Genomic DNA, 56,115 nt, shown 5'->3' on the forward strand with positions numbered 1-56,115 from the left:
ATTATATGCAAAAAAGGTGCGGGAGGAATTCCTCCCGCACCTTTTTATTTCTCTGACCATTCTTTTAATTGTGAGGCGGTCATCGGACCGACGATCTTTTTTTCGATTTCTCCTTTTTCATTCAGCAGAAATGACGTGGGAATCGTCATGACATCGTATTCCTTCATAAGCTCGCCTTTCGTGTCAAGAACAATCGGGAATGTGAGATGGTGCTGACTGACAAAGTTTTGAACGGTATTTTTATTTCGCTCGGCATTCATCAAATTTACCGTTACAAGGCTTACATCATCGGACTGATGCTGTTCAAAATACGTTTGGAACTGCGGCAGTTCTTTTTTGCACGGCGGACACCACGATGTCCAAAAATGCAATATCGTTTTCCGCCCTTTATTCGGAATCGATATCTCGTCTCCTTCAATCGTCTTCATCAGAAACACGGCGGGAACTGCCTGTTTTTCTGATGAGGCTTTTGCTTCAGGCATCCAGACGGCGGCAGCTATCAAAAGGACTGCACATACAATTAGGCGGTTTTTATGCATATGATCTTCCTTTCACGCGTTTCGGATAGCTTGCCCTTCCTTATTGAAATGTATCAGCCTTTTCAGCTTTCGATCCGGGGCGCTGTTCTTCCGCCGCCCGTCAAAAACACGGAGACACCGAGGTCTTTGCAGATCGTCGCGTAATGTAAACTTGTCAGAAGAATCATGCCGGTATTCATGCCGAGTATAATGCCGAGCATTTGCAATTCCGGCATAGAACCGAGCACATACATCATCGAAAGCCCCACAATGCTGCTCCATACGTTATGATAAAACGCCGTTTTCACGTGGCCGATACCGATCAGACAGGCCTGAAGCGGCATCACAAACAGATGAAAAAGAAAAAACGGCCACAAAAGCTGCAAATAATACTGCGCTTCCGGAGACTGAAAAAACAAATGGGTCAGCGGGCCCGCGAACTGAAACATGACCCAGACTGCCGGAATGCCGTAGCCGAATGTAATAAAAATCGCTTGTCTCAGCCGTTTCAGCACAATATCATATTGGGACAGCGCATACGCTTCTGAAATGCTGGGAATCATGACGACCATCAGCGAATGGGCGATAAATGCGGGAAACGAACCGATTGTCATTGCTACACCGGCAAGCATGCCGTATTGATCAATCGCGGCTGTCCCGGCTGCCCCGGACGCCAGCAGCGCTCCTTTAACCAAGAAGGGTTCAATTGCGTTTGTCACCGCATGAAATATACGAAGTCCCGTTGTCGGGATGGATACGGCCAGGAGGCGTTTCCGCACGTCTTTCCCGCGAAGATGAATGTGCTGATGGCCGGAAAGCGCCCTCCGCGCCAAAATAAACTGCGTATACAAGTAAACGAACACCACGACATCGCTTGCGACCAGCACAAATAACGAAATGAGCACGGCCATATCAATTTCAAAAGAGTACCATTGAAAAAAGATAAACAGACAAAGCACTTGAATGATTTTTTTCAAGACATGCGCAACCGCGATTTTTCCCATTTGCTGCACACCCATAAAATAACCTCTGGCGATGGATGTAAAAGCGACGACTGGAATCAGCCCGATGACAATCCCTTTAATAAACGGGTGATACGTATCGAATACAGGAATGAACGGCAGCGCGATGCTTGCGGCCGCGGTTGAAAACGCGGTAAAAACGGCGGTCATTCTGAAGGCATGCCGGAGCATGCTTTCATGCAGCTTCTGATTGGATTCCGCGATGAATTTTGAAATGGAGATCGGAAGCTCCAGACTGGCGATGACGATAATTAAAAAAATGGTGGGCAGAATGCTCATGTAAAGTCCCATCCCATGCTCGCCAAGCTCCCGCGCCAGTATCATATTCACGACAAATTCCAGACATTCCGCGAAAAAGGCGGCGATGGATAAAAGAATGATCCCTTTCACAAATCGATTCATGGTGTCTCTCCTTGTCTCTCGTTCTTCCATCATCATATGAGACAAGTTCTGAAAATATTTTCGATTTCTCAAAATTGAAAAAAGCATAGCCGGGATATTTTTGATCCCGCTATGCTTACATCGCAAATACGTGTCTGCCGATCCGTTCGATAATTTTTCGGGAACGGATCCAGTGGTCAGATGCCGTTTTCGGATTGTAGAAAAACAACGCGTTCGTTTCTCTGCCCGGATGGTCAAGCGCCTCATTTGCGGCGGCGATGGAATCCTTATCCGGCTTTTGATTAATGCTTCCGTTTGCTACCGGTTCAAATGCATTCCTTTGATAGATCACACCCCGAATGGTATCCGGGAAGCCGTTTTTTTCAGTCCGGTTCAGCACTACGCTGGCTACCGCAACCTTCCCTTTATAAGACTCACCCTTCGCTTCTGCGTGAACGAGACGCGACAGAAGTTGTCTGTCAGCGCGGGAATACGTTTTTTTCGGCGGCTGATAAGCCGTCTCCTCCGGTTTGGCTTCCTTCTCTTGGTGAGATGACAGCTTTATCGGTTGGATAGAATGCTTATGATCCGTTTTTGAAAGCTTCGGAACCGAGCTTTTTTTATTTAAATCAGCAACCAGTGTGCTGGGTTCTTGCTTTGGCTTCTTCGCAAAAGTAAACAGAGCTTCTGTATGTTCAATTTTTGATGCAGGCATAAAACATAGAAAAAAGACAGCCAAGGCAGCAAATTTTGTCGTCATACGATTTCCTCCTTAAATACTTCACTACCTTAACAAGAGCTGTGCGCAAATTCACGGTTAAAGATTTTCCAGTGCTCCCAATCAGCTTTTATGATGGAAAAAGTTCGTTAACAGCCTTGTTATTGGCAGGAAAACAGCCATCATTTTCACAACATTAACCAAATAGCAGTAAAAGTATCCATCGGAGGGATTTTACATTTTGTTTACATCTGTTACAGCAAGATGAAATGAGAAACCAAAAAACAAAAAAAGACTCCTCAAGTGCGAGGAGCCGTCAGCTTCTTGGCTGTTCTAAATACTGGAAGATAACATCTCCGCCCTGCTGTGCAATACCACGGAAATGCTTAAAATCTTCCTGCTTCGATAAAACTGCTCGAAATGCAAGAAAATGTTCTTTCTGCACCCTGAATTCTTTGATTTCACCGGTGCGCATTTGGTTGATAGATTCTGAAATTTCCTCAGGCAGCAACGAACACAGCCTCCTTTTCTCGGCTTTTTCCCGAAAATCAATATACCATCTTTCCCCCGCCGGGACAATGATTGAGCGGGCTGATACCCATATCGCTTTACTTCTTAAAGAAAATACTGCAAAATATTTTCAAACAGGATTTATGATAAAGGAGAGGAAGCTCGTGAAAATTGCTAAGGTTGGAAACGTCATTGAATTTAAAAACGGATTAACCGGTATTGTTGAAAAAGTAAATGAAAACTCCGTCATCGTTGATGTAACCATCATGGATAATTATCGTGACCTTGAACTAGATTCCCTCACTGTCGTCAACCATAAGAATTATAAAATCATCAGAGACTCCTATTAAACCCCCCGAACATCCGAACCATTTACATATCCCGCACAAAAGCTGCCGCCCGGCAGCTTTTTCAAATGAATTCAGATCTCGGTCATTTCTACAAAAAAATCACCGGTCTCGCCTTTATTGTAAAGATTTGTGACGGATGTATGGTAGTTGGTTATTTTACCGCGGAATTCAAGCCCGCGCTCGGGCGCCTTGATGTCAAATGTTTTTTCATACAAAAGGACGGCAATATCATGATACGTTTCAGAGGTCACCTTCAATACAAATGAAATCATGCGGCCGTTTTTACCCGCACTTTCTTTACAATCATACATTTTCAGCCTTACACCGTTTAACTCTAACGGCTCCATAACGAACACTCCTTCTTTTTACAGGACATGCTATCATGCTGACCATTCCTTTACAATTGATCCGCTCCGAATGAGAAAAAACAGCGCAGGCCTTTACAAACATACGTTCCCTATTTTATAATGAAACAGACGAGCTGCCATCCAGCACCCGTCACGTAATGAAGCGGCGAGTACACTCCCCCCGGGTTTACTCGTCTTTTTCTTTTCTCCAAATAATCTCTCTTTTCCTTATAGAAGTTCTGTGCAAATATCATGCACCTTTTTGGCTGCGCGGCACAGACGAAAAATACCCCCGCTTAAAAGGCGGGGGTACTTAGGTTATATTCCGAGACTGTACTCCGTCTGAAAATTAACGGTTGTCAATCGTCTCCCGATACATATCATGATTCATCATCCGATGTTCGGCCATTTTTTCATATTTTGTTCCCGGTCTGCCGTAGTTTGTATACGGGGTCAATGGAGATTCCGCCTCTTGGCGTGAATTTGCCCCATACTTCAATGTAGCGGGGTCCATTAATTCGATCAAGTCATTCATAATGATGTTCATGCAGTCCTCGTGGAAGAAAAGGCAGGTCAGAGTCTTGTCCCATAAGTACTTGCTCTAGACATTAATCATGAAGTCACACCAATTTCACACCTTACCAAACGATTGATTTTAACCTTTTTTGGGGACTATTTGTAATCTCTGCGCAGTGAAATTATACCTGTGCTAGCCCGCCATCTACGAACAATTCAACACCCGTCAAGTAACTGCTTTCGTCTGAAGCAAGGAAAGATACAGCGTTTGCTACTTCTTCAGGTGTCCCAACTTTTCCAGCTGGAACAGTATTTCTGGTATTTTCCATTGCTCCTTCAAGTGCATCACCAAAAAGCTCATCGTATGCAGGTGTAAGAATAGCTCCTGGACTAACCACATTTACACGGATTTCAGTACCTTTTAGGTCAAGAATCCAGTTGCGAACTAGTGCTCTTAATGCTGCTTTAGATGCTCCATATACACTAAACGCTGGGTTGCCAATTGATCCAGCAGTAGAGCCCGTTACAATAATAGAACCTGCTTTGTCCGGGAATAGTGATAACGCTTTTTGAACAGTAAAGATGGTTCCTTTAACGTTAATGTCGAACGTTCTATCAACCTGCTCTTCAGTAATTTCACCTAATGGAAGGAAGTTGCCGATGCCTGCATTAGCAAAAAGAATGTCCAACTTACCTTTTTCCTGCTTTATAATGTCATATAGTTTGTCTAAGTCTTCAAGCTTAGAAATATCACCTTGAACACCGGTTACATTCTTGCCAATTTGGTTAACAGCTTGATCAAGTTCGTTTTGTCTGCGTCCCGTGATATAAACATATGCACCTTCGTTTACAAATTTTTGTGCTGTAGCAAGACCAATCCCACTTGTTCCACCCGTTACAAGCGCTATTTTACCTTCAAATTTACCCATACTTAATACTCCTTTAGAATTCATTTTATTTTATGTCTAGTACCTTTAAGTACTTGAAGAACAACTTACAAGATATAGTATCCTTCAGTAAGCACATTATCGGAAGTACCCACTTTTTTGTGATATAGTAACTAAAAAGTAATAAATGTGGAATGGAGAGCTTTAGACATGAAAAAATTTAGCTGTGGGTTTGAAGTGACAAAGGAAGTCATTGGCGGAAAATGGAAAGGCCTTGTATTATACTTTTTAATGAATGGACCAAAGAGAACGAGTGAATTAAAGCGCATTATCCCAAATATAACTCAGAAAATGCTGATTCAAACACTTAGAGAGCTTGAAGCCAGTGGACTTGTGAGCAGAAAGATGTATAATCAAGTACCGCCGAAGGTTGAATATTCATCCACTGAACTTGGAGAATCTCTTAAACCTATCTTGCAGGAGCTCTGTCAATGGGGAAGCCATTATGCGGAGCAAGAGTATGCAGAAGGTGAATATGAAATTGTACGTTAGGATTGATGTAGCTGCTGAAGTAAATGCTAAACAACTTCAATACCATCGCCTAACAGATGAAGAACAGTCAGAAATAAATGAGATATTCAATTTTGAAAGTGAAGTTCTAATAAGAAGTGTCATGGACTATATTCAGGAGAACTTTGATGAAATTCAAAAAAGAGCTGTTTCAAATGTTAAAGAGAAGGTTCAGAAACTTAGCCAAAAAATAAATGAAGATATTGATAATAATATTTAATGCCTATGATCTCTAGATAGGCATTTTTTCTTTCGGATAAAGAAGAAAAGACGTACAAATTGTACGCCTTAATCTGCTTCTGTACTATCAATTTTTCACTGCATAAAAGTCACAGTTCAGGTTGCACCAGGTCACACTTTTATTGAGCTTAGTGCAGGTCACACTCCGGTCACTTCGTTTCACACTCCGTATCACACAACGGAATAATTACCGATTATCAATTGTTTCCGGATACATATCATGATTCATCATCCGATGTTCGGCCATTTTTTCATATTTTGTTCCCGGTCTGCCGTAGTTTGTATACGGGTCAATCGAGATTCCGCCTCTTGGCGTGAATTTGCCCCATACTTCAATGTAGCGGGGGTCCATTAATTCGATCAAATCATTCATGATGATGTTCATGCAGTCCTCGTGGAAATCTCCGTGGTTGCGGAAGCTGAAAAGATACAGCTTCAGCGATTTGCTTTCCACCATTTTTTCGTCCGGAATATAGCTGATGTAGATGGTTGCGAAGTCCGGCTGTCCCGTTTTCGGGCAAAGCGATGTAAATTCCGGACAGTTGAATTTAACGAAATAATCACGGTTCACGTGTTTATTCGGAAATGATTCCAAAACCTCCGGCGCATATTCAAATAAATAGTTTGTCCCTTGATTTCCCAGGAGCGTAACTCCTTCTAATTCTGATTCTTTTCTTGTCATATAAATCTCCCTTTCTATTAAACTCCCCGTTTATTGCCCCAAAGCAATGTATGCAGCTGAGGCAGGACTCTGACGAGATTCAGATCCGAATCGGCTGAAACCTTATCAACGAGTGTTTCGTATTTTCCGAGCAGATGTGCGATCAATGCCCGGTCGTCCGTCGTATGGACGTTATCGTTTCCGACCTGAAGATAAAACGGGATATTCGGATACCGCTTGTGCACGGTTTTCGCGAATTGCAGATCTTCATCATTAAAAATGACGACCTTTAAGCTGACCGCGTTAAGCCTTTCTGCCGCATCAAGCGAAGACACAATGTGATCGAGCTTTGCAAAATCGGTTGTCATCCCCGAACTTGGCGGCTTCGGTGAAATCGTCAGGTCGTTAATCATTGTGAACCAATCCTGATAGACCGTTCCCTGCGTTTCTAAAGCGGCGCGCACCCCGTGCTCTTTCAGCAGCAGAATCAGCGCGTCAAGCTGCTTTAACAGCGCCGGGTTTCCTCCTGAGATGGTGACATGGGAAAAGGCGTCTCCGCCGATTTCTCTCAGCTCGCGGTAAATGTCTTCCGCCGTCATCCAGCGGATATCTTTTTTGGCTGAGCCGTCCCATGTAAAAGCGGAGTCGCACCAGCTGCAGGAGTAGTCGCAGCCCGCCGTGCGGACGAACATGGTTTTCTGGCCGATAACCATGCCCTCCCCTTGTATCGTCGGTCCGAAAATTTCTAATACCGGAATTCCTTTAGCCATTCCTATCACCTTTTTTCGGGCGGTATACGCAATAGCTTGTCGGGGTTTCCCTGACAAAAATCTGCACGCAGACCGGCTGATTCTCCAGTGTTTCAAGGTAGGACTGCACCTTATCGTAAATCGTTTTGGCCACGACCTCGGTCGTCGGCAGTGAATATCTGTCATCATCAGCAGAAAACTCGTCATGGTCATTCAGCAATGTATGGTCATAAGCGCCGTGCACCAATTTCTTCAGCACGCTGAAATTAACGAGAAAGCCTGAATCGTCCAGTTCATCCCCCGCAACTGTAATATTTACTGTATACGTGTGCCCGTGGACTCTGCTGCACGCTCCGGCGCTTTCGCGGGGAATAAAGTGCGCGGCTGAGATGTGCATATCCTTATTCAACTCAAACGAATAAGGATGCTGAACCTGCGGGTAAATTTGAGAAAGCAATTAGTTCCGCTCTCCTTTCATTTTCATATATTCATCATATCCTTTATTGCGGAGCAGGCATGCCGGGCATTCGCCGCATCCGTCCGCAATGATGCCGTTATAGCAAGTCAGTGTGTTATTCTTTACAAAATCAAGCGCGCCGAGCTCATCCGCAAGTTTCCACGTTTCTGCTTTGTTCAGCCACATAAGCGGCGTATGAATGACGAACGGCTTTTCCATCGCCAGGTTGACGGTGACGTTGCAGGATTTGACAAACTCGTCACGGCAGTCCGGGTAGCCGCTGAAATCAGTCTCGCAAACACCGGTGATAATGTGGCGCGCGCCGATTTGATATGCAAGAATCGATGCAAAGGATAAAAATACAAGGTTGCGTCCCGGTACAAAGGTTGTCGGCAGTTCCCCATCCTTCGCTTCAATTTCGATATCATCTCTTGTCAGCGCATTCGGCGCGAGCTGATTTAAAAGAGACATATCAAGCAAGTGATTTTTGACACCGAGCTTTTCGGCAATCGATTTTGCCACATCGATTTCTTCTTGGTGACGCTGATTATAATGGAATGTAACGGTTTCCACTTCTTCAAAGTTTTGCAAAGCCCATAATAAACAAGTCGTGCTGTCTTGGCCTCCGCTGAACACCACAACTGCTTTTTCTTTTTTCATGTCTTTCTCTCCCTTATCTATCATTCCATAAAAAAAGCGCCTTTTTCGGAGAAGGCGCCCTAAAAAACATAAAAAAACCGTATCCAAGGATACAGCTCGTCCTTAGTTTTTTATAGAGGGTGTAGCTAGAACCTCTCCCGCATCAATACGGATTTTCTTCTTTTTTCACTTTTGCTATCATACCATAATGTTGTTTCCCGTGACAATAAAAAAACAGCCTGAACCCTGTGTCAGGCTGCAAAAGCGGGATTAAGCCCCGCGTTTTTTCCCGGGAAATACCATCAGCGCAATCCCGATCAGAACAAATAAAGCAGGCCAGAAAACAGAAACCGGAATGATCGGCTGATTCGTCATCATAAAAGAAAGTGCTGTCAAGGTCAGCACCGCAACCGGGATGAGCAGCGCCTTCTCTTTCCCGCCGAACAGCCACAGCTCAAATAAACCGAATGCCGTTGCAAGCAGATAAACAGGCCATGTCACACCGGAGTAGGACCAATTGGTTGCCGTTTCAAAGACAAACAAGATCCCCGTAATCAATAAGATGCCGCCCGGTACGAGAAGTCCCGCGTTTTTGACAGGTTTCGGGCCGAAAATCGGAATGTGAAAAGCGGCGCCCAGCAAAAGAATGAGAGCGGGCCAGCCGCGTTCGCTGATGACTTCATTTGCATTGGTGAATACGGCGAAAATGCCCGCGGCGCACAGAACCGCAGCAGCAGTCAAAAGCCCTCTTTGCCTTCTGCCGAACAGCCAGGCTTCAAACAGGCCGAACGCAACGGCAAAGAGGTAGACAGGCGATGTCACATTTGCGTATGTCCAATCCGTCAGCGTTTCAAACCATAACAACCCGCCCGTCACAAGCAAAATGCCGCCCGGAATAAGAAGGCCCGATCTTTTTTTCGGCTGCATAAAGGCAGCGGCGTGAAACAAAAGCGCAGCTGCGATGATCAAAAGCGGCCACAGCCCCGTCATCAGCATACCGGCAAAGCATAGTGCTCCCACGGCTGTCAGGATGAAAGCAGGAATCAATACACCTAACTTCCTCCCGCCGAAATACCACAGCTCAAACAGACCGAGAGCAGGCGCCCATATATAAACAGGCCACGTCACGCCTGAATACGTCCATCCCGTTGCCGTTTCAAAACAAAACAGGCAGCCCAGCACAAGAAACATACCGCCCGGAACGAGCAGTCCCGCCTGTTCAGGCGTTTTTTTCGCAAAAATAAATCCGGCGTGAAAACCTGCGGACATTATAATGAAAAGAAACGGCCACGCCGAACCTGCGGATATATGAATAACTCCCGCCTTCTGTAAAAAAAACGCAATGCCGATACAAATAAAAATAAATCCCAATAATACACGTCGAGCTTTCATCTCTTACTCCTCCCCATCATTTCCCAATTCATTATACAGAAATGCCAGGAAAAAAGAAGGGGAATTCCCAAAAAATACAGACATTTTCCTTATATCCTTATTTTTCTTTCGGGATTTTTTTGCAAATCAATGCGCCGATGAAAGCGAGGCTCACATATCCAAACACCGGATAAACGGTGGAAATCAGCTGTCCGTAGCCGATTTGGCTGATAATGAAAGCAAACGCCAAAATGCCGCCGTAAATATATGTACTTCTTATATGAAGAAAACTGTTTAATTGTTTTTCCAATCCGTATAAATTGCCGATGACCGACGTAAACACTTCCCCGAAAATAATAAACAAATAAATGATATGAAGCGAACGCGAATACGAATAGACAACTTGAGCCATCGGAATGTCAAACTCCAGCACATCCGGCAGCACCGATAATGATAAAAAACTCGCGGCAAGCACCAGTGTCAACAGAACGCCGCCTAAATAAGCCCCCCTTCTGATCACCTTCTCTGAAGACATTTCATTCGCAAGCGGCACAAGGACGGCTTGGGCGAGCGATAAATTTAACGCGCCATAAGAGACGGCGGACAAAAGCCAATTCCACTTGTCAGGCCATACCCATTCGTCCGCGTTTCTCGTGCTTGTAAATACAAATGAATCAGCTGTCACGATAAAAGAGAAAGAAATTAAAAGCGGCACAACCAATATATTGACGCCGAACACACCTTTAACGCCGCTTGTCATGACGGCAAAGCTCAGTACGATCGTCAGAAGGATCCCCGCTTGTGCGGGCCAGCCAAGCTGTTCATGAAACAGCGCTCCAGCTCCGGACAGCATGACAGAGGTCACTCCCAGCAATATAAACATCATAAACATGTTTACGGCGCGGCCGATGGACTGGCCGAATAAATATGTGTTCAATTCCTGATAAGATGCTGCGTGAATCCGTTTGGAAATGATCATGATTTTGGCGCCTAAATATGTAAACATCAGACCGCTTACCACGATACCCAACAGACCGATCCAGCCAAACTTCAGAAAAAACTCAACGATTTCCCGTCCCGTGGCAAAACCGGCTCCTACAACCGTGCCTACGTATACAAATGCAAGCTGACTCGCAGAACCTTTTGTTTGTCCCATTTCACCCTCCGGCTAAGCGCAGATTTGTCCAGGCCTTTATATATGCTTATGAGACAAGTCGCCTGAAAAGACGAACAAATCGTCCTTCCCCGGAGAAAACAGATTCAGCTCTCTTCTCCAAGCAAAAATATTGAAAGAAAAAAAGGGCCGGCGTATACTCTTCATCAAGAAAGGTCAAAGCATTTCATTTCCTTTCTGACTATATTGGTCAAAAATAATCAGACCTCACAAATATCACTTATCATGCTGTAAACATTTATTTTTCAGGGGTTAAAACAAAACACTTGAAAGTCAAAGAAGGTCAGAGTATACTATTAATCAAAGAAGGTCAAAGTTAAGACCTTATTTTCTAATTCATTTGGTCAAAGATGATCAAACATTTTCCGAGGAGGTTTTGGCAAATGCGTTGTCAACATTGTCAGAAAAACGAGGCGACGATTCGCCTGAACATGCAAGTCAATTCCATTCAAAAACAATTCGTTTTATGTGAAACATGTTATACAGAATTAACCCGAAAACCGTCTATGAGCATGGGGCCGCAATCATTCGGATTCCCGTTTGAGCAAGGTTTCGCTCCCAATCAAAATAAACAGCAGGCCGGCCCTGAAAAAGGCCTGCTCGACGAGCTCGCTCAAAACGTCACAAACGGCGCAAAAGCAGGTCTGATTGACCCTGTGATCGGCCGCGATAATGAAGTGGCGCGCGTAATTGAAATTTTGAACCGCCGGAATAAAAACAATCCGGTGCTGATCGGTGAGCCGGGCGTCGGTAAAACGGCTATTGCAGAAGGCCTCGCGCTTAAAATCGCTGAGGGCGATGTGCCGAACAAATTGAAAAACAAAGAGCTTTACCTGCTTGACGTCGCTTCTCTCGTCGCCAATACAGGGATCAGAGGCCAGTTTGAAGAAAGAATGAAACAATTAATGAACGAATTAAAAGAACGGAAAAACGTTATCTTGTTCATTGATGAGATTCACCTTCTTGTAGGCGCCGGCTCTGCCGAGGGATCAATGGATGCCGGGAACATCCTGAAACCGGCGCTTGCCCGAGGCGAGCTGCAGGTCATCGGGGCGACAACGCTGAAAGAGTACCGCCAGATTGAAAAAGATGCGGCGCTTGAAAGACGCTTCCAGCCTGTCATGGTTCACGAGCCTACAATAGAACAAGCCATCAGCATTCTGGAAGGCATTAAAGATAAATACGAGAAATACCACGGCGTCACATTCAGCAATGAAGCGATAAACGCCTGTGTTACGCTTTCATCCCGTTACATTCAGGACCGCCACCTGCCGGATAAAGCGATCGACTTATTAGATGAAGCCGGCTCTAAGGCGAACCTGGAGCTTGATACCGTAAATGAAGAAGATGCGGCTGAGAGACTCAAAGCAATTGACGCGGAGAAAACAAAAGCGCTTCATGAAGAAAATTATGAGCTTGCCGCGAAACTGCGTGATGAAGAAGCGGCGTTGGAAAAGCAGCTGGCGCAAGAAGCTCCGGCCTCTTCAACTGAAATCGGGGCGGAGCATATTCAAGCCATCATTGAACAGAAAACAGGCATTCCGGTCGGAAAACTCCAAGCTGATGAACAAGTCAAAATGAAGGAACTTGAAGAGCATCTTCATCAGCGCGTCATCGGTCAGGAAAAAGCCGTGAAAAGAGTGGCGAAAGCGGTCAGACGAAGCCGCGCCGGCTTAAAATCCAAAAACAGACCTGTCGGCTCCTTCCTCTTTGTCGGACCGACCGGAGTCGGAAAAACCGAGTTATCAAAGACACTCGCAGATGAACTGTTCGGTACAAAAGATTCCATTATCCGTCTCGATATGAGTGAATACATGGAAAAACACGCCGTATCAAAAATTATCGGTTCACCGCCGGGATATGTCGGACACGATGAAGCCGGTCAATTAACGGAAAAAGTGCGCCGCAATCCGTACAGCATCGTGCTGCTCGATGAGATTGAAAAAGCCCACCCTGATGTCCAGCATATGTTTCTGCAGATTATGGAGGACGGCCGTCTGACCGACAGCCAGGGCAGAACGGTCAGCTTCAAAGATACCGTTTTGATTATGACAAGCAACGCTGGAACCGGCGAAAAACAGGTGAAAGTCGGATTCCAATCTGAAGAGAGCGTCCTGGAAGAACAAACGCTGATTGATTCACTGAGCGCGTTCTTCAAACCGGAGTTTTTAAACCGGTTTGACAGCATTATTGAATTCCAATCCCTGAAAAAAGAACATCTCGTGAAAATCGTCAGCCTGCTTCTCACAGAGCTTGAAGACACATTAAAAGAGCGCGGCATCAGCCTGAACGTCACCGATGATGCGAAAGAAAAAATCGCTGAAATCGGCTACCACCCAGCTTTCGGAGCACGCCCGCTCAGAAGAACCATCCAAGAATTGATCGAGGACGAAATGACAGATCTCTTATTGGATGACAACGAAATAAAAGCCTTCCATGTCGTAATGGAAGAGGACGGCATCAAAGTCCGGGCACAATAAGAAAAAAGCGGTTCCCTCCTCGCGGGGAGCCGCTTTTTTGTTTCTTTCTCCATGCCGGAAGGGAGAAACTGTGAAGAATTCGGGAACAATTTCTCAATCACCCTAAAGTTCCATGCACTGCCACCGATATTAACCATAGAAAGCTAGTATAAAGGATTTGGTGAAAACTATGGATAAAACATCGATTATCGGTATCATCCTCGCCTTGATTGCTTTAAGCGTGGGCATGGTGCTGAAAGGGGTCAGCTTAAGCGCACTCGCTAACCCGGCAGCTATTCTGATTATTTTGTTCGGTACGATTTCTGCGGTGATCATCGCATTCCCCGGAAAAGAAATCAAAAAAGTGCCTGCCCTTTTTAAAGTGCTGTTTAAAGAAAACAAACAGCTGACAATTGCGCAATTAATTCCTATGTTCTCTCAATGGGCGCAAATCGCCAGACGTGAAGGTCTGCTCGCATTGGAAGCAAGCATTGAAGACGTGGATGACGCATTTTTGAAAAACGGCCTGAGCATGGCGGTTGACGGACAAAGCGCAGAATTTATCAGAGATATTATGACTGAGGAAGTTGAAGCGATGGAAGACAGACACCAGGCCGGCGCAGCCATCTTTACACAAGCCGGCACATATGCGCCGACACTCGGCGTTTTGGGTGCGGTCATCGGCCTTATCGCCGCTCTTTCCAACATGAACAATACCGAGGCGCTCGGACATGCCATCAGTGCGGCGTTTGTCGCCACCCTTCTCGGGATTTTCACAGGATATGTACTATGGCATCCCTTCGCCAACAAACTGAAACGCAAATCAAAGCAGGAAGTCAAACTGCGTGAAATCATGATCGAAGGCGTTCTGTCAGTGCTTGAAGGACAGGCCCCGAAAGTGATCGAACAAAAACTTCTCATGTATCTTCCTGCGAATGAACGCGCAAAAGTCGCTGAACAAGAAGGAGAGGCAAACAATGGCGAGAAAAAAGAAGAAGAAGCATGATGACGAGCATGTGGATGAGTCTTGGCTGATCCCGTACGCGGATTTGCTCACCCTTCTTTTGGCTCTGTTCATTGTATTGTTCGCCATGAGCTCGGTCGATGCGGCGAAATTCCAAATGCTGTCTAAATCATTTAACGCCGTGTTTACCGGAGGCACGGGTGTTCTTGAATATTCAAGCGTCACCCCTCCTGAAAACGAAAAAGACGGCGTTGATCAGTTAAAAAAAGACAAGGAAAAAGATAAAGAACAGAAAAAGAAAGAAAGAGAAGCAGCCGACCGCGAAGAACTTGAAGGCGTGCAAAAGCAAGTCAATCAATTTATAAAAAATAAAAAGCTTGAAACTCAGCTAGAAACAAAGCTGACTAAAGAAGGACTCTTAATTACGATTAAAGACAGTATCTTTTTTGATTCCGGACGGGCGGATATCCGTCAGGAAGATATTCCGCTTGCCAAGGAAATCTCGAATCTCCTTGTGCTGAATCCGCCGAGGAACATTATCATCAGCGGACATACGGACAATGTGCCGATTAAAAACTCACAATATCAATCTAACTGGCATTTAAGCGTCATGCGGGCCGTCAACTTCATGGCTATTCTCACGGAAAATCCGAAACTTGACGCAAAAGTATTCAGCGCCAAAGGTTTCGGAGAGTATAAACCGGCCGTGTCGAACAAAACCGCTGAAGGGCGCAGCAAAAACAGGCGCGTCGAGGTATTGATACAGCCTAGAAACGCCGCGACTGACCAAAATCAGTAATATAAAAAAGGAAGCCTTTCAAATGGCTTCCTTTTTTATTTCTGATGAAAATGTTTAGCGTTTAATCCCACTCTTTTCAGCATTTCCGTACACATTTCTATCTCTTCATCACTCAGCACACTGATCATTTCCTTAATTTCTTCAGCATGATCAGGGAAAATATCGTCCAAAAGACGGATTCCCTTTTCGGAAATCTGTGCGAAAGTCACTCTTCTGTCAGTCGGCGAGGCTTTTCTGATGAGAAGTTCTTTTTTCTCTAATTTGTCAACAACGTATGTAATACTTCCGCTCGCTAATAAAATTTTGTCGCCGATCTGCTGAAGCGGCTGGTTGCCTTTGTGGTACAGCAGCTCAAGCACCGCAAATTCCGTCGGGTTCAGACCGTGCTTATGAATATGTTTATTCATATGGTCGTTAATAGATCGGTACGCACGTGACAGTACAATAAATAATTTCAATGAGTTTTCTGTTTTATCCGTCATACATTCAATCATCCTTTTACAAAAGAAACCGTTACAGAGAAACATTAATAAACAAAATGAAAAATGTCAACAAAAATGTTTCCAAAATTTCTCTTCTTTTTGTCTGACCTTAATAAAATAATTTGTTTTTCTATCATTTTGGTTATTTTTTCTTATTAAAGAAGTATAAAGATGATATAATACCTCTATTCAAGTGTAATGTTGGAGCGATGCAGAGTGAATACATTTAAAGGTGCCCGGGGAAAGATCAAGCTTTATCTCATATTGGTGATCATCCCGGCACTTATTATCAGCTTTTTCATTTATGAAAAAGAAAAGCAGAAAATAGCCGATAAACACATACAGGAAGCCAGTATGATGCTCAACCTTCACCGCAATAAGCTCAATTATTTAATCGGTGAAACAAAAGCCCGGATGACAACACTTGCGATCGCTGTCGATAAGCCTGTCAATGAAGAAAAGATCATTGACATTCTCGATCAGGCTTTTGAGGATGAACCCAGATTCAGCGGACTGTATATGCTGAATTCCAAAGGTGATGTCATCGCAAGCACGACTGATCTGAAATCAAAGGTGAATTTGGCCGACAGACCGTATTTTACGAAGGCGAAAAAGACGAAAAAAACGGTCATCACAAATGACTACTCCAGCAGAATTACAGGCCAGCGCATCTTCACGATCTGCGTGCCGGTGTTAGACGCAAAACGGGAAGTCACGGATTATTTAGTAGCCGCCATACAAGTCGATTATTTGAGAAATATGATCAATATGCTGAGCCCTGACGTTTATGTCAAGGCAACCAATCAGAATAAAGTGATATTTGCCAGCGGACGGGCTGATCAATCAGAAGGTGTGAAACCGGTCAGCGGCTATCTGGATGATATTAATTGGAATATCAATGTTTATCCGAAACCGGTTGAGCTGAATGAGCTAACCAAAAGCGTGCTGCTGCCGATGTCCAGTATTGCCGTGCTGCTGAATATTCTGTTCATTCTCGTTCAATATTATCTGCTTAAGCGCAAGACCCAGCTGGAGCGCGCTCAAAATGAAGCGCAGAAATTGGAGCTGATCGGAACGCTTGCCGCCAGCACCGCCCATGAAATCCGCAACCCGCTTACAGGGATCAGCGGCTTCATTCAGCTTTTGCAGAAAAAATACAAATCGGAGGAAGATCAGCTGTATTTCTCAATTATTGAGCAGGAGATTAAACGGATCAATCAGATTGTCAGTGAGTTTTTAGTGCTTGGAAAACCCACTGCTGAACGGTTGGAAGTGAACTCGCTGCAGGATATTCTTGATGAGATTATGCCGATTATTTATTCTGAAGGGAATCTGTATAATGTGGAAGTGAATGTGGAGATTCTCGTCAATCGGCCGCTCAAGGTCAACTGCACGAAAGACCATATTAAACAGGTGATTTTAAATGTCGCGAAAAACGCTTTGGAATCCATGCAGGAAGGCGGCCGGCTGTCCATCTATTTAGAAGCCCGCGATCATAAAGCAGTCATTAAGGTGGCCGACAACGGAATGGGCATTTCTGAAGATATGCTTGAACACATTTTTCTTCCGTTTGTAACGTCAAAGGAAAAAGGCACCGGCCTCGGCCTTGTCGTATGTAAACGAATCATGCTGATGTACGGCGGTTCAATTGACATTCAAAGCGAAGTCGATAAGGGCACAGAGGTCACCATTACCCTCCCTGCCGCTTCTCGATGAAAAAAACACCCTGGATCGGGGTGTTTTTCATTTAAAGAAGGATATGTGTAAGAGGATATACCAGAGGAACGGCATCATGGCCGGCAGATAGTACGAGGCGCTTCGTGAGCCGTGCCAGCGGAAAAATGTGCTGACTGTACGCGGTCATCTTTCGGATGCGGCGCTTGATCAGGAAGCGCATTCAGTCTTCGTTATCTGTTTTATCATCAATCATTTGTTTGCTTCATATGCAGGCATGACGTCACCGCGGGAGAACAAGCCTATTTTCTTCACAAGGCCCTGTATTCCTTGGTGATGTGTGCGATCACGGTTTACCAGCTGCTGATACGCGTTCATCAGACAGTCCAGTTCCTGGCTGTGCCTGATCGTGTCATATCCTGTAAACCCTTGCCTGTTAGCCGCATCTATCATCATTTTTCTTTTTTTATCAATAGATACAAGCAATTTTTCTTGTTCAGAATAACTGCCCATTCACTTCACCCCTCACCGCTAAAAGAATAGGAAACAAGTTTGATTGGGTTATTGAGCATTATTACAGATTATACTTTATTTGTAAACATTTTTTTACTAAATAACTTATTTTTTCATTTCGTATTGGAATCTTTGCATGAATACGAGAATAATACCCATTCGGGTAATGATATAAACAGAATGCGGCATATTCAAGATTTAAAAAACAGCCACAGCTGACTTTACATTACAATAAAAAACCTCTCATGCCGGCGGGGGCATGAGAGGTTCGGGCGTCTATCAGTTTTGCACACTTTCATTCTCGTAAATCGGCACCCAGCCCTCAGTCGTCACGAAGATTCGGATTGCGACGACCCGGCGGTCTTCCTGAAGCGTAAAGTAGTGGCGGATGTTCTCCGGAACTGAAATCAAATCTCCCGGATTTAAACGGACGTCGAAAAATGTGCCGTCTTTGCCTTGAATGACGAAGATGCCGTGTCCGCTGACGATAAAGCGGACTTCATCATCCGTGTGGTGATGTTCTCTTTGGAAATTTTTTAATAATTCATCAAGATTCGGCGTGGTATCTGATAAAGAAATGACATCCTGAGACTGATATCCGCGCCGGGCTGAAATGTCCTGAATCTCCGTGTCAAACGCCGCGAGAATCCGTTCTTTTTCATCTTCGGTTAGATCGTATTTTTCCGAAAGCTCGGACGGAAGTTTTTCAATGTTCCACTGCTCATAGATCACCTCTTGTTCGTCTAAGAAGCGCGCTACTTCTTCCTGATGTTCAATGATCGTATTCTTTTCGTCATGAATTCTGATGGTCGCCATTTTCTATTCCTCCTTTTATTTTACCAGCTGCGGACGAAGTGACAGAAGCTTGAGGTGACAGCTGAATAAAAATTCATAGGCTTCCAGCACTCTTTTCGCTTCAAATGCGGTCCGTCCCCATGCCGTAATGCCGTGATTGCGGATTAACACCGCGCCTGAGCCGGCGTCCGCATGGTGCGCGAAATTTTCGGCCAATGCCGGGATGTGCGCCGGATTGTCAATGATCGGAACGGTCACGGACGCGTTTTCCTCCCATAATCCGAGCGCCTTAATCATCTCCTGCCCCTGAAAAGTGATTTGTTTTTCATCCCCGTAAAGCTCTGAGATGACATTATTATTGACGGTATGGACATGCAGACAGCAGCCGGCGTCTGTCTTTTGGTATAAGTAAGTATGGAGAAGCGTTTCCGCTGAGGGTTTTAAAGAATGGCCGGTCTCAGCGGGCTTCCCGTATTCATCGATTAAGAGAAAATCTTCGTCTGTTTCTTTTCGTTTGTCTTTTCCGCTCGCCGTAACGAGAAAAGTCAGCGGCCCGTCGGATACTTTGATGGAAAGATTCCCGCTCGTTCCCGGGAACCAGTCTCTTTCGGCCAGCTCGCGTTTTACCTCGGCAAGTTCGCGCCAGCGTTCTTCTTTTGCAGCCATGCCTGCACCTCCCCGATGTTTTCAATGCCTGTTTTCACCTCATGAAAATCTTGAAAAGGCAGATGCCGGAGGCCGAGTTCTTTGCATTCAGTCAAAAGATAATCTCTCGCAAAACACATATCGGATAACTTTGCAGCCTCGACATCCGTGACCGAATCACCGATCATAACGAGAAATTTCTGCTGATCGGATAGCTTCCGGATGACTGACGGTTTGCAGCAGCCGCATTGATTGGTGCAGTCTCCGTCACAGGCGTGCGGCCAGTCTATATGAATATATTCATTGACAAAGGATGCATGATTGCAGAAAATCCGCTCCTTTTCTACGATCCCTTCCAAAAGCGGATGCACAAAAAAGTCCATTCCCCCGCTTACGATATAAAACGGGAGGCCGTTTGACCGGACAAACGAGACAAAATCCAAAAAGCCGTCCCGTATTTTCGCATCCTTCAGGATAAAGCCGGTCAGTTCTTCTTTTAAGCTGCTCGGCAGCAGTCCGAACATCCGGCCGACTCCTTCTTGGATTGATATGCTTTTAGACAGAACACCGTCTTTTATTTCAAGCCACTCAGGAGGCGCGAATTCTTTCATCATGCTGACAATGTTGTCGTTCATGGTGACCGTTCCGTCGAAATCACAAATAATCAGCGGCGTGCGGGTCATACGGCTTCCACCCTTCCCCATTTGTCTAATGCGAGCTGAAGATCTTTGCACGACGCGGCTTTTTCTTCAATCGGCTGCGCTTCAAGCACCGCATCAATGATGGCGCGGAACGCTCTTCCGCCGCCCTCGGCTCCTTTCGGATGGCCATGAATGCCTCCGCCGGCATTGATGATGTGATCGATGCCGAAATCGCGCATCAATAATGGCACCATACCGGGGTGAATGCCTGCTGACGGGACGGCAAACGACGGATGAAAGACATCGTCTTTTACACATTCATCATGGATTGCAAGTGCGGACTCCTTCGGAAGAGCAACGGATCCGTAAGGTGACGGAAATAAACTGAAATCAGCGCCGCAATAGCGGTTCAGCTTGCCGAGCAAAAGCGCATGCGACAAGCCGTAAACGGGAGATGATGTGAACGCGCCGCTGACTGCCGGATGCGCCATGATCGGAAGCGGGATTTCCCTGTCTTCAGCAAGGCTCTGCATCACATCTAAACCGTAAGCGAACACATTCAATAAAAGCGCGTCCGCCCCGAGTTCTGCCGCGCGCCTCGCTTTATCCCGCAATTCAGCGGTCCTTCCCGTAAGGTTTACGGCATACAGCGTTTTATGCCCCGTCTCCTCCCGGGTTTCCTTCAGGACTTGTTTTCCTTCGATAATGCGGGTTTCAAACGGAGCCAGTTCATTTTCAAAGAAAATTTCGTCATCTTTAATCAGATCCACGCCGCCGAGCGCCTGCTGTCTGAGCTGTTCTTTAATGTCGGCGAGATCCCGTCCGATCACGCCTTTAAATATGCTCATCAGAAGCGGTCTTTCAAATTCGCCCAGCAGTTTGCGGATGCCGTATATACCGAATTTCGGCCCGGGAAGGGAGCGTTTAAACCCTTCGGAAAATTCAAGATCAGTCAATTTTATTTTTCCGTCCAGTGACAGCTTTCCGAATACCGTCGTCAGGACGGCCGGAATATCTCTTGAAAAGTTCGCCTCGGGATAGGCGATGGTGATGACGGATTGTGTTTCGTTTTCTGAGGTTCCTTCTATCTCCTCAACTTTTACGACCCGCCCTTTATGTTTTCTGAGCTGTTCCTGCTTCACCAGAGGCAGGTCAGTCCAGGAGCCTACCGTCAGCCCCGCCGCAACCTGTTCCGCCCGCTTTTCACTGTCCGTTGTGTCTGTCAGAAGATATGTTGCCAATACTTCGCTCATGCGTGAACGCCTCTCTTTCTTTCGCAAAACATAAAAAAACCTCTTCCGTATGAGCAGAAAGAGGCTTCGTGTTATGTCCGAATCTTATCTCTCAGCTCCTGCTGCAAGAATTAGCACCGTGCTTTATCAGTCGGTTGCCGGGCTTCATCGGGCTCGTCCCTCTGCCTGCTCTTGATAAGAATAATGATTTTATAAAGTATTTTGAATTATCGCATTGTTATCCTGATATGTCAATGCTTTTTCGGGTGAAAAGATTCAGTTTCCCGATCCGTTCCGCAGCTTCTTTAAGTCTTTCTTCACTTGTCAGAAGACCGACTCTTATATAGCCTTCCCCCCATTTTCCGAACCCGTTTCCGGCAGCGACCGCGACATCCGCTTTCTCGAGCAGCAGATCTGAAAACGACTGTGACGTATAACCGTCAGGCACAGGGAGCCATGCAAAAAAGGAGCCCGCCGGAGCCGTCACATCCCAGCCAATATCGCGGCAGGCTTCAATCCATGCATTGCGTCTCGATTCATATCTGTCATTTTGCGCTGCGACGCATGTCTGATCCGCTAAAAGAGCGGCTGCCGCCGCCTGCTGCGCCGCGGGAAACAGGCTGACAAACATATGATCCTGATAAAGGTTGATCGCTTCGATGACAGAAGCGTTTCCGACGGCAAATCCGACCCGCCAGCCCGCCATATTATACGTTTTGGACAAGGTATAGATTTCGATTCCCGTCTCTTTTGCGCCTTCGATCTGCAAAAAGCTCAGCGGTTTATGCCCGTCAAAGCCGACGGCTCCGTACGCGAAATCATGAACGACACAAATGCCGTTTTGCTCCGCAAAACCGACCGTCTCCTCGAAAAACGCCTCTGTCGCCACAGCGCCGGTCGGATTATTCGGATAATTGAGATACAGCAGCTTCGCCTCACTCCGCACCTTTTCAGGAATTACGCTGTAATCAGGGAGAAACCCTCTTTCTTCTGTCAGCGGCATCATTTCCATTTTCGCCTTCGCAAGGGCGACGCCTGACCAGTAATCAGGATATCCGGGATCAGGCACCAGAATGGTATCTCCCGGGTTTAAAAGACATTGCGGAAGCTCAACAAGTCCCGCCTTGCCTCCGAACAGCACAGCGACTTCCGTTTCCGGATCAAGCGTGACCCCGTACTCCCTTTCATAAAATGCAGCGGCTGCTTTTTTGAAGCTGTAAGCGCCCCGGAATGATGAGTATTTATGATTTTCCGGCCTTTCGACGGCGCGCTTCATTTCTTCAACGATATGCTGAGGCGTCGGCTGATCAGGGTTTCCCTGCCCTAAGTTGATGACGTCTCTGCCTTCTTTCAGCTTTTGATTCACTTTTTGCACCAATGATGCGAAAAATTGTTCCGGCAGCTGTTTGAGTACATCTGAGATTTCAAAGTTCATATTTTCACCTTCTAAAAATGTCTTGAAATGATAGTCCATCATCATATATGGTTAAATAAAAAAAGTAAAGAGAAACTTGAGGTGTTAAAAAATGAAATGGACCGTTTCCTGTTTGCAATTTGATATTTCATACGGAAATCCTTCAGAAAACTTTAAAAAAGCAGAATCTTTGATTGAGCAAGAAAGCCGCCATGCGGATGTAATCGTGCTTCCTGAGTTGTGGACGACCGGCTATGATCTCACACGGCTAGACCAGCTGGCGGATGAAAACGGCAAAGTTTCGGAACAATGGCTTAAAGAAACGGCAAAAACATACAACGTACACCTCGTTGCCGGATCTTTTGCGGTCAAAGAAGGCGAAAATGTCTATAACACCATGTACATCGCCGATAACAGCGGACAGATCGTGAAGCGGTATCAGAAAGCCCATCTGTTTCAGCTGATGGATGAACACCTTTACTTAGCAGCAGGAAACAGCGACGGTTCCTTTGAGCTTGACGGTGTCAAGTGCGCCGGGCTGATCTGCTATGATATCCGTTTCCCCGAATGGATCAGAAAGCATACGTCTCAGGGCGCGAATGTCCTGTTTATCTCTGCGGAATGGCCTCTGCCCCGCCTTGATCATTGGCGAAGCCTGCTTATCGCCAGAGCAATTGAAAACCAATGTTTTGTCGCAGCCTCTAACTGCACGGGGTCCAATCCCGATAATGAATTTGCCGGCCACAGCCTGATTATTGACCCGTGGGGCCGGATTTTAGCCGAAGGAGACCTGACGGAAGGCGCAGTCCGGGCGGAAATCGATGTGTCAGAAAGCGCGGCCGTTCGCGGAACCATTCCGGTTTTCCAAGACTTGCGGCGTGATTTATATTAATTTTCAAAAAAACGTTGACAAGAATATCCGGCACCTGCTAATATTTTCATCAACTGATTAATCCGAATTGTGATACAAATCAATATATTTTCTCTTATCGAGAGTTGGGCGAGGGATTGGCCTTTTGACCCCAACAGCAACCGACCGTAATTCCATTGTGAAATGGGGCGCGTACATTTTGCGCCGAGACGATTGTCTCATAAGGCACGGTGCTAATTCCATCAGATGTTATCTGAGAGATAAGAGGCGGACTGCACTGTTTCAGCCTCCTTCTCTTTCAGAGAAGGAGGCTTTTTTTCGGGCGTATTCTCCGTCACGATCTCTTACTGCCACTACATAATTGGAGGGTAAATCCATGTCAGCAACTAAAACAAGTCTTTATGAACAATTAACAGAAAGCTCCGCCGCCGCGTTAGCCGTCAAGCTCGGCTTATTCCAAAGCAAAAGCACTCTGACATGCCGTGAAATCGGCGACGGCAATTTAAATTATGTCTTTCATGTTTACGATAAAGAAAACAAAAAAGGACTGATTATTAAACAGGCAATCCCTTACGCGAAAGTCGTCGGTGAAAGCTGGCCGCTTACCATTGACCGGGCGAGAATCGAAAGCAGCGCCCTCATCCGCCAGGGCGAACACGTGCCGCACCTCGTTCCGGCCGTTTACTATTCCGATACTGAGATGGCCGTCACGGTTATGGAAGACCTCTCCCATTTGCGGATTTCAAGAAAAGGGCTGCTGGAAGGGCAGCATTATCCGAACTTATCAGTTCATATCGGTGAATTTTTAGGGAAAACGCTTTTTTACTCATCCGATTATGCGCTTGATGCGAAAGTAAAACAGCAGCTCGCAAAGCAGTTTACAAATCCTGAGCTTTGCAATATTACAGAAAGGCTTGTGTTTACAGAACCGTTTCTCGACCATGAGACAAACGATTTTGAAGAGGAACTGCGCCCATACGCAGAAAAAGTTTGGAACAATTCCCGGCTGAAAGAAGGCGCTGACGAATTGAAAGCCATCTTTCTGAATTCCGCGGAAACATTGGTTCACGGCGATCTGCACACGGGAAGCATCTTCGCAGATGAACATGAAACAAAGGTGATTGATCCCGAGTTTGCTTTCTTCGGACCGATCGGGTTTGACATCGGCCAATTTATCGCCAATCTGCTCTTAAACGCCCTCAGCCGCGACGGTGACGACAGACAGCCGTTATATGACCATACTGCCGCCTTATGGGATACATTTGTGAAAACATTCAGTGAAGCATGGGAGAAAGACTGCCTGCCTTCCCGCAGACACCTGCTGGAAGACACACTGAAAAACGCGTTTGAGGAAGCGGTCGGTTTTGCGGGATGCGAATTGATCCGGCGCACGATCGGACTCGCCCATGTGGCTGACTTAGATGAAATCACTCCGTTTGACAAACGAATCGAACGGAAGAAGCTGGCGCTTGAGATCGGCGCCTATTATATCGAAAACAGAAAAAAACTGAAGCATATCACCGAGGTTCTGGACCAATTTAAGCTCCGTGTAAAGGAATGATGCAGCATGACCAATGAATTTGCCATCCCCCGTTCTGTAGAATGGAAAGAAACCTACATTCGCATTTTAAATCAGCAAAAGCTTCCCGACGTCACTGAATATGCGGAACTTGAAACAAAGGAAGATGTATTCGACGCGATTGTCACGCTGAAAGTAAGGGGCGCCCCGGCCATCGGTATAACCGCGGCGTTCGGGCTCGCGCTCTCCGCCAAGTCGTTTGAAGCCCGCGACCTTTCAGATTTCCGACGTCAGTTCGCGGATGTCAAAGCGTATTTAAACAGTTCAAGGCCCACTGCCGTCAACCTCGCGTGGGCGCTTGACAGACTGACGGATTCCATCAGGGATGCGATCTCAATCAATGAAGCGAAGACAACGCTCGTTCATGAAGCCATTCAAATTCAGATTGAGGATGAAGAAACATGCCGTATGATCGGCCAAAATGCGCTGCACCTTTTTAAAAAAGGCGACCAGATCATGACCATCTGCAATGCGGGCTCGATTGCCACAAGCCGGTACGGTACGGCGCTTGCTCCCTTTTACTTAGCGAAACAAAAAGACCTCGGCCTTCATATCTACGCATGTGAAACAAGACCCGTTCTCCAAGGATCACGGCTGACGGCGTGGGAGCTGATGCAGGGCGGAATTGATGTCACGCTCATTACCGACAGCATGGCCGCCCATACAATGAAGGAAAAACATATTTCTGCAGTCATTGTCGGCGCTGACAGAATTGCAAAAAACGGTGATACGGCCAACAAAATCGGAACGTACGGCCTCGCTATTTTGGCAAACGCCTTTCAAATTCCGTTTTTTGTGGCCGCACCGCTTTCGACATTTGACTTGCAGATTGAAAACGGCGATCAGATTCCGATTGAAGAAAGAGATCCGGATGAAGTCAGACAGATCTCCGGCATACGCACCGCTCCCGAGGATGTTCCGGTCTTCAATCCGGCCTTTGACATCACACCGGGCAGCCTGATTTCCGGCATTATAACCGAGAAAGGAATTGTGACCGGTTCTTACACGGAAGAAATTGAACAATTATTCGCTGACTGCCAGCTGAGCTGAAAAACCGCTGATGATGTTGCCTCAGGCAATGTCAGCGGTTTTTTTGTCTGCACAATGTAATCACTTCATCTTTTTGGACGGCTGTAATGAGATGCATTTTAAAAAACAGCTCTGCATAACCGGCTATCTTCTGCGGACGGCTCATTTTCATCAGGCTTCGTCCTCCTTTTTCATCAGACCAACTTTTTTCACTTAATAAAATGATATGTCGGACGTGAAAAAACGGAACGTGCCATACGCTCTATTTTTCTTTATAAGATATTTGTTCGATGTTCAGGAGCACCGCTTTTACATCCGTCTTCGTGCCCGCGTATCCCGTTAAGGCGCTGTTTTTGCCGATTACCCGATGGCACGGGATCAAAATGGGCAGCCGGTTTCGTTTATTGGCTTGTCCGATGGCGCGCACCGCTTTCGGTTTTCCGATCGCTTCAGCCATATCGCCGTAGCTTCGGGATTCCCCGTAAGGAATCATCGTCAACGCGTTCCATACCCTTTCCTGAAAGGGTGTGCCTTTTTGTCTCAGAGGCAGAGAGAATTGCTTTCTTTCTCCTGAAAAATAGGATGTCAGCTGCTGTTTCGCCTCCGACAGCAAAGCGGTTTCGCACGGCTTTACGCCGGGCGCGTCTTTCCGCCATTTCTCAAAATCTTCCCCGGTGAGAAACAGGCCGGTAATAAAGCTCTCTTCCTCTGTTACGATGACGGTTCCAAACGGCGCTCTCACACTTGTAAAACAGATCATTCCCCGCTCCTTCTTTCTTCCGTATTCTGCCGGACCGGAAGCGTCAAATGAAAAACGGTGCCCTTCCCTTCTTCACTTTCCACATGAATGCGTCCCTGATGCTCTTCAATGATTTTATAGCTGACCATGAGACCGAGGCCCGTTCCCCTGTCTTTTGTCGTGTAAAATGGTTCACCCAGACGTTTTAATTTGTCTTCGGAAATGCCTGTTCCTTCATCTTGAATAGAAATCAAAATGTGGTCTTGATCAGAAGACTGAATGGTCACGTAGATATTGCCGCCGCCCGGCATGACTTCAATGGCGTTTTTTAAAATATTGATAAACACCTGTTTTAATTGATTCGGTTCACAGTAAATCGGCGGGATGTTTCCGGTCAGGTTCAGATGGATCTGCACATTGACAAGATTGGCCTGGGCATTCAAAAGATCAGCCGTGTCTTTCATAATCTGCGTCACGTCTTTTTCTTCATATAATATCGCCTGGGGTTTCGCTAAAATTAAAAATTCAGTGATGATAGACTCGATGCGTTTTAATTCTGAGGTAATGACGTTAAAGTACAGAGAATATTCGCCTTCAATGCTTCCTTGAAGAAGCTGAATGAACCCTTTCAGCGCCGTCATCGGGTTTCTGATTTCGTGGGCGATGCCCGCCGCCAGCTCCCCTACAACATGAAGAGTATCGGATTTCCGCAGCCTCTCTTCAAGCTCTTTGGCCTCTGTGACATCTTTAAAGATGGCCAGATTCATATTTTGAATGATATTTCTTTTGAAGGAGAATTCCAGTTTGCGGCTGTCGCTGCTGCTTAACAGGAAGGGGATTTCATTATCCATTCCTTCTAAATCAATCTTTCTGGCGGGAACACCCGCGTTTTCAATATCAAATAAAGAAAGAATATCCGGAACGGTGTACGCTCTCAGCTCCTCATCCGGCATACCGAGTATACGGCTTGCGAGAGGATTCGCGTCAATAATGCGGAATTGGTTGTCAAATAAGACCTTGCCGTCCATTGAGCCGTTGAATACTTTTCTGAATTTCAGCTCGCTTTCCCGCAATTCTTTTTCCATCCGCTTACGATCGCTGACATTTCTTAAAATGGTTAAATGCTGACCTTCAAGTATGGTTCGTTTTGATGTGAATTCCAGCTCTTTAAATTGGCCGTTTGCCATCTGAAACAGCATCTCTTCACGGATTTCTCCGTATTTTTCATATTTTTTCTTAATCTGCTTATATTTTTTCTGCGGATCAACGATAAACGTACATAAATTCCGCTCCACCAGCTTATCCATCGGCAGTTCGAAAATGCGGCACGCCGATTCGTTTGCTTTGGCAATCTTTCCGTCATCAGACCAAATGACAATCGCGTCCATGGCGTTTTCAAAAATTTCGCGGAATCGCTCTTCGCTTTTAAAGAGTTTCAATTCCATCAATCGTTTCTCTGTTATGTCTCTCATAATAGACATGTAGAACCCGCTGATTAAGTTGGACGTAATCGTAAATTCAAACAGCTTCTCTTCGCCGGACCGAAGCTTGACAGGCAGTTCTCCTTTGGCGTTTCCTTTTCTGCGGAGGGTTTCCCAGATTTCTTTCAGATGCTTTTTGTTTTCTCCGTCGGTAAAATGGCGGAGCGACAGATGGGACAATTCATTCTGGCCGATCTCAAAGCTTTTGCAAAAAGAGAGGTTCGCATCAATAAACCCGCCGTCCTTATCAAACAGCACGATGCCGTCGACAGCCCTGTCAAACAAATCTTTAAACAGCTGCTCGTTCATGGAGAATTCGCGCTCTAATATTTTTTTAGAGGAGATATCCCTCATCACCACAAAAAAATAATCCTCCCCAATTCCGTCTCTGGCGAGGAATTCAATGTATTTCGTCGCGCCGCTGTCAAGCTTAATCGGCACCTCTTTCCACAGATGGCCTTTTTTTAAAAACTTTTTCACGGCCTTATTCAGTTCTTCCTGAGGCACGGAATATAAAAAATCCAGGACGGAGCGGTTAATGAGGCTCTCTGCCTCAATCTGCATCATCCGGGCCGCAGCCTCGTTCGCCTGGACGATTTTCATTTCCTTACGGCATATAAAAATGGCATCAAGCGTGTTATTCATAATCACGTGATACCGGTTCAAATCACTCTTCAGGCGGTCATTTTCCTCTTTCATCCGCTTCAGCTGCTCTTTCAGCGACTCTTTTGTTTGCAAATCCAGAGTTTCAGCCATTCAGTACACTCCTTCTTCAAAAACCTATCCTTCAATATTTCTACAAAATACCTCATCTTCCTTCATTCGCCCTATACATTTCAGAAAATTTCAATGATATGACAAGTTAAAGTCTTTTTCTACGATCCTTACCTCCCCATTACATCATCCTAACAATCCCTTTTGTCCTCCTTCAATTTTTTATTTTTTATTTTAAAATGAACAACAACAGGAAATAATCATGCAGTGGATGATTTTTGAAGAGAAGGTGATGCTATGACAAAATCGCGAGACAGTTACTTTGACAACGCCAAGTTTATCTTGATTTTTCTGGTGGTGTTCGGCCATATCCTCCGGTCATTTATTAACGGAAATGAGTTTATGCTCCATCTCTACAAATTCATTTATACTTTTCATATGCCGGCCTTTATCCTGGTTTCCGGCTATTTCGCAAAAAACTTTAAGCGGAAAGGTTATGTGAAGAAGCTGGCTGTGAAGCTGATTATTCCGTACCTGATTTTTCAGGGCATTTACTCAGTTTTTTACTATTTGATTCAGGATGAAAGCATGACAAGCGTCAATCCAATTGATCCGCAGTGGTCTCTCTGGTTTTTAGTCAGCTTATTCTTTTGGAATCTGCTGCTTTATCCCTTTACGAAGCTGCCGAAAATGTGGGCGCTTGGGGCGAGCTGCGGGCTTGCCGTCATGATCGGGTATCTTGATTTTATCAGCAGCACACTGAGTCTTTCACGGACGTTTGTTTTTCTTCCGATGTTCCTCGTCGGATTTTATTTAAAGAAACAGCACTTTGATTTGCTTCGGGCTAAAAGAGGCAGGCAGATTGCCGCGGGCGTACTGGGGATTGTTTTCCTCTTATGCTGGTGTATTGATTTTGATTACTCGTGGCTGTTCGGATCGGAGCCTTATTCTACATTCGGCACAGTGTCGCTGTTGAGCGGCCTGTCGCGCATCGGCTGGTATGTTTTGGCCTTTGCCGCCACTTTCAGCTTTTTGGCGCTCGTTCCGCAAAGGCGTTATTTCTTTACGAAATGGGGTACGAGAACGTTTTACGTGTATCTGCTGCATGGATTCATTATAAAAACGCTGCGGCAGATCGGGCTTGAAGATCACTTGTCTGATTATCAGAATTTAGTCATGCTCTTAATTTTAACGGCCGCTCTTACGTCCATTCTCTCCAGCAATGCGGTGAAAACGGCCGCACAGCCGTTTATTGAGCTGCGGATAACCGGCTTGCTTGAAGCGGTGAAAGGAACAAGAAACGGTGCTTATTCGAAATAATGCAAAATACCTCTTAAGCGTTGCCGCCTAAGAGGTATTTTTTATTGTTTGCCGTCTTCTTTTTTCTTCGGCTTCGTCTGCTCAAGCGTTTCAATCCATTTTCCGGCGTTATAATCACCGAGCTCGCTTGCAAACTCTTCTTCAAGCAATTTAGGGTCCATCGGCTTTTTATGGTTTTGCATGTCTTTGCTGTGGCGGTTTTTTTTCTTCATGTTACTCGCCTCCTTGTTTGCCGTGTTTTGATTTGCGGTTTGCGCCTCTCAGTCCGGGATCACCGTCATATTGTGTTTTGTATGCATCTTTGTCCATGCTCTCAGTCGGTGTGTTGTTGTTGGTCAAAGCTTCATTCTTTGCTGCTTTGCGTTTCATTTGATTTCCTCCTTCTGTCAGCAAATCTGTTTTGAATTCATCAAGCATTTTTTTCAAGTCGCGCACTGTCACGTTTTTGGCCTCATCAATGAGTTCATAGCCGATCTGTCCGTTCGGCTCAAGCAGCACATATTTAAAATCTTGAATGTCTCCGAGGCCTTCCTGCCTGATCCTCATTGACAGCTGAGCTTCGGTAAAACGCATTTTTTTTAAATTTTCCGGGATGATTTTTCCGTTTCTGACAACGGCGACGGTTTTTCCTGAAAATAAAAACTCAAAAAAGCTTGATTTGATTTCTAAATATTCCATCAGGATTAATACCGCAATAAAAATCGCCGCCGCGAAAATGGTTTCCCGTAAATTATGTTCAATAAACGGCTGAATAATAATCGAGCCGATCGAAATCATGATGACTGTCTGGGTCACCGACAGCTGGCTGATTGATTTCCGTCCGGCAATCCGCAATAAAAAGGTACCGACCGCTATCATAACTACCGACTTCCAAAATACGGCAAACAATGACGTCACCTCTTTACAAGTAGAATCTCCAGAGAAACTGTTTCCACTCATCCATTTTACGGCAATAAAAAACACCGCTTTCTGAAAAGCGGTGTCAGCCGATAATCATTCTTTCCTTCGGATAGTGATAATTTGCTTCGATTTCTTTTCGGCCGATCAAATAAAGGAACGTCAAAATGCCGATCCGGCCGATAAACATCACAATCATGATCACGCATTTTCCGATGTCGCTTAAATGCGGAGTAATCCCAAGCGACAGGCCGGTCGTTCCGAATGCGGAACACACTTCAAAAAGCAGTCCGAGGAGCGTCTGATTTGTCTCCGTCACGGAAAGAATCAGCGTCGATCCGAACACGAGCAGAATCGCCATCATCGTAACGACCAGCGACTTCATGACATCAGCCTGGTGAAGCTCGCGTTTAAAGACCTTGACCGCTTTATTCCCCCGGGCAAAATGAAACAGGGCAAGAAGGTTAAGCGCAAACGTCGTCGTACGGATTCCGCCGCCGACCGAGCTCGGTGATGCGCCGATGAACATGAGGGCGCAGATGAAAAATAATGTCGGCGCCGACAGCTGGCTGATATCAATTGTCGCAAGCCCGCCGCTTCGCGTAGCGGTTGATTGAAAGAGACATAAAAATAAAACATCATGCCAGCTTTTCCCCTTCATGACATGGCTTGCTTCAAGCGCGTAAATGCCCACGGCTCCGAACAAAACGAGCATTCCGAACGTAACGGTCGTAATTTTCGTAAACAGCGTGAATGAGTATCTGCGCTGTTTTGAAAACAAAAAGTCTTTTACTTCTACGAGCACCGGAAAACCGATCGCACCGAAAATAATCAGAAGCATCGTAATAAACTGCACGAAATAGTCATGTCTGAACGGCACGAGTGAATTTCCCGTAATATCAAAACCGCCGTTTGTCGTGGCGCTGACGCTCGCAAAGAATCCGTGCAAGTACGCCTGTTCAAACGAATCATAATACGTTAAAAAATATGTTCCTAAGATGATGCCGCCTAAAAACTCGATTAATAAAATCAAAAACAGCACTTGCTTCATCAGGTTGACGATACCGGAAAACTGCGATTGATTCTGATCCACCATGATGAGCTTCCGTTCCCGCAGACCGATCCGTTTGCCCATAATGAGCCAGACGAATGTTCCGAGCGTCATGATGCCGATTCCGCCGAATTGAAGCACGAAAGCCAAAATGACAATCCCGGCCGTGCTGAATGTATCAGCCGTGTTGACGACCGTTAAACCGGTGACACTGACTGAGCTGACAGCCGTAAACAGCGCGTCTATAAACGACCAGCTGGCCCCTTGTTTGTGGGCGGCCGGCAGACTTAGCAAAATAAATGCCACCGTCACAGCAAGAAAATAATATAATGCAATCAGCTGTGCAGGCGACAAGATCTGTATGAATTTCTTCAGTTTTAATTTCATAAGATAGTTCCTTCTGCCTCTCAAATGTAGTACGTAATTATTCTAATGATATTGGGAGAATTTTTAAAGGTCTTTTAGAAAGATTTTTCATTACCTTATGTAATTTGCCGATCTTTAAACAAAAAACCTCTGAAACGATTGTCAGAGGTTTTGTTGATTATTTTGCTTCCAGCCTGCGGATGCGCTCATCGAGATCAGGGTGTGTGGAGAACAGTGACGAATGCTTTTTGCCGTTAATTTTTAACGTCTGCACCGCCGTCTGGTCCTCTTCATTCACATGTCCTGTATAAGACTTCAGCGTACGCAGGGCGTGAATCATTTTATCCTTGCCGGCAAGGTCTGCACCGCCGCGGTCAGCATGAAACTCTCTATGGCGCGAGTAGGCGAAGACGACAAGACTGCCGAGAATGGAAAAGATAATCTGAAACACGATCATCGCGATAAAATGAACGACCGGCGCGAGGTCTTCTTTGACAAAGCGGCTTGCAACCCATGCCGCGATTCGGGAAAGGAATACGACGAACGTATTGACGATTCCCTGCAGCAGCGTCATCGTGACCATATCACCGTTTGTGATGTGTGCGACTTCATGGGCAAGAACCCCTTCCACCGCAGCATCATCCATCTGCTGCAATAAACCTGAAGAAACTGCGACAAGCGAACGGCGCTTAGAAGGTCCGGTCGCAAAAGCATTGACCTCCGGGGAATGATAAATGCCGACTTCAGGCATTTTCGTCATCCCTGCGGCACGGGCTAATCTGTGCACACGGTCAACCAATTGCTGTTCTTCATAGCTGAGCGACTGTTTCTTCGGATTTAACACCCGGACGCCCATCATCGTTTTGGCCATCCATCTGGACATTCCGAGAGAAATAAAAGAACCGACAAAACCGACGACAAGACTGAACACGAGCAATGCCATCAGATCAATGCGGCCATTTTGTATATACGAGCCGACACCGGTAACGCTTGTAATAATCGTAAGCACAATTCCGATTGTCGTAATGACCAAAAGGTTCGTTAAAATAAACAGAAATATTCTTTTCGCCATAATTACCTCCGTCTTTTTTAAGATCAAAAGAACTTATTTACTTAAATTATAAATGATCTGTTTGAAAATGCAACAATTTCGACGTATGATGTTAATGTAATTCTTATTGATATTAGAAAGTAACACGTAATCAATCAGAGGTGAACCATGAACACGTTTAAACTGACCCGAACTGATATGGTCCGGCTTCTTTACGCGTTAAAAGGCCAAGGAGACGCAACTCCTCTCCAAATCTTATTGCAATCAGCGGATATGACCTTGGATGAAGCGGAAAGCCGTCTGCATATCCCTGAATTTCTGACGAGATTCGAACGAAAAAAAGAGAAAAAGGAATACGGGCTTTCAACTAACGAGATTGTCGAGCTGGGAAATCTGTGCGAGCTGACGTCTTTAAAATCAACCGCCGTCCAAAACTGGGTGAAGCGCGATATTAAAGATTTAATCGGCCACCCCTTACTCGGCAAAAAATATACAATTGAACAAGCTGTCATCCTTCTCATTGTACGTGATTTAAAATCAATTTATGACTTCGAACATATACGCGGCATATTAAAAATCGCTTTTAACACGATCACAGACAGATCAGACGACGTCATCAGCCCGATCAGGTACTATGAAAGCTGCGCCCAAGTGATTGATTATCTTCATCATAAGGCAAACCCGCCGATGAAGGAAACGAGCCTGCAGGAGCTCGTCGAAGAGCAGACGGACAAGCTCAAAGGCTGCTTTAAAGAACTCGGAAGCGGACAATGGAACGATATCAGATCCATAATCGCCGTCACGGTGCTCTCCGTTCTGACTTTCCATATTCAAGCCTCAGCCTACAAAATGATCAGCCATTTATTATAATTCATAACGCTTCTTCGCCCCGGTGTCTGCGCCGGGGTTTTTTTGCTGTACAACAATTGCCAGCATAATCAATACCGTTCCGTTTGAAACTAAAATGCGAAAACACATCTTGCCAGAGAAAAGGAGATGAAAAAGATGGCGAGCAGAAATAAACTCTTAGTTCCAGGGGCTGAGCAGGCACTTGACCAATTTAAATACGAAGTGGCTCAAGAATTCGGCGTGAACCTTAGCTCTGATACAGCAGCACGCGCAAACGGCTCTGTAGGCGGGGAAATGACAAAACGTCTTGTACAGCAGGCTCAATCACAATTAAACGGGAAAAATCAATAATGCAGCTTATTCGCCGGGATTTCTCGGCGAATTTTGATATTTATCGGCATTCTCCTTTCCGTGCCGGTAGCCGTTCGGATTCCTTCGGTCTGACGAATCTTCATGATGCCGATAGGATTCCCAATGTTCATTGCGATCATGATTCCAGTAATGATTGTAATACTTTTGCTTAGGGTCTTTGTCATTTCCGTTTTCCTGAGGATTTTGTGTTGGGGGCTGCTCTGTTTCCCCATCTTGTTCCTTCTGTGTGTTTTCCTCTGATCCGGAAGGTGCATTTTTTTCGGTTTGCTGATTGCCGTCCTGACTGTCCGGCTTCGCTTCTTCCGTACCGGGCGTTGTTTCATTGTTTCCCGGCTTCTCTGCTGCCTTTTCTTCATCAGGAGCTGTCTTTTCATCAGCCGCCGGCTTTTCTGTGTCCGGCTGCTCGCTTTGATCAGCGTCTGTTTCGGTATCTTTTTGATCTGTTTCATTGCCGTCGGTTTGCTTTTCAGGCTGTTTTTCTTCTGTTTTCTTTTCGTTTCTTCTTATGTAGCTGCCTGTTGACATCCCTTCCTGTTTTGCTTTTTCTCTTGTTTCCATATCAGATTCAAGCGATTGGACCTGGTAGGTGCCCTTATATTTTTCAGTCATGTCAGCCAGCTGTTTTTTAACGCCTTTTTTATATGTATTGTCATCTGTATTTTCATAAACCGTGGAAATTAAAATCTCTTTTGATTCCTTTACATATCCATGCTTGCTGCAATCGGTAATAATATTACTGATGACTTCCTTAAAATCGCTGCTTTTCCAATCTCCGATGTCACTGATGACCTGTTTGGCGTCATGGTTCAGCGGTGTCAGTTCAATGACTTCATATTTGCTGTTTAAAGCCATTTCAATGCTGGGATTAATGTCAAGCGTCATATACGCGTAAGCTTTGTTATCAGAAAAAACCGGGAGCAAAATTAAAATAAACAAAATAATAGCAGTCATCGTAAACACTCCCAATTTAAAAGGGCGCAGTTTCAGAAAATCAAAAAAGCTGGCCCTTCTTCCCATACGCGTTTCGCCTTCGAACGTAATTTCCTCTCCGATTTCACAAGTGCGGTGATCATTTTTTGTTTTTAAAAATTGTCCGTCAGGGGTTAGCAACGTGACGAATTTTTTATTTTTCTCTACTATGATCCCTCTTCTCATGAGTGCAACACCCCTTTAAGATAATCTTTTAAATAAATATAATCACCGGTAATAATAATACTCATGGCGATGATATATTTTCTGTTCCGTTCGATCGTTTTTCTGCTGACCGACACGAGCTGCTCCAGCTGTTTGACAGGAAGCTGTTTTTTATGGTGCAAAATGGACGCCAGCTCTTCATTTTCAACAAGCGTGTAGGCTACCTTAATCGCATTCTGCCTCGCATCTGTATGCTTCGGCGATTGTTCCAGCAGCTCTTTAAAAGACAAGCCGTATTCTTTGAGCTGCTTCTGAAAAAAAAGAATTTCTTCCCGGCGCTGTTCCTGTTCTATCTGTTTGCGGTATTCATCAATGGAAAGCTCCGCTTCGATAAGGCTCTGCGAAGATTCCTGGTCGTCGCCTTCCTGCACATCCATATTGATATGCTGAGCGGTTCTTGCTTCTTTTCTGATATAGTCTATCACTTTTCTTTTTATAATCAGCTCTGCAAATGCAAGCAGCGAATTACCTTTTTCAGCCGAATATTTTTCAATGGCTTCGTTAAACGCGATCAGCCCGATGCTGAATTCGTCGTCTTTTTCATCTATATATCGTTTACAAACGGATGAAACCGTCTTCGCGATAAAAGGCTTATATTGCTGTATTAAATCGTTCTGCAGATCTTTGTCGCCTTTTTGTATTTTTTCAACAGATGTTTCAAGCGTTTGCTTCTTTTTTCCCAATTTAAACAAAAGGCTAAGCACTGGTTTCACCTCAGTTCCTCCCTATAACTACTCATAATCATAGCTAATTTAGTAGGGATTCGCAAAGGAAGAAAAAGAGAAATCGATTTCATTTGTCTCAATTATGACAAGCCAATAAGACGTACTATACATGATTTCGTGCCCCCATGCAGAATTAAGGGGGTTTTCTCTGTGTTTTTTGTAACAATGCTGTTATAAAATTGTTATCATATGTCTTAAATGTAAGCGTTTCAAACAAAAAAGGGAACCTGCTTTTTAAAAAGCCAGACTCCCTTTTTGATCATTTTACGCGTGTTCTCTTTTTTCCGATTCCGCGCCAGACTCTATTTGTTTTGCTCCTGACATAAACCATCCGCAAACCGCAATGGCAGCCAGAACCGCCCAGAAAATGATTTTCCAGGCCGCCGAATGGATGACATCTGCCGGAATGATACCGAGTTCCTCATGGGCCAATGTATAAAGAGCAAGCTTCACGCCTACCCATCCGACAATCACAAATGCCGCCGTTTCAAGGCCCGGCCTGGTTTTCAGTAAGGATACGAACATTGATGCCGCAAAACGCATAATGATTAAACCGATTACACCGCCGGCTAAAATAACGAGAAACTGACCGCCGTCCAAGCCGCCGATGGCAGGAAGCTGTGTTCCCGGGAGCGTTACGGCAAGCGCGACCGCCGCTAAAATGGAGTCAACGGCAAAAGCGATGTCCGCGAGCTCCACTTTCAAGACAGTCTGCCAAAACCCGCTTTCTTTCTGCGTTTTCTGACCGGTGTTATCTTTAAATACATACCGCTTCAGCAAATGGCTGACCGCAATGTAAAACAGATATAAAGCGCCGACGGCCTGGACCTGCCAAACATTCACCAGAAAAGAAATGGCGAACAGCGACCCGAAACGCAAAATAAATGCGCCCGCCAATCCGTAAAATAAAGCCTTCTTCCTTTGTTTTTCAGGAAGATGCTTCACCATCACAGCCATCACCAGCGCGTTATCCGCCGCCAAAATCCCTTCCAGCCCGATTAAAACGAGAAGAACCCATCCATACTCCAATAATAATGCAAAGTCCAATCCATTCCCTCCGTTTCTTTTTTCTATCATCCGAGCTTATACCGGCGGTTTTTTACGCAAAAAAGACCTTTGCCGATATAAGGCAAAGGTCTTGCTAGACATGAATGATTGGCATGCCAACAAAGCCGATGGATATGATCCATGAATTGACGACTTTGTTTCCGGAATATCCGGACGCTACTCCCCTTTGGGATTTCAAGAAATATTTGTTTATACGCTCATGATAAAGCCTGTTTCATCATTTGTCAACGCTTAACTTTTTTAACAAATTGAGAAATTTTTTCTGTTTTGGCCCGCTGTTTTCTTATCTTTAAAAACATCCAAAGTATGAGAAGCAACACAATGAATATACCGAGCGGCAGCATATATTGATCGAGGATGGAACCGACGCTTTTCCAATTTTCCCCGAGTTTCATTCCGAGGTATACGTAAGCAAATGTAATCGGCAGCATCGCTGCATATGTATATAGAGAGAACACCCAGACATTCATCTTCGCAATGCCGCACGGCAAAGAAATCAGTGTCCTGACCCCCGGTATAAAACGGCCGCTGAACGCGACCAAACCTCCGTGCTTCTGAAAGAAATCATCTGATTTCTGCAGGGATTCGGGTTTTATCCATATATACTTTCCATATTTCAGCAAAAACGGCCGACCGCCCAGCCTGCCGATTCCATATAAGACAAGCGGACCTGAAACACCGCCGAGCGAACCGGCAAACACGGTCCCGGCAAGTGTCATATCCCCTTTTGAGACCCAATATCCCGCAAGCGGAAGAACAATTTCCGCCGGGATGAATTCTATACTGAGCGCCAAAAAAATTCCGGCGTAAGATAAGCTTTTAAACGCTTCAATTATTGATATGATGAAATCTTCGATGATCTATCACTCCCGGCTTACGTCTATATTCCGAAACTTAAGAATGATTTTAACACAAAACCTTGAGTCTGAAATATCTTTTAGACATGCCCGTTATAAATGTGAGTCGTTTCAGATCGGTATAGCGGGAGGGAATAAGCGCAATACAACGTCCCGCCTGTCTCCTGATTGCTTGTCTGGCGGCGGTTATATCACTTAAGTTCTCCGGAAAAATTACCCTTCGCGGTAAGCGGCGGCTGACCGCAGATTCAGTTCATATGGGAGCGGGAAATTTTCTCAGTCACTACATGGGAATGCGGGGCATTTCCCGGGGAATGATTTTCAGGGACTTCAGCGCTTTAAAGAACTTACCGATTCACTGATTGTAAATAATGAATTCGTTTCCTTTTCAGCCGACCATTTCCGCCTGAGGAAATGGAACAGCCGCTCCATGCCGCATCACCCATAAGTTGCTACACATGGAACGGACCCGTTTATCCACAATAAAGACAAAAAGGAGTTTTTATTCATGCACACGATGTGGAAGGGTTCGATCAGTTTCGGCCTCGTCAATATCCCGGTTAAGCTCTTTGCGGCCACTGAAGATAAAGATATAAAATTCCGCAGTCTTCATAAAGAAGACCATGCGCCGATTAAATACGAAAAAATCTGCACCGGATGTGAAAAGAGTCTGGAACCTGATGAAATTGTGAAAGGCTATGAGTATGTGAAAGGGAAATACGTCATTATGACAGACGAAGACTTGAAAGACGTAAAACAGGAACATGAAGAAAAGGCGGTTGAGATTGTTGACTTTGTCCAGCTGCAGGAAATTGATCCGATTTATTTTAACCGGTCTTATTATGTCGGGCCGGGAGATAACGGCACAAAAGCCTATACACTTCTGCGGGAAGCGCTGAGGACGACGGGTAAAATCGGGATTGCCTCCATTACGATCCGCTCTAAACAGCAGCTTGCGATTCTTCGCGTGTATGACAACTGCATCGTGATGGAATCCATTCATTATCCGGATGAAGTCAGAAATGCCGGACATGTGCCGGGCGTTCCCGAGCAGACAGCCGTTAATGAAAAAGAGCTGCAGACGGCGATTACGTTAATTAATGAGCTGACAACCGAGTTTGACCCGGAACAATACGAAGACACATACCGGAAAGCCCTTCTCGCTAAAATTAACGATAAGCTCGAACATGAAGAAGCGGGCGTGACACCGGCTGCTGCCGGCCCGCGCGAAGATGTCATCGATCTTGTCAGCGCGCTTCAGGCAAGCATTGACCGGACAAAGCGGCCGGATCGCGAACAGGCTGCACCGGTGCGGACAAAAGACGCCGCGTCAGCAGGCGGCGGAGGCAAAAAGAAGAAGACGACCAGACAAAAAGCCGGAACGTCTTAATCATGGTGCTGACGATGCAGCCGATTTTGACCTCTGTACCGCCTGAAGGCAGTGAGTGGCGCTATGAGGTAAAGTATGACGGATTCCGCTGTCTTCTCCGCATAGACGAAAGCGGCGTTACATTAACCAGTAGAAACGGACAGACGCTGACGAATCAATTTCCCGAAATCACGGCTTTTGCGGCCCGGTGTTTTCAGCACATGAAAGACAGGTTTCCCATTACGCTTGACGGAGAGCTTGTCTATTTAATCAATCCGTACAGAGCGGACTTTGAGCATCTTCAAATCCGCGGACGTTTAAAACGGACGGAAGCAATTGAAAGCACCGCTGATAGACGGCCGTGCCGCTTTCTGGCATTTGATCTCCTCGTTCTGGAAGGCGCCGGCACCGTCTCATTACCGTATGTGAAACGGAAACGCGCCCTTTCCAAACTGCTTAAAGAAGCAAATCTTCCCGCCTGCCCTCATCACTTAGCGGAAGAAGCGATTCAATACATTCCGGAACACACTGACTTTGATGCGCTTTGGGACAAGGTCGTCCGCCATGACGGAGAAGGTATCGTAGCAAAAAGGGCTTCCAGCGGCTGGGCGGAAAATAAACGCTCTCCCGACTGGCAAAAGTATAAACATATGAAAACGGCACATGTGCTATTAACCGGGTTTAACCCGAAGAACGGGTATGTAACGGCCTCTGTTTTAAAAGACGACACCGCCGTCCCGATCGCTTCCGTTTCCCACGGCATGCAGGCGGAAGAAAAAAACGCCGTCAGAACCATTATGGAGACCCATGGAAAAAAACAAAAAAGCGGCGAGTATACACTTGAGCCTTCTATCTGCATGACCGTGCAGTATTTAACCATATTGCAGGACACGCTGCGTGAAGTATCTTTTGTGTCTTTTCAGTTTGAAATGGATTGGACGGAATGCACGTATCAGCAGCTTATCCTTCACTCTAAAACGCTGCCGCCGAAGCTGCAGTTCACAAGCCTGGATAAGATTGTTTTTAAAAAACGTGAAAAAACGAAAGCAGATTTCCTTAGTTATATGGTGAAAATGAGCGATTTTCTTATGCCCTTTCTTAAAGATCGGGCCGTCACGGTGATCCGTTATCCGCACGGCGCGCCTGGCGAATCTTTTTTTCAAAAAAACAAACCGGACTACACGCCGGACTTTGTCTCAAGCGTGTTTGACGGGAGCCACGAGCACATCGTATGCAGCAGCATACCGTCACTTTTATGGCTGGCTAATCAGCTGGCGCTTGAATTTCACGTTCCGTTTCAGAAAGTTCATTCTGAAAGGCCCGCAGAGATTGTCATTGACCTTGATCCCCCGTCAAGGAATGATTTCCCTATGGCTGTGGAGGCTGCGCATGTGCTGAAACAGCTGTTTGATTCATTCAGTATTACGTCATTCCCGAAGCTCTCCGGAAATAAAGGCATTCAGCTCTACATCCCGCTTTCACCGGAAGCATTCACCTATGAAGAAACCCGTGCGTTCACAATGCTCATCGCCGATTATTGCGTCAGGACGCGCCCGGATCTTTTTACGACAGAGCGGTTTATCAAAAACCGAAACGGCAGACTCTACCTAGATTATTTGCAGCATGCCGAAGGGAAAACCATTATCGCCCCCTATTCGACCCGGGGCAACGAATTGGGAACGGTTGCGGCTCCCCTTTATTGGAGCGAAGTCAACTCCTCTTTAACACCTGATGATTATACGATCGATACAGTAGTGAACCGCGTCAGGACAGAGGGAGATCCGTTTTATGATTTTTACCGGAATCCGCAGGACGGCCCGCTTTCAATCGTGCTTGAGCAAATCAAGAGAAAGAGCTGACGCTTTTTGTCAGCTCTTTTCAGTCTGATATGTGCACATCAATTTTTCTTTGGAAATAAATAAATAGCAGGAGTAAGGAATGTTTTTGAGGGTGAGCTGTTTTGCAGTAAAGTATAAAATGGGAATATGGGCCGCTTTCTTAAACAGCCTGTAGCAGCCGCTGGACGGTTTTATCACATCAAAACCGAGTCTCGCAGCTCCTTTATGAAGCATTGTAATGCCGACGACTCCCTTAATCTCGTCTTTCCGTTTATGCTGGTTAATATAATCCGCTAAATGAGGCATGGATTGATATACCTTCTGATATAGCATAATCCCCCTTCTGACCGCGCTTTCAATAGGCTGCAGCTCTTTCAGGAGTTTGACATTATGAAGATGAATCTTAACTAACACGTCGTTTTTTTTAATTCTGGTCCCGTCGCTCAGGATGACTTCTTTTCCTTTATATCTAGTCAAACGGACGCGGAATACATTCGATTGCCGTTTATCAATCAGCGTCAGCCGGGTAAAGAAGAAATAAAGCGGATCAAGTAAGTACCATATAGACAGCAGACAGCTTCTCACATGTTCACCTTCTTTATATTCAAAGCACCCTCATATTTTGGCATGGGGCATGTCACATTATGATTGGTAAATAATGATGCCGACCTGTATCAGCTTATGCAAAAACCGCTTCAGGCTCTACTGTCCGGAACAGAAAAAAAACACTCTTCGTGAAGAAGAGTGTCTGTATCCGCTTTCTTTTAACGGAAAAGCAAATGCTGGCTGTGAATTCCCGCTTTTTTCAGCAGGGCTATCAGCTGTTCCTGTTCCTCAGGCATAAGTCCTGAAAACGCTCTCGCAATTCTCAATGAATGAATCGGATAAATTTTATCCAAATACTCGTTTCCTTTATCAGTTAAATGGGCGTAAACAGACCGTTTGTCCTTCGGGTCTTGTTCTCTGACCAAAAACCCGTTTCTTTCAAGCTTGTCGATGACATAGGTGACATTCCCGCTGACAAGCAAAAGACGCGACCCGATTTGCTGAAGCTTTTGCGGTCCTCTCGTATAGAGCAGCTCCAAAACGGCAAATTCAGTCGGATTAAAACCGTGTTCTTTACTGTCTCGGATGCTGTGTTCAGACACACTCTTGAAAGCCCTTGCAAAAACTTTGTACAAATTCATCGAACGCATCACTTCTTCTTCGTTAAATGATAATCTCATCATATCTACCCCGTATTTAAGATTTTTATAAAAAAATAATGTAAACCCTTACAATTCATAAGAGTCGTTCTTTGTTTTATATTCTATTCGTGCCGTTTTTCAGAATTCCTTCTTTTTTATATAAAAAAATACCCTTATACATCATTTAATTTGTATAAGGGTTCCGTTCTTTATAGGGAATGTTCCGAAAAAAATACGCGTATTCCTTTCTCAGCTCCGTAATTGTCATGGAATTGAGTATTTCTTTCGTATAGACTCCGATCTGCAGAAGCTTTTTGGAATAATGGTTTCTCTCTTTGTCCAATGCATTTTGAAGCAAACGACTCATGGCGCCCTCCTTTGTTTTCCGTTATTCTATGATCAGAATAACGCTTTTATATCAAAGATGTATAAAGCCATTGTAAAACTTCTGTAGATTATGATGTTTTTCGGTAAAGTCCGTTCTGGACGGCTCTGAGCAGCGGAAAAGCGTGTTCCCCGGCAAGCTGCATGAACGCCTCCAGCATTTCATCGCGTTTCATATCTAATTCAATGATTTCTTTTGCCAGCGAAACCGCTTTTTCTTTCTCCATTCCTATCCTTCCTCCTCATTGTTGTCTGTACAGTAAGCATAAAACGGGGCAAAGGACCATGCATTAACCTTGTCAATTTTTCTGCCGCTTTTTTTCTAAAATTTTCTATTTCGCGTCAGAAAACCTGACAAGCGTCAGGTTTTTTCTCTTTTTTTCTTATATAATATGAGTAAAAGACATCCAGGGGTGGAAAAATGACGACAGACGAACAATCTTACAAAGATAAAAAAGTAATCTCGATCGGCATTGTAAGCGAATTAACCGGATTGTCAGTCAGACAGATCAGATACTATGAAGAACGGAAATTAATCTACCCGCAGCGTTCATCACGGGGAACGAGAAAGTATTCCTTCGCTGACGTTGAGCGGCTGATGGATATTGCCAACAAGCGGGAAGACGGCGTGCAGACGGCTGAGATTTTAAAAGACATGCGAAAAAAAGAACAGGCTCTCAAAAACGACCCGCAGCTCCGCAAAAAAATGCTGGAAGGACAGCTTAATGCTCATTTTAAGTATAAAAACCGCTGATCAAAAAAGTCCGCCTCCTGTGAGACGGACTTTTTTTATAAAGCATGAAGAAATGCAGTTGCAATGCCGAAATAAATTAATAAGGACAAAATATCGTTCAGCGTCGTAATCAGCGGTCCTGATGCAATCGCCGGGTCAATGTTCAGTTTATGAAGAATAATAGGGACGATCGTTCCGGCCATCGTACCGATAATCAACGTTGCAAGCAGCGATGAACCGACGACAAAACCGAGCGTTAAGTCTTTCTGCCAGACGGTTGCGACAATCGTAATCGCGATCGCACAGACGATGCCGATATAGATACCGGTTCTTAATTCACGGAAAATCAGTTTAAAGATGGTTTTTTTATTCATTTCTTCTTTAGCCAGTCCTCTGATGACGACGGCGAGTGACTGTGTGCCTGTATTACCCGTCGTTCCCGCGATCATCGGCATGAAAAACGCGAGGGCGACTACTTTTTGCAATGTATCTTCAAAATAATTCAGAATGCTTCCGGAAATCAATCCGATAAACAAAAGCAGAATGAGCCACGGCAAACGGCGGTACGCCGCAACGTACGCTTTCGTATCAAATGTAATCGCCTTACCGGAGGCTGCGAATTTTTCGTAATCTTCATCGGCTTCTTTAATCACGACGTCAATAATATCATCGACAGTGACAATACCGACAAGCACATGATTTTCTTCCACGATGGGAATGGCTAAAAAGTCATACCGCTGGATCAGCCGGGCGACTTCTTCCTGGTCTTGGAGCACCCCGGCCGAGATGACACGAGTAAACATGAGATCCTGCACTTTATCCTCAGGCTCGCCGAGAATTAAATCTCTGTATGAGAGCACTCCGACAAGCTGCTTGCTGTCATTAATCACGTACAAATAATTTATTGATTCTGCGATTTCTGCAAAGCTTTTCAGCTTCACGACCGCATCTTTTACTGTATAATGCTGCGGAATCCAGACGAAGCGGTTCGTCATCATCCGGCCCGCCGATTCTTGCGGATAGTTCATCAAAAGCTGTACGGCCTTTGATTCCTCAGCCTCCATGCTGGATAAAAGCTGTTCTTTCAGTTCTTCATCCATCTCTTCCAGCAATGCTGCGAGATCGTCGTTATCCATTTTATTCATTGCGAGAGTGGCTTTCGTTTTACCGACTTTATGCAAAACGGCAAGCTGAAATTCCCGCTCCAGCTCTCCGATCATATCGGTGATGTCATCAACCGTCATATATGACAGATAGCGGGCCCGGTGCTTTTCCGGCATTTCTTTAAACAAAAATGCCATGTCATAGGGCTGAAGCTCATCTATCATGTTTCGGAATTCTTTTATTTTTCCGTCCCGCAATAAAATGATAATGCGTAATATGAGTTCGTCATAGGTCATGTTTTGGACCATCGGGACTCGTACCTCCTTTACGGAGACGCGCCGTCCGTCAAGGGAAGTGCGGCGGTTTGTCTCCTCATCATGTCGTCACTGGTTATCTGGCTGTATATGGGTACTTCTTCTGACATACTCGAATGGGGAGAATCCATACTCCGCACCTCCTTATCATGCTCAGTCGTGTACGTTTTGAGGCATAAAAAAAACCTTCTGATATGAAGGCGAAAACAAGCACGGCAAATAAACGTGCGGGGCCTCCAATCGTAGAGCTTTAGCACTGTATGGCATAGGACAGCCATCCAGCTGCGTTAAGAATCACCTTATGTCGATGATTCCTGTTGACCCATTGGCGTCTTTGGACATTTTTGGGCAGCAGCGTATCTCCATACAGGAGCCTCACCTAACGAAGTTCTTATTTGAATTGACACACTGAGATTACAGAAAAAAAAGGAATGTGTCAACCTTAAATTTGTGATTTCAGCACATGCCTATAAAATAAATGGAATAAAGGCATAAAACCCTTATTCCGGCAAATCGCTTTCATCTTCTTCTGAAAGGAAATGATAGGATTCATGCAGCATGAGCGCGTACTCCCCTTCTTTTGTCGGATGCGGTACATACTCAGCCTCGTTGATATACTGCTCTTCCCTTTTCTTCATATGACAGACCTCCTGTTCAATTTTAGATTGTCCAAAAGAAGACCCGTTATCATAGGAAAAAAATCACTTGCGGAGCGGGACATGCAGCTATATTTTTCGGATCGTGAAAAAGTTCCTAAGCAGCCACGGGCCCGGTTTGAAACCGAGCGTTAATTGCCACGCGCCGATCGCCTGCAGTCCGAACTCCCGAACGAGAACCATTTTTTCACTCATGCTCCGCACATCCTCAAACCACACTTCATGCGTTCTTCCATTTTCATCAGTATACCGGAAGTAAGGGGAACGCTCCTGCTGGGAATAACGGATCACTGATTGATGCTTCATGGCCGTTTCCATGGCGCGCTGATTGGAGATGGCGGATCCGGTCGTTCCCGGACGGTACGGAATCACCCAATCATACCCGTACAGCGGAACACCGAGAATCACTTTTCTTCTCGGCACCCTGCTGATGACAAAATTGATCGTTTGCCTGACCTCTGTCAAAGGCGCCACGGGTCCCGGCTCACTGCCGGCGTGGTGCCAGTCGTACGCCATAATGAACATATAATCGACGACGGCTCCGATTCCGCCGTAATCATATCCCCTCAGCCACGGCACTGCATCACTTGTTTTCGCCGGAACCGATATCGTTAACGCGAGCTGATGCTCTGAAAGCCGGGTTTTTAACTGCCGGAGAAATCCTGTGAAGAGGTCCCTGTCAGCTTCTCTGACCCGTTCAAAATCGATATTTACACCGCCGTATCCCTTTCTTACGGTTAAGGAGACGATATTGTTGACGAGATTCGTTCTTGCCGTCGGATTTTGCAGCACTTGATGGGCTAATTCCGGACTGAATCCCCCTTCTGTCAGATTCGTAATGACGGCAAGCGGGCGCACTCTGTTCTGCCATGTGGTTTCTATTGCGGTTCTGTCGTTTAAATCGTTAATGATATCTCCATTCGGGCCAAAATGATATTCAAACAAAGAAATCGCCGAAGAATACGGCGCAAAATCATTAATTAACTCTCTATCCGCTTCAGGCGTCCGAATGACATAAAATTGCAGGGTACCCGCAAGATAGTTAGAGATATCAGGGATCTTCACTTTCATACCCGCCCGCAGCCGGTTCGGCGGAATATCCGGGTTTGCCTGCATCAGCTGCATCTGCGGCACATAAGCCTTACCTGCGATAACGGCATACGTATCATTCGGCTGAACCGTATATTCATTAAGAGGGATTAAAAGCGCCTGCCCCGGAACGATATTCGTTTCCTCAAGCCCGTTGACGCTTCTGATGCTGTCAACAGGGTATCCGTACTTTCTGCTGATGGAAAATAACGAGTCGCCAGACTGCACTGTATGAACAAACATAGATGTCCTCCGTTTCCTTTTGATCAAAAGGGCTCTTCTTATCTTAGGGCTCTTCTTATCTTTATGAATGATCTTCCGCTCCGATTCCAAACTCTGTTCGGAGAAAGGCTGTTTACAAATCAGACATGATCAACTATGATGATGTCATCATAAAAAACTGTATAGGAAACGCACTAGGGGTGCTGTTATCGGCTGAGATAAAACATGCGGCAGGCGTGTTTTGATCCCTTATAACCCGATCTGGATAATACCAGCGTGGGGAAGTGCAGATTGACCGGAGCGCAGGGTTTTTCCCCATGCGTTTTCGTTCTGCTGCTGCATATTCCCTCGGATATGCAGTTTTTTATTTTTCATTAAAAAACGGGGGAGGACACCGCAATATGAAACTAAATATAAACCGCCTGTAAAATCAACTCTTTCATACATACGACTATCCGATAAGAAAGCAGGAGATCACAATGAAAAGTTGGAAAATGAGAGAAATTGTCGTCATGTCCGTCATCAGTGTTGTATTTGCTGTCATTTATTTAGTATCAACTCATGCAAGCAATATAGCGGCAGGATTTTTCGGCCGGATGAGCTACGAACCGATTTACGGTATCTGGTTTATCGTCTCGGTGATTGCCGCGTACATTATTCAAAAACCGGGAGCGGCTCTCGTTTCTGAAATCATCGCCGCGTTTGTGGAGTGCTTACTCGGAAATCCGTCAGGACCGATGGTGATTCTGATCGGGATCGCACAGGGAATCGGTGCGGAAGCGGTCTTTTTTGCGACACGCTGGCGGATTTATACCCTGCCCGTGCTTCTTTTATCCGGTATGGGGTCTTCTGTGACAAGCTTCATTTATGACTTGTTCGTTTCGGGGTACTCTGTTTTGAATCCGGGTTTATTAGCCGTCATGCTTCTCATCCGTCTGGTCTCAGGTGCGCTTCTTGCCGGCCTTCTCGGCAAAGCAATCAGTGATGCGCTGGCTTACACAGGGGTGCTGAACGGCATGGCGCTCGGAAAACAATTCAAGAAGAAAAAGAAACAGGTGAACCAAGATGCAGGCATTTGAGCCCCTTCTATCGGCCGGCCGTCTTACCTTTTCTTATGATCAGGATGAAAAGCCGATTCTTCAAAACGTGTCCTTTCAGCTCCGCAAAGGAGAGCGGGCTTTATTGCTCGGGCCGAGCGGATGCGGTAAAAGCTCGCTCGCTCTCTGTTTAAACGGTCTGTACCCGGAAGCATGCGATGGGGTTCAATCGGGAACCGTTTCTTTATACAGAACACCTCTTTCACATCTGACAGAACCCGCCGCCAGATCCATCGGCGTCGTGTTTCAAGATCCGGACCAGCAGTTTTGCATGCTGACGGTTGAAGATGAAATCGCCTTCGGCCTGGAAAATTTGCAATATACAAAAGAAGATATGGACGCAATCATCGATGACGTTTTAGAAAAATTAGAGATCACTCATCTGAAAACGCGAACGATCGCTTCGCTGTCAGGCGGTTCAAAACAAAAAGTGGCGCTTGCCTGTATCATTGCGATGGAACCGGAACTCATTATTTTGGACGAACCGACGGCACAGCTTGATCCATATTCCGCACGTGAATTAGTGCGGCTGATCAAAGATCTTCAAGCAAAAAAAGGCTTCGGCCTTCTCGTTATCGAACATCAGCTTGATCATTGGGCGCCGTGGATGGACAGGACGATTGTCCTTGATGAAACGGGTCAGAAGGTGATGGACGGAGAGACGGACGTTATCTTTGAAACAAAGATTGGAGAGCTGATGGAGCTCGGCATTCCGATCCCGCGTGTGATCTCATTGCAGGAGCACGTCAGCATTCCTTTTACATTGTGTAAAGAAAAGCTGTTTCACGAACCTGTACCATCTCTGCCCGAACCCCGGCCCGCCGCGCTTTCGGCAGAAGACGCGCTGAACGTTCACGAGCTGTCATTCTCAAGAGGAGCAGACGTCATTTTTCAGGATGTGAGCTTTTCCGTAAAAAAAGGTTCAATCACCGCGATTGCCGGCCCTAACGGAACAGGAAAATCCACGCTCCTTTCTGCCGCGGCCAAGCTCATCCGTCCGCTGGGCGGAGACATCAAAATAGACGGCAGACCGATTGATTCCTATTCTGAAAAAGAGCTGCGGCGGCTGATCGGATATGTTTTCCAAAATCCTGAACACCAGTTTGTCACAGATTCCGTCATTCAAGAGCTGATGTTCGGTTTTGAAAGCAGCAGAGCCGCAAAGGAGAAAGCTCTTCAGCTGTTAACCCGATTCGGCCTGAGACGCCATGCCTCACAGCATCCGTTTTCTTTAAGCCAAGGACAAAAACGCAGGCTCAGCGTCGCGACGATGCTTATGCACAATGTGAACGTTTTGATGCTTGATGAACCGACTTTCGGACAGGATGCCAAAACGGCGCGGGAGTGTATGCAAATGCTCCGTGAGATTCAAAAGGAAGGAACGGCTGTTTTAATGGTGACACACGATATGGAACTCGTCTCAGATTATGCCGACACGATCCTTGTGCTCTGCGGCACGAAACTGGTATTCCGGGGAACTCCCGACGCTTTGTTTTCTGATAACACCGGGATCGCCGAGCAGGCGCATTTGGCTTTGCCGCTGCGGTATGAATGGATGAAACACGACAGGAGGCGGAGAAATGAACTTGCGGCTGGAGGCTGTTAACCCGTCAATAAAGGCGGCGGCTGTATTGTTATGCGTCATTATGCTGTCGTTTATTTATAATCCGTACACCCCTGCTTTGTTTTATATCATCATTGCGGGAGGCGTCCTCTCGGCGGGGCGTGTGCCGCTGAAAAAATGGCTGCTGTTCACGATTCCGTTTGTCATTCTGGCCTTCGGTTCTTTATGGACAGCCGCCGTATTCGGAAACATCCCGACAACCGGAAGCAACCTGCTGTTTAAGCTCGGGCCGATTGCCGTCAACAGTGATAACGCGGCGCTCGGGATTTCTATCGCGTTTCGTATTTTATGTTTTTCCGCTTTGTCGATGATGTTTCTTTTCACAACCGATCCGATTCTGTTCATGCTCAGTCTGATTCAGCAGTGTAAGCTGCCGCCCAAGCTTGCATACGGCGTTATCGCGGGGTTCCGGTTTCTCCCTCTTCTGAAAGATGAAATCCTGATCATCCGGCAGGCGCACAGAATCAGGGGCGCGGCGTCTGATTCCGGGCTGAAAGGAAAGCTCTCCGCCTTCAGGCGCTTCACCATTCCGCTATTGGCAGGCGCAATCAGAAAGGCGGAACGCACGGCGATCGCGATGGAATCTAAAGGCTTTACGGGGAGCCGAAACCGCACGTTTTACAGAACTGTTACTGTGCGCCGCGCCGACTGGTGCTTTTTCCTGCTCGTGCTTCTGTTATTCGGCGCAAGCTGGCTCATTTCATTGTTGTTTGTATAAAAACAGGCCGCCGGAGTGATTCGGCAGCCTGTTTTGTTATGTATGTTATTGATGATAATTGAGAGCCTGAGCGAGATTGGACTTGATCGTAATATCTGAGAAATTAATGCCGAGCTGTACGGCGGTTTGAGCCATTTCCGGCCTGATTCCGGATAAAGTGGACGTGACGCCGATCAGGTTCAGCGCCTCAATTAATTTAAAAATCTGATGCGCCACCATCGTATCGACAACCACTACACCCGACAGGTCAATAAACAGATGTTCAATCCGCCGTTTGGCACATGTGCTCAGCGTATTTTCAAGAATGAATTTGGCGCGCTCCGTGTCAATATCGCCGACAAGCGGCAGCAGCGCCGTCCGTTTGCTCAGCGTGATAACCGGCGAGCTTAACTCCAAAATCATTTCTCTTTGCGCGTTCAGCTGCATTTTTGAGTTATGCTCGGCATGATCGACAAACGTGTAAATCGTAAAATCAAATACTTGTACAATTAAATTCTCCCATTTCTTCCTTTCTCCCTGTGCAAACGAAGATTCATGTTTATCGGCAAACGCATCATAATAACTGATGTATAGTCTCCGGTTTCTCATGAATTCACGGACCACATACTGGACGGGTGTATCCAGATGCTTCTGGTCTTTCGCGAGCTCAATCACCCACTGCTCGAACTCTTCTAAAAATTCTTTTTCCGGCATGATATACATTTTATTAATATGCCGGTAAAATTCTTTATCCTGCTCCGTCAGTTCTTCTGTGATTACAGGATTTGTCAAAGAATAAATCGAATTCGGATCCGAATCTTCCATCGTTTCGATCCACTCTTTCGCAATTTGATCCACTTGTTCTGAAAAATAGTTGTATAATGCTTCACTTATCTTCATATCTCTTCTCCTTTCCCATTTCCAATTATAGCGTCAGCGGGTCATGAATGAAAATGAAAGCTGTCAAACTATCCATATATTTGAAATTTTTTAGTACGATAGATTACGCCTTTTTTATGAAAATGCTTCAAATGACTCTTTCCGGCCGGCATGCTCTGCCATAAAATAGTAGCAACACCCTTGTATCCACTCGCAAGCATAAAAAAGGAGGGCTTTTTTATGAATGGTGAAATGCATTTGATTCCTTATGTCACGGATGAACAGATCATGGATGTGAACGAGCTTCCTGAGGGGATTAAAGTGATTAAGGCGCCAGAGTTGTGGGCAAAAGGGTTTAAAGGCAAGGATATTAAAGTCGCGGTGCTTGACACAGGCTGCGACATCAATCATCCTGATTTGAAAGACCGGATTGTCGGCGGGAAAAACTTCACCGATGATGACGGAGGCAAAGAAGACGCGATTTCCGATTATAACGGACACGGGACACACGTTTCCGGAACGATTGCCGCCAATGATTCAAACGGCGGAATTTCGGGTGTCGCGCCGGAAGCAAGCCTTTTAATCGTTAAAGTTCTCGGCGGTCAAAACGGCAGCGGCAAATACGAATGGATCATTAACGGCATCAACTACGCCGTTGAACAAAAGGCCGATATCATTTCCATGTCACTCGGCGGGCCAAGCGATGTGCCTGAATTGAAAGAAGCCGTCACAAATGCGGTAAAAAGCGGTGTTCTGGTCGTTTGCGCGGCAGGAAACGAAGGCGACGGAGACGAGCGTACAGAGGAACTGTCGTATCCGGCCGCTTACAACGAAGTGATCGCAGTCGGATCAGTCTCAATCGCCCGTAAATCGTCTGAATTTTCAAATGCAAATAAAGAGATTGACCTGGTGGCTCCGGGAGAAAATATTCTCTCCACCCTTCCCAACCATAAATATGGGAAGCTGACGGGCACTTCAATGGCCGCCCCGCATGTGAGCGGAGCGCTTGCCTTAATAAAAGGGCTTGAACAGGACGCGTTTCAGCGGACGCTTTCTGAGGCTGAAGTCTACGCCCAGCTCGTGCGGCGGACCCTTCCTTTGGACATCTCCAAAACATTGGCCGGGAACGGATTTCTGTATTTAGACGCGGCTGAAGTGCTGATGGAAAGAGCCGAACAGGCACAGCTGCTGTCTTTCTGATATTTTTCTCGTATAATGATTAATCAGCTTGTCACATCACCAATTTTTAAATTGTGAGATTTTCTATTGACAGTGATCCGAATAAGCTGATAAGATAACCAACAAATGATGTAACTTTTCAAAAAAATTGAAATATTTTCTCTTATCGAGAGTTGGGCGAGGGATTGGCCTTTTGACCCCAACAGCAACCGACCGTAATTCCATTGTGAAATGGGGCGCGTGATTTTTGCGCCGAGACGATTGTCTCATAAGGCACGGTGCTAATTCCATCAGACGTGATCTGAGAGATAAGAGAGGCTTGCATTTTGAAGTTAAAGCCTCTTTCTCTCATGAGAAAGAGGCTTTTTTGTTACATCTCACTTAAAGGAGGAAACTTAATGACAACAATCAAAACTTCGAACCTCGGTTTTCCGAGAATCGGCTTGAACAGAGAATGGAAAAAAGCGCTTGAGGCTTATTGGAAAGGTAACACTGATAAAGAAACGTTTCTTAAAGAGCTTGACGGTTTATTCTTATCAGCTGTCAAAACACAGCTTGACCAACATATCGATATCGTGCCTGTCTCTGATTTCACCCATTATGACCATGTGCTCGATACAGCCGTCAGCTTTAACTGGATTCCGGAAAGATTCCGCAGCATCACGGATCCCGTTGATACATACTTTGCGATTGCCCGCGGTGTAAAAGACGCCGTTTCCAGTGAAATGACGAAATGGTTCAATACCAACTACCATTACATCGTTCCTGAATATGACGAAAGCATTGAATTCCGTCTGACGAGAAACAAACAGCTTGACGACTACCGCCGGATCAAAGAAGAATTCGGAGCGGAAACAAAACCTGTCATCGTCGGTCCGTACACATTCGTCACACTTGCGAAAGGATACGAAGAATCAGAAGCGAAAGCGATTCAAAAGCGCCTTGTTCCTCTTTATGTGCAGCTGCTGAAAGAGCTTGAAGCAGAAGGCGTCAAATGGGTTCAGATTGATGAGCCTGCCCTTGTGACAGCTTCTTCTGAAGATGTCCGCGCCGCCAAAGACCTCTATGAGGCGATCACAAAAGAGCTTTCAGGACTGAATGTCCTCCTGCAGACATACTTCGATTCGGTTGATGCATATGAAGAACTCGTTTCTTATCCTGTACAGGGAATCGGGCTTGACTTCGTACATGATAAAGGCAGAAACCTTGAGCAGCTGAAAAAGCACGGCTTCCCGAAAGATAAAGTACTGGCAGCCGGTGTGGTCGACGGCCGGAACATTTGGAAAATCGATGTTGAAGAACGCCTTGACGCGGCTTTGGATATCCTCAGCCACGCTGATGTTGAGGAGTTATGGATTCAGCCTTCAAGCAGCCTTCTGCACGTGCCGGTGGCGAAACACCCTGACGAGCATCTTGAAAAGGATTTGCTGAACGGCCTGTCATACGCTAAAGAAAAACTGGCGGAACTCGGCGTCTTAAAAGAAGGGCTTCTGTCCGGCAAAGCGGCCGTCAGTGAGCAGATCGAAGAATCAAAAGCGGCACTTAAGGCTTTAAAAGCATTCGCAACAGGAGCGAACTCAGCTCAAAAAGAAGAGCTGAATCAGCTGACGGAAAAAGATTTCTCCCGTCCGGCAAGCTTTGAAGAACGATTGGCGCTGCAGAATGAATCACTCGGTCTTCCTCTTCTGCCGACGACGACAATCGGAAGCTTCCCTCAATCTGCCGAGGTGCGGAGCGCACGGCAAAAATGGCGCAAAAAAGATTGGACGGATGAACAGTACCAAGCCTTTATTAATGCGGAAACGAAGCGCTGGGTTGACATTCAGGAAGAAATCGGCTTAGACGTGCTCGTTCACGGAGAATTTGAGCGTACGGACATGGTCGAATACTTCGGTGAAAAACTGGCCGGATTCGCCTTTACGAAATATGCATGGGTGCAGTCTTACGGTTCACGCTGCGTACGTCCGCCTGTCATTTTCGGAGATGTCGAATTTATCGAACCGATGACGGTAAAAGATACGGTCTACGCCCAATCGCTGACGGAAAAACACATGAAAGGCATGCTGACGGGACCTGTCACCATCTTAAACTGGTCATTCCCGCGTGTGGATATTTCAAGAAAAGAAATCGCCTTCCAGATTGGGCTTGCCCTCAGAAAAGAAGTAAAAGCGCTTGAAGATGCCGGTATTCAGATTATCCAAGTGGATGAACCCGCGCTCCGCGAAGGACTGCCGTTAAAAACGCAGGATTGGGATGAATATTTAACTTGGGCCGCAGAAGCATTCCGGTTAACGACGTCTTCTGTGCAAAATGAGACGCAGATTCATACGCATATGTGTTACAGCAACTTTGAAGATATCGTAGATACGATCAATGATCTTGACGCGGATGTCATTACAATCGAACACAGCCGAAGCCACGGAGGATTTTTAGAATATTTGAAAGAACATCCTTACGTGAAAGGCCTCGGACTCGGTGTATACGACATTCACAGCCCGCGTGTGCCGGCAACTGAAGAAATCTATCAAATTATTGATGACGCACTTGAAGTGTGTCCGACTGACCGCTTCTGGGTAAACCCGGACTGCGGACTGAAAACAAGACAGCAGGAAGAAACCGTTGCGGCATTAAAAAATATGGTCGACGCCGCGAAACAGGCAAGAAAAAAACAAGCTCAGCTTGTATAAAAAAAACAGCCATCCGCAAATCGCGGGTGGCTGTTTTTTCTGGGCGTGCTACTTATTCTTCAGCGCCTCCGCAAGTTCACTTAGTGAATCATACTGCTTAATTTGATAGCCCCGCCCTTCTTTTTGCAAATACCCTTTTTGGCAGAATTGCGTCAGCACATGCAA

At 45.7% G+C, this 56,115-nt stretch carries 59 protein-coding genes, 1 pseudogene and 6 riboswitches (1 of these 66 only partly in view); of the genes and pseudogenes, 21 read left to right on the top strand and 39 right to left on the bottom strand.

The features are described 5' to 3' along the window. Nucleotides 1-44 precede the first annotated feature (44 nt). The 4 genes from stoA to OQ477_RS08345 form a co-directional block, all read right to left on the bottom strand. Complete coding sequence (gene stoA, locus OQ477_RS08330; protein WP_088462217.1) at nt 45-539, bottom strand: endospore biogenesis thiol-disulfide oxidoreductase StoA; 495 nt, start codon at nt 537-539, stop codon at nt 45-47. Nucleotides 540-601: 62 nt separating this feature from the next. Further along, nucleotides 602-1,942 carry a polysaccharide biosynthesis protein gene (locus OQ477_RS08335; protein WP_088462218.1) on the bottom strand — a complete coding sequence of 447 codons (1,341 nt, stop codon included), beginning with the start codon at nt 1,940-1,942 and terminating at the stop codon, nt 602-604. Nucleotides 1,943-2,057: 115 nt separating this feature from the next. Continuing rightward, nucleotides 2,058-2,681 (bottom strand): cell wall hydrolase, encoded by a 624-nt coding sequence (locus OQ477_RS08340; RefSeq protein ID WP_007611030.1) that lies wholly within the window; start codon nt 2,679-2,681, stop codon nt 2,058-2,060. Nucleotides 2,682-2,955: 274 nt separating this feature from the next. Continuing rightward, on the bottom strand, nt 2,956-3,150 hold the full coding sequence (locus OQ477_RS08345) for a hypothetical protein (RefSeq protein ID WP_029325879.1): 195 nt from the start codon (nt 3,148-3,150) through the stop codon (nt 2,956-2,958). A gap of 163 nt (nt 3,151-3,313) precedes the next feature. On the opposite strand from OQ477_RS08345, the gene OQ477_RS08350 reads away from it, so the two are divergent. Beyond that, the gene (locus OQ477_RS08350; RefSeq protein ID WP_003154669.1) at nt 3,314-3,499 is read left to right on the top strand and encodes a YkvS family protein; all 186 of its coding nucleotides are present in this window, start codon (nt 3,314-3,316) and stop codon (nt 3,497-3,499) included. 71 nt (nt 3,500-3,570) lie between these two features. On the opposite strand, the gene OQ477_RS08355 is transcribed toward OQ477_RS08350, so the two are convergent. The 3 genes and pseudogenes from OQ477_RS08355 to OQ477_RS08365 all read right to left on the bottom strand — a co-directional run bounded on the left by OQ477_RS08355 (nt 3,571) and on the right by OQ477_RS08365 (nt 5,291). Beyond that, complete coding sequence (locus OQ477_RS08355; RefSeq protein WP_088462220.1) at nt 3,571-3,846, bottom strand: DUF3219 family protein; 276 nt, start codon at nt 3,844-3,846, stop codon at nt 3,571-3,573. A gap of 349 nt (nt 3,847-4,195) precedes the next feature. Then, nucleotides 4,196-4,408: pseudogene (locus tag OQ477_RS08360) on the bottom strand (NADPH-dependent 7-cyano-7-deazaguanine reductase QueF); the annotation flags it as partial. A gap of 136 nt (nt 4,409-4,544) precedes the next feature. Continuing rightward, nucleotides 4,545-5,291, bottom strand: a complete 747-nt coding sequence (locus OQ477_RS08365; RefSeq protein WP_265972070.1) for an SDR family NAD(P)-dependent oxidoreductase — start codon at nt 5,289-5,291, stop codon at nt 4,545-4,547. A 168-nt stretch (nt 5,292-5,459) separates the two neighbouring features. Here OQ477_RS08365 and OQ477_RS08370 point away from each other — a divergent pair, with 168 nt between their 5' ends. Then, the gene (locus tag OQ477_RS08370; RefSeq protein WP_007611023.1) at nt 5,460-5,801 is read left to right on the top strand and encodes a winged helix-turn-helix transcriptional regulator; all 342 of its coding nucleotides are present in this window, start codon (nt 5,460-5,462) and stop codon (nt 5,799-5,801) included. Beyond that, nucleotides 5,785-6,039, top strand: a complete 255-nt coding sequence (locus tag OQ477_RS08375) for a hypothetical protein (protein WP_088462222.1) — start codon at nt 5,785-5,787, stop codon at nt 6,037-6,039. Before OQ477_RS08370 ends, OQ477_RS08375 begins: the two co-directional genes overlap by 17 nt. A 207-nt stretch (nt 6,040-6,246) precedes the next feature. On the opposite strand, the gene queF is transcribed toward OQ477_RS08375, so the two are convergent. From queF to OQ477_RS08405, 6 genes are all read right to left on the bottom strand, one after another. After that, a complete protein-coding gene (gene queF, locus OQ477_RS08380; protein WP_003154673.1) occupies nt 6,247-6,741 on the bottom strand; it encodes a preQ(1) synthase in 495 nt (164 codons plus the stop codon). 17 nt (nt 6,742-6,758) lie between these two features. Continuing rightward, a complete protein-coding gene (queE, locus tag OQ477_RS08385) occupies nt 6,759-7,490 on the bottom strand; it encodes a 7-carboxy-7-deazaguanine synthase QueE (RefSeq protein WP_003154676.1) in 732 nt (243 codons plus the stop codon). Continuing rightward, nucleotides 7,483-7,926: a 6-carboxytetrahydropterin synthase QueD gene (gene queD, locus OQ477_RS08390; RefSeq protein ID WP_007408455.1), complete on the bottom strand. Its 444-nt coding sequence runs from the start codon at nt 7,924-7,926 to the stop codon at nt 7,483-7,485. The genes queE and queD overlap by 8 nt, the downstream gene beginning before the upstream one ends. Next, nucleotides 7,927-8,586, bottom strand: a complete 660-nt coding sequence (gene queC, locus OQ477_RS08395) for a 7-cyano-7-deazaguanine synthase QueC (protein WP_003154679.1) — start codon at nt 8,584-8,586, stop codon at nt 7,927-7,929. A gap of 96 nt (nt 8,587-8,682) precedes the next feature. Then, a riboswitch (PreQ1 riboswitch) is annotated at nt 8,683-8,727 on the bottom strand. A 108-nt stretch (nt 8,728-8,835) separates the two neighbouring features. Beyond that, nucleotides 8,836-9,957 (bottom strand): hypothetical protein, encoded by a 1,122-nt coding sequence (locus OQ477_RS08400; RefSeq protein ID WP_265972073.1) that lies wholly within the window; start codon nt 9,955-9,957, stop codon nt 8,836-8,838. A gap of 97 nt (nt 9,958-10,054) precedes the next feature. Beyond that, entirely contained in the window at nt 10,055-11,092 is a 1,038-nt protein-coding gene (locus OQ477_RS08405; RefSeq protein ID WP_045207247.1) for a membrane protein, read from the bottom strand. A gap of 401 nt (nt 11,093-11,493) precedes the next feature. Between OQ477_RS08405 and clpE the strand changes: the two genes are divergently transcribed. From clpE to motB, 3 genes are all read left to right on the top strand, one after another. Then, complete coding sequence (gene clpE, locus OQ477_RS08410) at nt 11,494-13,590, top strand: ATP-dependent protease ATP-binding subunit ClpE (protein ID WP_265972075.1); 2,097 nt, start codon at nt 11,494-11,496, stop codon at nt 13,588-13,590. A gap of 169 nt (nt 13,591-13,759) precedes the next feature. After that, nucleotides 13,760-14,575, top strand: coding sequence for a flagellar motor stator protein MotA (motA, locus tag OQ477_RS08415; RefSeq protein WP_007408461.1), 816 nt, complete (start codon nt 13,760-13,762; stop codon nt 14,573-14,575). Beyond that, nucleotides 14,547-15,332: a flagellar motor protein MotB gene (motB, locus tag OQ477_RS08420; protein ID WP_003154685.1), complete on the top strand. Its 786-nt coding sequence runs from the start codon at nt 14,547-14,549 to the stop codon at nt 15,330-15,332. Before motA ends, motB begins: the two co-directional genes overlap by 29 nt. Nucleotides 15,333-15,367: 35 nt before the next feature. Here motB and OQ477_RS08425 read toward each other — a convergent pair whose 3' ends face one another. Then, complete coding sequence (locus tag OQ477_RS08425) at nt 15,368-15,814, bottom strand: MarR family winged helix-turn-helix transcriptional regulator (RefSeq protein WP_003154686.1); 447 nt, start codon at nt 15,812-15,814, stop codon at nt 15,368-15,370. A gap of 198 nt (nt 15,815-16,012) precedes the next feature. Between OQ477_RS08425 and OQ477_RS08430 the strand changes: the two genes are divergently transcribed. After that, nucleotides 16,013-17,530 carry an ATP-binding protein gene (locus OQ477_RS08430; protein ID WP_046559543.1) on the top strand — a complete coding sequence of 506 codons (1,518 nt, stop codon included), beginning with the start codon at nt 16,013-16,015 and terminating at the stop codon, nt 17,528-17,530. Between the two features lie 210 nt (nt 17,531-17,740). Here the strand turns inward: OQ477_RS08430 and OQ477_RS08435 are convergent, their stop codons facing one another. The 6 genes from OQ477_RS08435 to OQ477_RS08460 form a co-directional block, all read right to left on the bottom strand. Next, entirely contained in the window at nt 17,741-18,001 is a 261-nt protein-coding gene (locus tag OQ477_RS08435; protein ID WP_003154690.1) for an aspartyl-phosphate phosphatase Spo0E family protein, read from the bottom strand. A gap of 279 nt (nt 18,002-18,280) precedes the next feature. After that, complete coding sequence (locus tag OQ477_RS08440; RefSeq protein ID WP_029974828.1) at nt 18,281-18,817, bottom strand: 1,2-dihydroxy-3-keto-5-methylthiopentene dioxygenase; 537 nt, start codon at nt 18,815-18,817, stop codon at nt 18,281-18,283. A 15-nt stretch (nt 18,818-18,832) separates the two neighbouring features. Beyond that, complete coding sequence (locus OQ477_RS08445; RefSeq protein ID WP_095061345.1) at nt 18,833-19,462, bottom strand: methylthioribulose 1-phosphate dehydratase; 630 nt, start codon at nt 19,460-19,462, stop codon at nt 18,833-18,835. After that, nucleotides 19,420-20,124: a 2-hydroxy-3-keto-5-methylthiopentenyl-1-phosphate phosphatase gene (gene mtnX, locus OQ477_RS08450; protein WP_265972077.1), complete on the bottom strand. Its 705-nt coding sequence runs from the start codon at nt 20,122-20,124 to the stop codon at nt 19,420-19,422. Before mtnX ends, OQ477_RS08445 begins: the two co-directional genes overlap by 43 nt. Then, entirely contained in the window at nt 20,121-21,335 is a 1,215-nt protein-coding gene (mtnW, locus tag OQ477_RS08455; protein ID WP_265972078.1) for a 2,3-diketo-5-methylthiopentyl-1-phosphate enolase, read from the bottom strand. Before mtnW ends, mtnX begins: the two co-directional genes overlap by 4 nt. Nucleotides 21,336-21,416: 81 nt before the next feature. Then, nucleotides 21,417-21,516: riboswitch (SAM riboswitch) on the bottom strand. A gap of 36 nt (nt 21,517-21,552) precedes the next feature. After that, nucleotides 21,553-22,749, bottom strand: a complete 1,197-nt coding sequence (locus tag OQ477_RS08460; protein ID WP_174737396.1) for a pyridoxal phosphate-dependent aminotransferase — start codon at nt 22,747-22,749, stop codon at nt 21,553-21,555. Between the two features lie 91 nt (nt 22,750-22,840). On the opposite strand from OQ477_RS08460, the gene OQ477_RS08465 reads away from it, so the two are divergent. The 3 genes from OQ477_RS08465 to mtnA all read left to right on the top strand — a co-directional run bounded on the left by OQ477_RS08465 (nt 22,841) and on the right by mtnA (nt 26,228). Next, a complete protein-coding gene (locus OQ477_RS08465) occupies nt 22,841-23,620 on the top strand; it encodes a carbon-nitrogen family hydrolase (RefSeq protein ID WP_061581987.1) in 780 nt (259 codons plus the stop codon). A 91-nt stretch (nt 23,621-23,711) separates the two neighbouring features. After that, nucleotides 23,712-23,866: riboswitch (SAM riboswitch) on the top strand. Nucleotides 23,867-23,975: 109 nt separating this feature from the next. Beyond that, on the top strand, nt 23,976-25,160 hold the full coding sequence (gene mtnK, locus OQ477_RS08470) for an S-methyl-5-thioribose kinase (protein WP_265972079.1): 1,185 nt from the start codon (nt 23,976-23,978) through the stop codon (nt 25,158-25,160). Nucleotides 25,161-25,166: 6 nt separating this feature from the next. Then, nucleotides 25,167-26,228, top strand: a complete 1,062-nt coding sequence (gene mtnA, locus OQ477_RS08475) for an S-methyl-5-thioribose-1-phosphate isomerase (RefSeq protein ID WP_007610944.1) — start codon at nt 25,167-25,169, stop codon at nt 26,226-26,228. A gap of 241 nt (nt 26,229-26,469) precedes the next feature. Here the strand turns inward: mtnA and OQ477_RS08485 are convergent, their stop codons facing one another. After that, complete coding sequence (locus tag OQ477_RS08485; RefSeq protein ID WP_265972080.1) at nt 26,470-26,967, bottom strand: methylated-DNA--[protein]-cysteine S-methyltransferase; 498 nt, start codon at nt 26,965-26,967, stop codon at nt 26,470-26,472. Further along, nucleotides 26,964-29,183, bottom strand: coding sequence for a PAS domain-containing sensor histidine kinase (locus tag OQ477_RS08490; protein ID WP_032874693.1), 2,220 nt, complete (start codon nt 29,181-29,183; stop codon nt 26,964-26,966). The genes OQ477_RS08485 and OQ477_RS08490 overlap by 4 nt, the downstream gene beginning before the upstream one ends. 255 nt (nt 29,184-29,438) lie before the next feature. Here OQ477_RS08490 and OQ477_RS08495 point away from each other — a divergent pair, with 255 nt between their 5' ends. Further along, a complete protein-coding gene (locus OQ477_RS08495; protein ID WP_265972081.1) occupies nt 29,439-30,461 on the top strand; it encodes an acyltransferase family protein in 1,023 nt (340 codons plus the stop codon). Nucleotides 30,462-30,502: 41 nt separating this feature from the next. On the opposite strand, the gene OQ477_RS08500 is transcribed toward OQ477_RS08495, so the two are convergent. The 4 genes from OQ477_RS08500 to htpX form a co-directional block, all read right to left on the bottom strand. Continuing rightward, the gene (locus OQ477_RS08500; protein WP_265972083.1) at nt 30,503-30,673 is read right to left on the bottom strand and encodes a hypothetical protein; all 171 of its coding nucleotides are present in this window, start codon (nt 30,671-30,673) and stop codon (nt 30,503-30,505) included. 1 nt (nt 30,674) lies between these two features. Continuing rightward, on the bottom strand, nt 30,675-31,349 hold the full coding sequence (locus OQ477_RS08505; protein ID WP_038457799.1) for a DUF421 domain-containing protein: 675 nt from the start codon (nt 31,347-31,349) through the stop codon (nt 30,675-30,677). 94 nt (nt 31,350-31,443) lie between these two features. Further along, nucleotides 31,444-32,796, bottom strand: a complete 1,353-nt coding sequence (locus tag OQ477_RS08510) for a TrkH family potassium uptake protein (RefSeq protein WP_014304894.1) — start codon at nt 32,794-32,796, stop codon at nt 31,444-31,446. 157 nt (nt 32,797-32,953) lie between these two features. Continuing rightward, nucleotides 32,954-33,847: a protease HtpX gene (gene htpX, locus OQ477_RS08515; RefSeq protein WP_025284642.1), complete on the bottom strand. Its 894-nt coding sequence runs from the start codon at nt 33,845-33,847 to the stop codon at nt 32,954-32,956. Nucleotides 33,848-33,994: 147 nt separating this feature from the next. Here htpX and OQ477_RS08520 point away from each other — a divergent pair, with 147 nt between their 5' ends. Both OQ477_RS08520 and OQ477_RS08525 read left to right on the top strand, forming a co-directional pair. Further along, nucleotides 33,995-34,696: a DUF1836 domain-containing protein gene (locus OQ477_RS08520; protein WP_061581983.1), complete on the top strand. Its 702-nt coding sequence runs from the start codon at nt 33,995-33,997 to the stop codon at nt 34,694-34,696. A 135-nt stretch (nt 34,697-34,831) separates the two neighbouring features. After that, nucleotides 34,832-35,026, top strand: a complete 195-nt coding sequence (locus OQ477_RS08525; RefSeq protein WP_003154717.1) for an alpha/beta-type small acid-soluble spore protein — start codon at nt 34,832-34,834, stop codon at nt 35,024-35,026. 6 nt (nt 35,027-35,032) lie between these two features. Here the strand turns inward: OQ477_RS08525 and OQ477_RS08530 are convergent, their stop codons facing one another. The 4 genes from OQ477_RS08530 to OQ477_RS08545 form a co-directional block, all read right to left on the bottom strand. Further along, nucleotides 35,033-36,202 (bottom strand): anti-sigma factor domain-containing protein, encoded by a 1,170-nt coding sequence (locus OQ477_RS08530; RefSeq protein ID WP_265972089.1) that lies wholly within the window; start codon nt 36,200-36,202, stop codon nt 35,033-35,035. Then, the gene (gene sigI, locus OQ477_RS08535; RefSeq protein ID WP_044801321.1) at nt 36,199-36,954 is read right to left on the bottom strand and encodes an RNA polymerase sigma factor SigI; all 756 of its coding nucleotides are present in this window, start codon (nt 36,952-36,954) and stop codon (nt 36,199-36,201) included. Before sigI ends, OQ477_RS08530 begins: the two co-directional genes overlap by 4 nt. A gap of 276 nt (nt 36,955-37,230) precedes the next feature. Further along, nucleotides 37,231-38,013, bottom strand: a complete 783-nt coding sequence (locus tag OQ477_RS08540) for a TerC family protein (RefSeq protein ID WP_416346520.1) — start codon at nt 38,011-38,013, stop codon at nt 37,231-37,233. A 245-nt stretch (nt 38,014-38,258) separates the two neighbouring features. Further along, a complete protein-coding gene (locus OQ477_RS08545; RefSeq protein WP_416346527.1) occupies nt 38,259-38,894 on the bottom strand; it encodes a DedA family protein in 636 nt (211 codons plus the stop codon). A 505-nt stretch (nt 38,895-39,399) separates the two neighbouring features. Between OQ477_RS08545 and OQ477_RS08550 the strand changes: the two genes are divergently transcribed. Both OQ477_RS08550 and OQ477_RS08555 read left to right on the top strand, forming a co-directional pair. Further along, nucleotides 39,400-40,281 (top strand): Ku protein, encoded by an 882-nt coding sequence (locus OQ477_RS08550; protein ID WP_265972094.1) that lies wholly within the window; start codon nt 39,400-39,402, stop codon nt 40,279-40,281. Nucleotides 40,282-40,283: 2 nt separating this feature from the next. Further along, nucleotides 40,284-42,119, top strand: coding sequence for a DNA ligase D (locus OQ477_RS08555; RefSeq protein WP_265972096.1), 1,836 nt, complete (start codon nt 40,284-40,286; stop codon nt 42,117-42,119). A gap of 9 nt (nt 42,120-42,128) precedes the next feature. Here the strand turns inward: OQ477_RS08555 and OQ477_RS08560 are convergent, their stop codons facing one another. The 4 genes from OQ477_RS08560 to OQ477_RS08575 form a co-directional block, all read right to left on the bottom strand. After that, nucleotides 42,129-42,683, bottom strand: coding sequence for a YkoP family protein (locus tag OQ477_RS08560; protein WP_007407215.1), 555 nt, complete (start codon nt 42,681-42,683; stop codon nt 42,129-42,131). Nucleotides 42,684-42,862: 179 nt separating this feature from the next. After that, nucleotides 42,863-43,327, bottom strand: a complete 465-nt coding sequence (locus OQ477_RS08565; RefSeq protein ID WP_007610911.1) for a MarR family winged helix-turn-helix transcriptional regulator — start codon at nt 43,325-43,327, stop codon at nt 42,863-42,865. 142 nt (nt 43,328-43,469) lie between these two features. Beyond that, complete coding sequence (locus OQ477_RS08570; protein WP_003154731.1) at nt 43,470-43,652, bottom strand: Fur-regulated basic protein FbpA; 183 nt, start codon at nt 43,650-43,652, stop codon at nt 43,470-43,472. Nucleotides 43,653-43,740: 88 nt separating this feature from the next. Further along, the gene (locus tag OQ477_RS08575) at nt 43,741-43,896 is read right to left on the bottom strand and encodes a hypothetical protein (RefSeq protein ID WP_003154733.1); all 156 of its coding nucleotides are present in this window, start codon (nt 43,894-43,896) and stop codon (nt 43,741-43,743) included. A gap of 194 nt (nt 43,897-44,090) precedes the next feature. On the opposite strand from OQ477_RS08575, the gene tnrA reads away from it, so the two are divergent. Beyond that, nucleotides 44,091-44,423, top strand: a complete 333-nt coding sequence (gene tnrA / locus OQ477_RS08580; protein WP_003154734.1) for a MerR family transcriptional regulator TnrA — start codon at nt 44,091-44,093, stop codon at nt 44,421-44,423. Nucleotides 44,424-44,458: 35 nt separating this feature from the next. Here tnrA and mgtE read toward each other — a convergent pair whose 3' ends face one another. The 3 genes from mgtE to OQ477_RS08595 all read right to left on the bottom strand — a co-directional run bounded on the left by mgtE (nt 44,459) and on the right by OQ477_RS08595 (nt 47,808). Then, nucleotides 44,459-45,814 carry a magnesium transporter gene (mgtE, locus tag OQ477_RS08585; RefSeq protein WP_012117400.1) on the bottom strand — a complete coding sequence of 452 codons (1,356 nt, stop codon included), beginning with the start codon at nt 45,812-45,814 and terminating at the stop codon, nt 44,459-44,461. Between the two features lie 234 nt (nt 45,815-46,048). Continuing rightward, nucleotides 46,049-46,214: riboswitch (M-box (ykoK) riboswitch) on the bottom strand. A 106-nt stretch (nt 46,215-46,320) separates the two neighbouring features. After that, nucleotides 46,321-46,458 carry a transcriptional regulator SplA domain-containing protein gene (locus OQ477_RS08590; protein WP_003154740.1) on the bottom strand — a complete coding sequence of 46 codons (138 nt, stop codon included), beginning with the start codon at nt 46,456-46,458 and terminating at the stop codon, nt 46,321-46,323. Between the two features lie 87 nt (nt 46,459-46,545). Beyond that, on the bottom strand, nt 46,546-47,808 hold the full coding sequence (locus OQ477_RS08595) for a glycoside hydrolase family 18 protein (RefSeq protein WP_265972100.1): 1,263 nt from the start codon (nt 47,806-47,808) through the stop codon (nt 46,546-46,548). Between the two features lie 165 nt (nt 47,809-47,973). After that, nucleotides 47,974-48,087: riboswitch (TPP riboswitch) on the top strand. A 179-nt stretch (nt 48,088-48,266) separates the two neighbouring features. On the opposite strand from OQ477_RS08595, the gene OQ477_RS08600 reads away from it, so the two are divergent. Genes OQ477_RS08600 through OQ477_RS08610 form a run of 3 tightly spaced genes read left to right on the top strand, consistent with a single transcriptional unit; the run spans nt 48,267 to nt 51,226 of the window. Beyond that, nucleotides 48,267-48,866, top strand: a complete 600-nt coding sequence (locus OQ477_RS08600; protein ID WP_265972102.1) for an ECF transporter S component — start codon at nt 48,267-48,269, stop codon at nt 48,864-48,866. Continuing rightward, on the top strand, nt 48,853-50,490 hold the full coding sequence (locus tag OQ477_RS08605; RefSeq protein WP_265972105.1) for an ABC transporter ATP-binding protein: 1,638 nt from the start codon (nt 48,853-48,855) through the stop codon (nt 50,488-50,490). Before OQ477_RS08600 ends, OQ477_RS08605 begins: the two co-directional genes overlap by 14 nt. Further along, nucleotides 50,465-51,226 (top strand): energy-coupling factor transporter transmembrane component T family protein, encoded by a 762-nt coding sequence (locus OQ477_RS08610; protein ID WP_012117396.1) that lies wholly within the window; start codon nt 50,465-50,467, stop codon nt 51,224-51,226. The genes OQ477_RS08605 and OQ477_RS08610 overlap by 26 nt, the downstream gene beginning before the upstream one ends. 45 nt (nt 51,227-51,271) lie before the next feature. On the opposite strand, the gene OQ477_RS08615 is transcribed toward OQ477_RS08610, so the two are convergent. Then, the gene (locus OQ477_RS08615; RefSeq protein WP_265972108.1) at nt 51,272-52,105 is read right to left on the bottom strand and encodes an STAS domain-containing protein; all 834 of its coding nucleotides are present in this window, start codon (nt 52,103-52,105) and stop codon (nt 51,272-51,274) included. Between the two features lie 219 nt (nt 52,106-52,324). Here OQ477_RS08615 and OQ477_RS08620 point away from each other — a divergent pair, with 219 nt between their 5' ends. Together OQ477_RS08620 and metE are read left to right on the top strand one after the other, a co-directional pair. Continuing rightward, nucleotides 52,325-53,284, top strand: coding sequence for a S8 family peptidase (locus tag OQ477_RS08620; RefSeq protein WP_265972110.1), 960 nt, complete (start codon nt 52,325-52,327; stop codon nt 53,282-53,284). A gap of 139 nt (nt 53,285-53,423) precedes the next feature. Continuing rightward, nucleotides 53,424-53,578: riboswitch (SAM riboswitch) on the top strand. An 83-nt stretch (nt 53,579-53,661) separates the two neighbouring features. Then, entirely contained in the window at nt 53,662-55,950 is a 2,289-nt protein-coding gene (metE, locus tag OQ477_RS08625) for a 5-methyltetrahydropteroyltriglutamate--homocysteine S-methyltransferase (RefSeq protein WP_003154751.1), read from the top strand. A gap of 48 nt (nt 55,951-55,998) precedes the next feature. On the opposite strand, the gene yeiL is transcribed toward metE, so the two are convergent. Further along, nucleotides 55,999-56,115: the 3' portion of a transcriptional regulator YeiL gene (gene yeiL, locus OQ477_RS08630; RefSeq protein ID WP_265972111.1), read on the bottom strand. 555 nt of this gene lie beyond the right edge of the window; the window shows 117 of its 672 coding nt (coding positions 556-672); its start codon lies beyond the right edge, outside the window; its stop codon occupies nt 55,999-56,001.

The organism is Bacillus sp. ChL18 (assembly GCF_026241425.1).
Taxonomy (GTDB): Bacteria; Bacillota; Bacilli; order Bacillales; family Bacillaceae; genus Bacillus; species Bacillus velezensis.

Excerpts from the sequence above, each read along its gene's own strand:
- OQ477_RS08565 (WP_007610911.1), bottom strand. The coding sequence starts at position 43,327 with ATGATGAGATTATCATTTAACGAAGAAGAAGTGATGCGTTCGATGAAT.
- metE (WP_003154751.1), top strand. The coding sequence starts at position 53,662 with ATGACAACAATCAAAACTTCGAACCTCGGTTTTCCGAGAATCGGCTTG.
- OQ477_RS08365 (WP_265972070.1), bottom strand. The coding sequence starts at position 5,291 with ATGGGTAAATTTGAAGGTAAAATAGCGCTTGTAACGGGTGGAACAAGT.
- OQ477_RS08400 (WP_265972073.1), bottom strand. The coding sequence starts at position 9,957 with ATGAAAGCTCGACGTGTATTATTGGGATTTATTTTTATTTGTATCGGC.
- OQ477_RS08440 (WP_029974828.1), bottom strand. The coding sequence starts at position 18,817 with ATGGCGACCATCAGAATTCATGACGAAAAGAATACGATCATTGAACAT.
- queF (WP_003154673.1), bottom strand. The coding sequence starts at position 6,741 with ATGACAAGAAAAGAATCAGAATTAGAAGGAGTTACGCTCCTGGGAAAT.
- mtnW (WP_265972078.1), bottom strand. The coding sequence starts at position 21,335 with ATGAGCGAAGTATTGGCAACATATCTTCTGACAGACACAACGGACAGT.
- OQ477_RS08340 (WP_007611030.1), bottom strand. The coding sequence starts at position 2,681 with ATGACGACAAAATTTGCTGCCTTGGCTGTCTTTTTTCTATGTTTTATG.
- OQ477_RS08335 (WP_088462218.1), bottom strand. The coding sequence starts at position 1,942 with ATGAATCGATTTGTGAAAGGGATCATTCTTTTATCCATCGCCGCCTTT.
- OQ477_RS08495 (WP_265972081.1), top strand. The coding sequence starts at position 29,439 with ATGACAAAATCGCGAGACAGTTACTTTGACAACGCCAAGTTTATCTTG.
- mtnX (WP_265972077.1), bottom strand. The coding sequence starts at position 20,124 with ATGACCCGCACGCCGCTGATTATTTGTGATTTCGACGGAACGGTCACC.
- OQ477_RS08550 (WP_265972094.1), top strand. The coding sequence starts at position 39,400 with ATGCACACGATGTGGAAGGGTTCGATCAGTTTCGGCCTCGTCAATATC.
- queC (WP_003154679.1), bottom strand. The coding sequence starts at position 8,586 with ATGAAAAAAGAAAAAGCAGTTGTGGTGTTCAGCGGAGGCCAAGACAGC.
- OQ477_RS08590 (WP_003154740.1), bottom strand. The coding sequence starts at position 46,458 with ATGAAGAAAAGGGAAGAGCAGTATATCAACGAGGCTGAGTATGTACCG.
- OQ477_RS08615 (WP_265972108.1), bottom strand. The coding sequence starts at position 52,105 with ATGAAGATAAGTGAAGCATTATACAACTATTTTTCAGAACAAGTGGAT.
- OQ477_RS08370 (WP_007611023.1), top strand. The coding sequence starts at position 5,460 with ATGAAAAAATTTAGCTGTGGGTTTGAAGTGACAAAGGAAGTCATTGGC.
- tnrA (WP_003154734.1), top strand. The coding sequence starts at position 44,091 with ATGACGACAGACGAACAATCTTACAAAGATAAAAAAGTAATCTCGATC.
- OQ477_RS08485 (WP_265972080.1), bottom strand. The coding sequence starts at position 26,967 with ATGATCTGTTTTACAAGTGTGAGAGCGCCGTTTGGAACCGTCATCGTA.
- clpE (WP_265972075.1), top strand. The coding sequence starts at position 11,494 with ATGCGTTGTCAACATTGTCAGAAAAACGAGGCGACGATTCGCCTGAAC.
- motB (WP_003154685.1), top strand. The coding sequence starts at position 14,547 with ATGGCGAGAAAAAAGAAGAAGAAGCATGATGACGAGCATGTGGATGAG.
- OQ477_RS08425 (WP_003154686.1), bottom strand. The coding sequence starts at position 15,814 with ATGACGGATAAAACAGAAAACTCATTGAAATTATTTATTGTACTGTCA.
- OQ477_RS08435 (WP_003154690.1), bottom strand. The coding sequence starts at position 18,001 with ATGGGCAGTTATTCTGAACAAGAAAAATTGCTTGTATCTATTGATAAA.
- OQ477_RS08605 (WP_265972105.1), top strand. The coding sequence starts at position 48,853 with ATGCAGGCATTTGAGCCCCTTCTATCGGCCGGCCGTCTTACCTTTTCT.
- queE (WP_003154676.1), bottom strand. The coding sequence starts at position 7,490 with ATGGCTAAAGGAATTCCGGTATTAGAAATTTTCGGACCGACGATACAA.
- OQ477_RS08445 (WP_095061345.1), bottom strand. The coding sequence starts at position 19,462 with ATGGCTGCAAAAGAAGAACGCTGGCGCGAACTTGCCGAGGTAAAACGC.
- motA (WP_007408461.1), top strand. The coding sequence starts at position 13,760 with ATGGATAAAACATCGATTATCGGTATCATCCTCGCCTTGATTGCTTTA.
- OQ477_RS08510 (WP_014304894.1), bottom strand. The coding sequence starts at position 32,796 with ATGAAATTAAAACTGAAGAAATTCATACAGATCTTGTCGCCTGCACAG.
- OQ477_RS08355 (WP_088462220.1), bottom strand. The coding sequence starts at position 3,846 with ATGGAGCCGTTAGAGTTAAACGGTGTAAGGCTGAAAATGTATGATTGT.
- OQ477_RS08375 (WP_088462222.1), top strand. The coding sequence starts at position 5,785 with ATGAAATTGTACGTTAGGATTGATGTAGCTGCTGAAGTAAATGCTAAA.
- OQ477_RS08525 (WP_003154717.1), top strand. The coding sequence starts at position 34,832 with ATGGCGAGCAGAAATAAACTCTTAGTTCCAGGGGCTGAGCAGGCACTT.
- OQ477_RS08520 (WP_061581983.1), top strand. The coding sequence starts at position 33,995 with ATGAACACGTTTAAACTGACCCGAACTGATATGGTCCGGCTTCTTTAC.
- OQ477_RS08575 (WP_003154733.1), bottom strand. The coding sequence starts at position 43,896 with ATGGAGAAAGAAAAAGCGGTTTCGCTGGCAAAAGAAATCATTGAATTA.
- htpX (WP_025284642.1), bottom strand. The coding sequence starts at position 33,847 with ATGGCGAAAAGAATATTTCTGTTTATTTTAACGAACCTTTTGGTCATT.
- OQ477_RS08570 (WP_003154731.1), bottom strand. The coding sequence starts at position 43,652 with ATGAGTCGTTTGCTTCAAAATGCATTGGACAAAGAGAGAAACCATTAT.
- OQ477_RS08500 (WP_265972083.1), bottom strand. The coding sequence starts at position 30,673 with ATGAAGAAAAAAAACCGCCACAGCAAAGACATGCAAAACCATAAAAAG.
- OQ477_RS08465 (WP_061581987.1), top strand. The coding sequence starts at position 22,841 with ATGAAATGGACCGTTTCCTGTTTGCAATTTGATATTTCATACGGAAAT.
- OQ477_RS08490 (WP_032874693.1), bottom strand. The coding sequence starts at position 29,183 with ATGGCTGAAACTCTGGATTTGCAAACAAAAGAGTCGCTGAAAGAGCAG.
- OQ477_RS08555 (WP_265972096.1), top strand. The coding sequence starts at position 40,284 with ATGGTGCTGACGATGCAGCCGATTTTGACCTCTGTACCGCCTGAAGGC.
- OQ477_RS08600 (WP_265972102.1), top strand. The coding sequence starts at position 48,267 with ATGAAAAGTTGGAAAATGAGAGAAATTGTCGTCATGTCCGTCATCAGT.
- mtnK (WP_265972079.1), top strand. The coding sequence starts at position 23,976 with ATGTCAGCAACTAAAACAAGTCTTTATGAACAATTAACAGAAAGCTCC.
- mgtE (WP_012117400.1), bottom strand. The coding sequence starts at position 45,814 with ATGGTCCAAAACATGACCTATGACGAACTCATATTACGCATTATCATT.
- OQ477_RS08430 (WP_046559543.1), top strand. The coding sequence starts at position 16,013 with ATGTTGGAGCGATGCAGAGTGAATACATTTAAAGGTGCCCGGGGAAAG.
- OQ477_RS08460 (WP_174737396.1), bottom strand. The coding sequence starts at position 22,749 with ATGAACTTTGAAATCTCAGATGTACTCAAACAGCTGCCGGAACAATTT.
- OQ477_RS08620 (WP_265972110.1), top strand. The coding sequence starts at position 52,325 with ATGAATGGTGAAATGCATTTGATTCCTTATGTCACGGATGAACAGATC.
- OQ477_RS08595 (WP_265972100.1), bottom strand. The coding sequence starts at position 47,808 with ATGTTTGTTCATACAGTGCAGTCTGGCGACTCGTTATTTTCCATCAGC.
- OQ477_RS08610 (WP_012117396.1), top strand. The coding sequence starts at position 50,465 with ATGAACTTGCGGCTGGAGGCTGTTAACCCGTCAATAAAGGCGGCGGCT.
- OQ477_RS08530 (WP_265972089.1), bottom strand. The coding sequence starts at position 36,202 with ATGAGAAGAGGGATCATAGTAGAGAAAAATAAAAAATTCGTCACGTTG.
- OQ477_RS08405 (WP_045207247.1), bottom strand. The coding sequence starts at position 11,092 with ATGGGACAAACAAAAGGTTCTGCGAGTCAGCTTGCATTTGTATACGTA.
- stoA (WP_088462217.1), bottom strand. The coding sequence starts at position 539 with ATGCATAAAAACCGCCTAATTGTATGTGCAGTCCTTTTGATAGCTGCC.
- mtnA (WP_007610944.1), top strand. The coding sequence starts at position 25,167 with ATGACCAATGAATTTGCCATCCCCCGTTCTGTAGAATGGAAAGAAACC.